Raw genomic sequence first — 57,671 nt, forward strand, 5'->3', positions numbered from 1 at the left:
AGCCGGAAACTGGAAAATGAATAAAACTTTGACGGAAGCTCAAGCATTAACTTCCGAAATTGCTAATATGGTAGAGGATGAAGGTCCAGCAGATGTAAAAGTGGTCATAGCACCTCCATTTCCTTTCATATATGCTGTTGAAAATTTAATCCCTGAGATTGGTAAAATAGTTTTAGCCGGACAAAATTGTCATCAGGAAGATTCTGGGGCTTTTACAGGTGAAGTTTCAGCACCAATGTTAAAATCTTTGGGTGCTCAATATGTTATTTTGGGTCATAGTGAAAGAAGAGAGCATTTTTCAGAAACTGACGCTGATCTAGCTAAAAAGACAGATAATGCACTAAAAAGTAATCTTAAAGTGATCTTTTGCTGTGGAGAACCTTTAGAAATTAGAGAAGCGGATACACAAAATGACTACGTCACCAAGCAATTGACTAACGGCTTATTCCATTTATCTACCGAGCAGTTCAAAAATATTGTAATTGCTTACGAGCCAATATGGGCTATAGGTACAGGCAAAACAGCTAGTTCCGCTCAGGCGCAGGATATGCACAAAACCATTCGACAACATATTGCCACTAAATTTGGAGAAAATGTAGCCAATGAAACTTCTATCTTGTATGGCGGAAGTTGTAAACCAGATAATGCGAAAGAACTTTTCTCGCAACCTGATGTTGACGGGGGATTAATAGGTGGAGCTTCTTTAAAGTCAAGAGATTTTACGGATATTATTAAATCATTTTAAATAGTGCCTGTTTAGGTATTTGCTAAAGAAAATAGTTTAACTGTAAGATATACAGGCCCCAAATGATCGGTGGTAGAGCTATTGATCATTTGGTATTAAATTAAATTACTGAGAAATTTAGCAGCTGATCCAGTGCACAAAAATTAAAACTGTTGGAGTAAAAATAAATAATGAGTTACATTTCTTTAGAAGTAAATTGCGATGAAGATTTTATTGAAATATTCATGGCGGAATTAGCAGAAATTGGTTTCTCTACCTTTCAGGAAAAGGAAGGAGGAGATGGGCTTTTCGCTTATTCAGAAGAAAATCAAAACATAGAAACTTCTCAAATTCAAGCCCTTTTTCAGCAGTATGAAAAATTGACTTCTTTATCCTATAATTTAGGAACAGTAGAAAAAGAAAATTGGAATTCAGACTGGGAAAAGAATTATGAGCCTATCGAAGTGGAAGATAAAATTTTGGTGCGCGCTCATTTCCATCCTTCGAAACCGCAGTTTCCTATTGAAATTATAGTAACTCCGAAAATGTCTTTTGGGACTGGCCATCATGAAACAACCTATCAAATGCTGAATCAGATGTACGACATGGATTTAGAAGATAAGATGGTGTTGGATGCAGGCTGCGGAACTGGAATTTTAGCAATCTTTGCTGCCTTAAGAGGAGCTACTAAAGTTGATGCCTACGATATAGATGAATGGGCTGTAGAAAATACTGTAGAGAATTTTTCGTTAAATTCGATTATAGCTTCGAAGCACAAGGTCTGGCAAGGAGAGGTTCAAAGCATTCCCAAAAAAGAAACTTATGATTTGGTGTTAGCTAACATTAACAAAAACATATTATTGTCAGATATTCAGCATCTTAATAAACATATTAAGAAGGGAGGATTTTTGATGCTAAGCGGTTTTTATGAAAATGATATTCCAGACATTTTAAATGAATGCAGTAAATTTTCGTTAGAACTAATCAATCAATCTGTAAGGAACCAATGGTCAGCCATTTTGCTTAAAAACAATAAATGAGAGGTTTTTTTATCGTCATATTAATTTTTTCGACTTTCTTTTGGGCTGGTGCTCAAGATGAAGTGGCAACTGATAAAGCATCTGCTCCAGATTTTTTAAAGTCCGTGCAGTTGGATTTAGCGCAGCTAAACTCCGAAAAGGGAGAGAGCGTCTCCTTGTTTTTTCAGAATTACTGGAATAAGGAGAATTCCTTAAGTCAACAGAACAAGTTGCTTATTGAAGAGATTTACAATAAGATGAAATCCGATAACCTTTCGGTACGGGATTTTAGATTACCCTTTATAAGTACACTTTCGGGAGCATCATCTAATCTGGAAGATCCAGCAAAAGCTATAAATACGTTTTTGGAAATAACCGAAAGAGCTTACGAAGAACTGGAAAACAATCAGTTTAAGTCATTACTAAGAACAACTGAACAGATTTTAGAAAAGAAAGCCATTTTTTACAGTCGCTACTATCAAGTGGCATTCTCTGGAGGAAGCGTCAGTTTTGAATGGCCTACAGAACCTGAAGTAACGGTTGAAGTTGAGAATGAAACAGCAGCAGAAGAAGAAGTTGAAGACGCTTGGGGTAGCGAAGCAGATAATGCTTGGGGAGCTGAAGAAGATGATGCTTGGAGTGACAGTGATGATTCCTGGGGTAGCGAAGATGGATGGGCTGCAGAAGAGTCTGCTCCAAAAGAAACTGCGAGTAACTCCCCGGTAGATTTATCCGCTTTTAGTGAGCCAATGCCCATTTTAGAAGGGCCTATCGTTATATTGAAAAATATAAATCTGAAATTCCTGAATGCCTCTGATTCTATAAAAATAAATGATGTTACAGGCAAGCTTGAATTAATCGGAAATACTTTCGTTGCTGAAAATGGTATTTTGACTTGGGAGCATTTAGGAAAATCAACAGAAGAGCTCAATGCAGAGTTCTCAGATTTTACATTTGAAGTAAATGAAAAACAGTTCTCTGCTGAACAAGTCACTTTAAATTACCCAGATATTATAAAAGAACCTGTGAAAGGATTTATTGACTTTAAAGTAGATAATACTGAAAAAGGAAAAGCAAAATATCCTTTTTTCCAGTCATATAAGTCTGGTTATGATCTAAATTTTGTGAAGGTGGAAGGCCTATATTTAGTTGGAGGAGTTACTCTTAAAGGAACTACATTGGGCACTGCCGCAATGGATAATAGTTTTAGCAGCTTGGAGCTACAGGGCTCTGCTGTAAAAAAATTCAGGGCAGAGTCTCGCGAATTCATTTATGAAGACAGCACCTTTGTCTCAGATCTTAGTAGTGTTTCAATTTATCAAAGAAAAGATTCTATATACCACCCCGGCCTCAGTCTTGATTATAGAGTAAATGAGAATTCCCTTAACCTATTGAAAAATAAAGGTAATTTTAAGAACACTCCCTTCTATGCGAGCTATTTTAACATGGATTTTACAGCAGATAAGCTTAGCTGGGATATGGATTCATCTGTTGTTGAAATTTCTATCTTAATCGCTGGTAATAGGGTTCCGGCACTATTTGAATCTGCAGAATATTTTAATGAATACAGATACAATAGTCTTTCTGGTTTATATAAATTTCATGCTTTACAAGTAGTAGTCAATTACAGCAGGACTGCAAACCAAAAGTCATTTTATACTAATGAAGTAGCTGAAAAGACAAGAATTGATGAAAGTAAATTGCGATCAGGAATGAAATTACTGATGCAAAATGGCTTTATTAAATATGATGTCGTTAGTGGCAAAATTAACATGCTCGATAAAGCTTTTCACTATGTGGATTCCCGATGGGGACGAAAAGATTATGATAATGTTCAAATTTCATCGGTTTCATCTGGGAAGCCAAATGGGAAATTGAATCTGGATCAAGGTACATTAGATATTTTCGGTGTAGAAGAGTTTATTATCAACGATAAGTTAGGAATCAGCGTAGAGCCTGATAGTGGTCGAGTAGTTTTACGTAAAAATCGTGATGTTCAATTTGACGGAACAGTCTATGCAGGAAATTACCAATATATAGGAGAGGAATTTAAAATGGACTATGATAGTTTTCTGATATCTATGCCTAAAATTGATAATATTAAATTCAATTTAAACACTGGGGATAACAGCAAGCAGTCCAATAAAGAGCAGATACAAAATCAATTAGTTGAAACTGCAGGAGTATTATACATTAACGAACCTAATAATAAATCTGCTCAAAAAGAGTTTCCAAAGTATCCGATTTTTAATGCAACCAAGGGAGCTACAGTATATTTTCTAGGTGAAGAAATTCTAGATGGTGTTTACGACCAAAGTCTTTATTTTATAATTCCACCTTTTGAAATTGACTCTGTAAGTAGTTCTGATCCTAATTCAATAGCCTTTGACGGAGTTTTTCATTCAGGAGATATTTTTCCTGAATTTGAAGAAAAACTGAGGGTAATGCCTGATAAATCTTTAGGTTTCAATCATCCATTACCAGAAGAAGGTATAAGCTTATTAGCAGGTGAGGCTCAATTTTATGGTACTATAAAATTAGATAACAAAGGATTAAGAGGAGGTGATAAGATCGAATATTTAAGCTCAACAATTAAATCTGAAAACTTTACTTTCTTTAAGGATTCTATTACAGCAATTGGTACTTATGCAACCATCGAACCTGGCGATTGGGATGGAATTTCCTATCCGCAAATGGAGATTTTAAATTTCGATATGCGATGGCTAACGGCAAAAGATAGCCTCTATATGAGCAATCGCTCGGAGCCTTTTAAAATGTACAATGAAACTGCATCATTAGAAGGGAAAACCATTATCTCGAAAAAAGGTCTTTTTGGTTTGGGAGAAATGACAACTAGGGGGTCTAATACTTCATCAAAAGAGTTTAGCTTCGAAGAACAGAGTTTTTCTGCAAGACATGCGGATTTCCGAATTGAATCTACCGATACAATTCCTGCCTTGTCAGCCGATGACGTACGGCTCGATTTCGATTTTCAAGCAAATACTGCAACCGTAAACCCTGAGATAGAGGGTGATGCTGCATTGGATTTCCCATATGCCAGCTACAAAACGTCCATTCCTTCTGCATTATGGAAGCTAGATGAAAAAATTGTAGAAATGACAAAACCTGCAGATATCAATATTAGAAATTCTTACTTCTACTCTACAAATCCCGATCAAGATTCATTGGTTTTTAACGCAACAAAAGCAGTGTACGATATCGAGAGTCAGGCACTTAATGTATCAGGCATTCCTTTTATTACAGTTGCAGATGCTCAAGTTACACCAAGTGGCGGTGAAGTAATAATTGGAGAGAATGGCAAAATTAATAAGCTTTATAATGCCACACTTACTTTGGATACGCTAACAGGATACCATAATTTATATGATGCAGAAATTGATATTGTTTCCCGAAATAAGTTTTTAGGAAATGCTACCTATCGATATGTGAATTCTATTGGGGATACCTTCTCCATCAAAATGGGAGAATTTAGTTTAGAGCCTATTCCAAGTGAAGAAAACAGTAATAGGACTTTAAGAACCGTATCTTCTGGAAGCGTTCGTAAGGAAGATCGAATGCTGATTAGCCCAGGCATGTATTACAAAGGAGATGTAACAATGTATGCCAACAAACCTGCTTTAGAATTGCAGGGCTACATTCAACCTGATCTACAAGATATTCCAAATTATGATACTTGGATTGGCTATAAGAGCGATGGAAGTGCAAAAGAGGTTGTAATTGATTTTGGAAATAGTACTACCGAAATGGGAGAGCCCCTACAAGCAGGAATCCATTTCGACAATGCTAATAATCAGCTTTACGCAACCTTTATGAATGAAAAGAGAGATTTTTCAGATGAGGACTTTTTCAAGCCTAGTGGCTTATTGACCTACAGCGCTACCAAAAATCAATTTGTTATTGAAAACAGGGAAAGAAAAACCGGAACCTCATATGCAGGTAAATACTTTGCCTACAATGAGAAGGAGCAAAAATTGGAATTTGAGGGACCATTTCAATTCATGAAAAGCAGAAAAGAAGCTAGCTTTAAGTCTGCAGGATCAGGTTCTGGGGATTTGTTGAGTCAGCAGTTTATTTTCAATTTAATGATGACCGTAGAATTCGATTTACCCAATGCCTTTACTCCCATTATAGGTACTGACATGTTAGAAGTAGTGCAGCGTCTAGGCTTGCCAGAGTCCACTAAGGATCTAGATAGATTATTGCCTAAACTAGCAGAAATAGCAGGTAATTCAGTAGCAAAGCGCTATGAAGAGAATTTTTTTAATGAATATATTCCATTGCATACCCTTACATCTGATTTCACAAAAACTTTAGTCTTAAACAACATTGATATGAAATGGTCGGACGAAAACCATTCTTGGTACAGCGTAGGGAAAATCGGATTGTCAAATACAGGCTCTCAAGATATCAATGCAAATATTGACGGCTTCATCGAAATTCAAAAGTTAGAGATGGGATCCGCTATTAAGGTATTCTTGCAAGTTTCGCCATCTTGCTGGTATTTCTTTCATTATGAGGAAGACCGATTAATATTTTTCTCCTCAAATAAAGAGGCTAATGAGCTTATAGATAATAAATCAAAAGCAGAGAAAGCTAAGTTCGGAGATTTTGTCTTTTTAACGGGAGATAAGTTGGAAGCTACTAACTTTATCGAGGATTATCGTAAGAGGTATTTTGATATTGATGCTCCTTATTATTTAGAAATGGCAAGTGAGGCAGGAGCTGCAGCTGCTCCAGCTAATAATATGCCAATTCCTACACAAGATGCACCAGCTGAAGATGATGATGATGGTTTTTAATTTAAATTTAAGTTAACACTCATAAATAGTAATAGATGATCACTAAAGAAGAAACAGGAAAATATTTAGACGAAAACAAACAAAGATTTTTAGATGAGCTTTTTGATCTACTAAGGATTCCAAGCGTGAGCGCAGATCCGAAATTTAAGGGGGATGTAAAGAAAGCTGCTGAATTTATGAAGGCTAAATTTGAAGAAGCTGGAGCCGATAATGTGGAGGTTTGTGAAACAGCCGGGCACCCAATAGTGTATGCTGATAAACTTATTGATCCAAAATTACCAACAGTGTTGGTATATGGACATTATGACGTTCAACCAGCCGATCCGTATGAGCTTTGGGATTCAGAACCTTTTAATCCTGTAATTAAAGATGGGAAAATTGTAGCTAGAGGCTCTGCAGATGATAAAGGTCAAATGTATATTCATGTTAAGGCCTTCGAAATGATGATGCAAAATGGAGGCGTTCCCTGCAATGTAAAATTCATGATCGAGGGTGAGGAAGAAGTTGGATCTGAAAATTTAGAAATTTTCATTGCTGAAAATAAAGAAAAATTGAAATCAGATGTGATTGTAATATCGGATACATCAATGATTGCAAATGAGCACCCCTCGATGGCAGTGAGCTTGAAAGGAATAAGTTATCTGGAAATTGAAGTGACGGGACCCAATAGAGATCTACACTCCGGAGTTTATGGTGGTGCGGTTGCTAACCCAATTAATGTATTGGCTAGAATGATTGCTTCTCTTCAAGATGAAAATAGGAAGGTAACTGTCCCAGGGTTTTACGACAAAGTGTTAGAACTTACGCAAGCAGAAAGAGATGAAATGAATAAAGCTCCCTTCAATTTAGATGTTTACAAGAGAGACTTAAAAATTGAAGATGTTGAAGGGGAAGCTACTTATAATACTTTAGAAAGAATGGGAATTCGTCCAACTCTTGATGTAAATGGTATTTGGGGCGGCTACATAGGTGAAGGTGCAAAAACGGTACTTCCATCTAAAGCCAATGCAAAAATTTCTATGCGTCTAGTACCAAATCAAAATCACCATGAGATCACGGAGTTATTCCAGAAGCATTTGGAAAGCATAGCGCCTAAAAGTGTCAAGGTCAAGGTGATCCCACATCACGGTGGTATGCCATATGTTACACCAACAGATACTGATTCTTACAAAGCAGCAGAGAAAGCTTTTGAAAAAGTATGGGGTAAAAAGCCAATTCCAACAAGAGAAGGAGGAAGTATTCCAATCGTCTCTTTATTTAAAGATATTTTAGGTCTTGATAGTATTTTAATGGGATTTGGACTGAATTCGGATGCTATTCACTCACCCAATGAAAGTTTTGGAGTTGAAAACTATCTAAAAGGAATTGAAACTGTAGCTTTGTTCCATCAATATTTTGCTGAGTTAGATAAATAATACGGTACGATAAAACTAGAGGTTAGCCTGTTTTTCTTCGGAGAAACAGGCCTCTTTATTTGATGACAATAGAGGATATCCCGAGAGTCTCCAAAACCATCCAAACCACAAAAAGAACGTAAAGAATTAAAAGTACTATCCCTTCCCACCGCACCAGCGCTAAGTTTGTTCGCAGGAAAATAAACATGATAATGGTGATCAAAGCAAGAAACAACATAAGCGGTGCTGCCATTGTAAAGTTGACTACTGCGGAACCCGCTATCAAAACCCCTACAGGAACAGCAACCAAAAGGTCGAAGATATTACTACCAATCACATTACCTAAACTAATTGAGCCTTTAAATTTTCGTGCAATTTTAATACTTACCACCGCATCAGGAATACTAGTAGCACCTGCAACAATAGTGATCCCCCATATGAAATCTGGAGTATTGAAAAATTCTCCCAAGAAAATTGCCCCGCTTACTAAGCCTTCCACACTGGCAACAATTAATACTAGACTAACAATTAGCTTTATCCAATCTTTTCTAATGTTTACGCTTCCTTTATCAACGCCCAGCACTGCTCTTTTCCCATGATCTCTTCTGTAATCCCTCGTTTCCATTCCTTGTATAAAAAGGTAAAGACCATAAAAAACGATAGGAATAAAGGCAATCCATCGTGTCATTGTACCTTCCATATTGTTTGGCGTAACTACGATTGGATAATAAATATAAGCTAGCGCAAAAGATATGAACAATATAAAAACTGAAATTATGTAATACTGGGTATCCTTGTAAATTAAGCTTAAATCTGCAGGCATTCTTTTCACTAAGACAGCAGAAATCCCTGGTATGACTAATATATTGAAGATGGCTGAACCTACAATAGCAGAAACACCTAAGTCAAACTTTCCATGAAGTAGAGTGGATAAAACAGTAGCCGCTAATTCTGGAAAACTTGAACCTACAGCTGTGATAATTGTTCCTTGGATCAAGGGGGGTAATCGGTAATAATCTGAAAGTTTTTCAGATGATTCTTCTAGGAGGCTCCCTCCTTTCCATACAGCAAAAGTAGAAATTAAGATAATTCCTATATATAGTAAAAGTTCTCCCATATTCAGATTCAAATATGGGTAAAATCGAAATGTAAAACAACATTACATATTAAAATCATACGTAATTTTCTATCCAGTACGGCTGTACCATATATATCATACTTTTTTAACTATTTATTCTGTTAAATTAGCGTTATTCCTTACATACAAAAGTTCGCTTTTCTGTTGGTAATCTTCTTTTAAAACAGCTAACTCGACTTTGCCTTTTTTAAGCAAGCCTAAAAAATCTATAATAACCTCAGGCTGATATTGTTGGATATCGTCATACAAAACGATCATTTGTTCTTTTTTGCTCATATCATTGAGAATTGATTCGCTTAATTTAGGGTGATAGAATCGCGTAGCAATTCTAGTGGCAGATTGATACATATCTGTATGTCCTCCTAAAATTATTGCAGATTTCTCCCGAATCAATTCAGTATAGAGGGACTCTCCACTTACCAATTTATTGAAATTTCCGATATCATGTATACGAGTATTCTGATAGAATATACTGAAGTTAATAGTTACTAATAGAGCTGTTAAAGTAATTGCAAATGCTTCTGCTATAATTTTTCTTTTAAATTGAAAAACAAAATGCACGATGAAAAAGGCAAAAGAAGGAACAAAAAGTAGCAATTCAAAAGGCGCCTGTTGCTCTGAAATCCACCAACTTCCAAAGGCTGCTAAAAACATAATAAACATTACTTGCTGTACCCGTAATTGATAATTGGTAAACCGTGTCGCGGTAAACGTCTTGTAAAGCGCAAACAGAAAGATAATGACAGGGAAAACTGAAATAATTAAAATTGACTGTAGATCAATGACTGGTTCTGCTTTATCAAAAATGTTGAATAGTATCCATTGATTATAAAGGGCCTCAAGGCCACCCTTCCAGTAGAAAAAAATTGAAACTATTAGCGCTGGGAATATAAAGCCATATAGGAACAACAAATACCTTCGTAAGACTAGGCTAGTAAGCAATGCAAATGATAAAATCGTTGCAATTAAAAAAAAAATCGAAGGGAGATAAAAAAGAACCGCAAAACCCATGAAAATACCAGTTTTTAGAATTGTGGCATCTTGGAGTTTGTTCTCTATCCTAAGATAAATGTTATCCAATACTAAAAGTATAAATGTAAGACTGATCAGTGCAGGTGATAAGGTGAAAAAATCGTAGAAAATGGACATCATCAAAGCATAGATCAGCGCAGGAATATACGAGTTTTCATTATATGCTTTATTTCTCAACATGATATTATTGAAGAGCGAAAACTGATAGGTGACTAACAGAATCGATAAAATATGCAATACCAAAACGGATTTTCCAAATAAGAATTCTACCATCATATAGATCCCTGCAGCTAAAGGAGCAATTGGAGTGATTATATCTTTGTAGAGAATATTCCCGGAGTTCAGTGCTTCTCCAATCAAAAGCCAATTTGTTTCGTACACTAAAGCATCCGATCCTATCATATAGGGTAAACGCAAAAGAAGCACCGCCAAGAAGAGGATCAGTAATCGATAAGGGTCGTTAATTCGGAAAAAACCTAACAATAGTCTTTGGTTTTGTTTAAAATTCAATTGCTAAATTAGGCGATAAAGCACAAATTGTATAAAATATCGTGCATATTTGTAAAGAAATTATAGAATACTATGGCTGCAGGTTCAAGACAGAAAAAATATTCCAGTTTATTACAAAAAGATTTAAGCGAGATTTTCCAAAAACAGATGGCTAATGCTTTTGGTAAGGCATTTATAACAATCACGGATGTAGAGGTATCTCCAGATTTAAGTTTTGCTAAAATATATCTAAGCTTGATGCTTTCCGATAAACCAAGCGAAACTTTAGAGATGATTAGAGAAAGAAAAAGTGAGATTAGGAAGCATCTAGGAAATAGAATCGGTAAACAAGTTAGAATTGTACCTGAAATAGCGTTCTTCATAGATGATACCTTAGAGAAAGCTAGTCGAATGGAGGATATTTTGTCAAAACTCGAAATTCCACCAGAGGAAGAGGAGGAGGAAGATGACGAAAACAATGAGGATTAAAAATTCAGTTGTAGAATATTGAAGAACCTATCATTTTTTATAGCGAGAAGATATTTCCTATCTAAAAAGAAAAAGGGATTTATAAATGTACTTTCCATAATTGCAATGGTGGGTGTTGCTATTGGAACAACTGCATTGGTTATTGTACTTTCTGTTTTCAACGGACTTGAAGACTTAATTCGTTCCCTGTATAGTTCATTTGATGCTGACATAAAAATAAGTTTGAAGGAAGGTAAATTCTTTGAATATGATGAAGAGCTTCAGACTAAAATAAAACAGCACAAAGGCCTAGCTACTATTGTACAGGTGGTAGAAGATAATGCGTTGGTCCGATACAATGACGGAGAATCAGTTGTCAGAATGAAAGGTGTTAGTTCTGATTTTGTTCAAAATAGCCAACTGAAAAAACACATAACAGAAGGACAGTTAAAACTCACTGAAAAGGAACAGAATTTTGCTGTGGTAGGTCAAGGTATTCGATACAATTTATCGATCAATTCGCGCAATGACTTTTTAGCTTTACAGTTTTACTATCCCAAAAATATTAGTCCGGGTAGGACAAATCCATCGAGTATGTACAATTCAGGGATATTAATGCCCGCTGGAGTTTTTGCCATTGAGAAACAATATGATGAAAAATATATATTTGTTCCAATTCGTTTTGCAAGAAAACTAATTGGAAAACAAAACCAATGTACTTCAATCGAGATCAATTTAGAAGAAGGCCTTTCAGTTAGAACTATACAAGAATCTCTTCAGGAGAAACTAGGAGATCAATTTGAAGTCTTAAATTCAGACGAACAACATGCCTCCTTACTAAAAGCCATTAAAATCGAGAAATTATTTATTTACCTTACTTTTAGTTTCATTCTAGCAGTGGCTTCTTTCAATATCTTTTTTGCGCTTACTATGTTAGCACTTGACAAAAAGAGAGATATCAGCATTTTATATGCTATGGGAACACCCGTAAAAACAATCCGCAATATTTTCCTAAAAGAGGGCGCCATTATTTCACTTTCTGGAGCATTAACTGGCGGGCTTTTGGGGTTCATTATTTGCCTACTACAGCAAGAATACGGACTAATCTCTATGAATATGGCTTCAGCTGTTCAGGAGGCTTATCCAGTGAAAATGATACCTTCAGATTTTATATTCACAATGCTCACAATTTCAGTAATCACTATTTTGGCATCTTTCAAACCTGCCCAAGTAGCTGCGAAATCTGTTGAAATACAGAGATTATAGTAAAATATTCAAAAAAACAATACGAGTTCCATCCTAATTCCTTAAATTTCAATTCTGATTTCTTCAAAAAATTGACAAAAACTGTTTGATTGATAAGTTTTATCTATGAAGGTATTTACCACTCAACCATTTCAACTGATTTATTCATTATTCGAACACGAATATTTGGGGTACACATTCGAGTCGTTTGTGGTGCAAAAAAATAGTCGTGGAGAATTGACCTTTTCTCATCAAAATATTTCTTCTAAGAATGCCAAGGAGTTCGGTAAAGGACTTGATGAAGTGGATTATGAGCTGATCGAGTTGATGGATGAAATGCAACAGGATGTGGTAGTAAGGAAGTTTGCCAAGAAGAAAATGAAGCCAACCGAATTTTTTGATAAGTTCTATAATACCGATGGTGGGAATGACTTAGTCAAAGGAGAAATAGAGCGCTATATGGAGAAAAGGCGTTCTGAGATTCTCAGTCGGATAAAAGGAAAAATGCTTTTTGAAATGGGAAATGACGGAGAACCTGCATGGCGTCAAATAGAAATCATGCAGGAAAAAGCCACTATCCTTTTTCATTTCGTTAAAAATGAAGATAATACGCACTATTTCCCTACTATTAAGCACGATGGTGAAAAACTAGAATTTCAGTACAAAGGGGCTTATTTAATTTGCAATGAGCCTGCATGGCTTGTCGTTGACCAAAAGCTTTATTCTTTTGAGAAAGATCCTGAAGGAAAGAAAATAAAGCCATTCCTTAACAAAAAATTTATAGCGATTCCTCAAAAAGTAGAGGAAACCTATTTCAAAAAGTTTGTTGCTCCATTAGTAGCCTCTTTTGATGTTTTTGCTAGAGGTTTTAAAATAAAAACTTTTAGAGAAGAGCCATATCCTAAACTGAAGATTTCTGAATTAACCTCCACTTCAGGGAAAAACCTTGATTTATTTTCCAATGGCAATAAAGATCTGGAGGATGAAGGCAAATTATTGATGGAACTGAAATTCAAATATGGAGAACATACCTTTCCTCTAGGAAAAGGAGAAGGCGTTTCAGTAAAAGTGGAAAAAGAAGATGGTCAATTTGTTTTCAAACGACTAGTGAGGAATCTACTAAAAGAGAAAAGCTTGAGAGATGCTATGGTAGAAAGAGGCCTGAACATCTTGAAGGGAAAATTGACAGTTCCAAAAACACTAGCTTTCAGCTGGATTTCAAAAAATGTCGATTGGCTTGATGAAAATCAGGTAGAGATCCAACAAGAAAAGCTTAATAATGATAAAAGCTATTTTGTAGGTAAATCTACCATTGAAATTGATATATCTGAGGGTATTGACTGGTTTGATATCAATGCAATCGTAATGTTCGGAGATTATGAGATTCCTTTTAAAGAGCTTAGGAAACATATCTTGAACAATCAAACTGAGTTTCAACTGCCTAATAACCAAACAGCTGTAATTCCTTCTCATTGGTTTGAAGACTATTCCGAATTATTTAGTTTTATGGAGAATGCCAATGAAGATGCCATGAAAATGAGAAAGCATCATCTGTCTCTAGTCAATGAAATGGAAAAGAGTAATTTGGCTAAGGTGCAAATGGATAGGAAGTTGGCAAAGCTGGAAGACTTCACTCAGATAGATGACCATCCACTTCCTGCAGATTTTTCAGGAGAATTAAGACCCTATCAAAAGGAAGGATTTAACTGGCTGCAGTTTTTAAACCAATATAATTTTGGCGGATGCTTGGCAGATGATATGGGATTGGGAAAAACCGTCCAGACGCTTGCTATGCTACAATCTGAGAAAGAAAATGGTAGAACTGCGGCAAGTCTTCTAATTATGCCCACTTCTTTGGTTTATAATTGGCAGTCTGAAGCAGAAAAATTCACACCCGAATTGAAAATATTTGTTTACACTGGAACCAACCGGATTAAAAGCAGTAAGCAATTTGAAGAGTACGATTTGGTCTTAACCTCCTATGGCATCACTCGGTTAGATATTGATATTCTATCAGAATTTTTATTTAATTATATTATTTTAGATGAGTCTCAGGCCATCAAAAATCCCGATTCGCATATTGCCAAAGCAGTAAAGAAACTAAAATCTCGCAGAAAGCTGGTGCTCACGGGTACGCCAGTTGAGAACAGCACTATGGATTTATGGTCACAAATGTCATTCGTCAATCCAGGTCTTTTGGGTAATAAGAAATTTTTTAAGGATGAATTTGTAACACCGATTGAGAAAAAGCGAGATGAACAAAAATCTCAGAAATTGGCGACTTTGATAAAGCCCTTCATTTTGAGGCGACATAAATCGCAAGTGGCCACGGAATTACCTGACAAAATCGAAAATGTTCATTACTCTGGTATGACCACCATGCAGGAAGAAAAATATGACGAAGTAAAAAACTATTTCCGGGATATGATCTTGGATGAGATTGAGAAAAAAGGAATTCGAAGTTCGCAGATGATTTTATTACAAGGCTTAACTCAATTGCGGCAAATAGCTAACCACCCGAAAATGGTCGATCCCGAGTATCAAGGAGATTCTGGCAAGATGGAAGACGTAACTCATATGTTAAGTTCTATTATTTCCGAAGGGCATAAGATCTTAGTTTTTAGTCAGTTTGTAAAGCACTTGAGCTTATTTAAAGATTTTATGGAGCGAAGTCATATCAAGTACACCTATCTAGACGGCACTACAAAAGATCGCCAAAAGCAAGTGAAACTATTTCAAGAAAACGATGAAATATCCGTTTTTTTAATCTCTTTAAAGGCTGGTGGTTTAGGATTGAATCTTACTGCTGCTGATTATGTATTTTTGCTAGATCCATGGTGGAATCCTGCAATTGAACAGCAGGCAGTGGATAGAGCGCACAGAATTGGTCAAAAACAACAAGTTTTTACTTATAAATTCATTACAAAAAATACAGTAGAAGAAAAGATTTTAGCCCTACAACAAAAGAAGTTGACTTTAGCCCGAGATTTGATCAGTACTGAAGAGAGTTTCATGAAAAGCTTAAGTAAAGAAGATATTCAAAGCATATTGGCTTAGTCTGCGCACTCTAATATTAATTTTATACTTCAGCAGTTTTTCAATTTTATAAACACATTGTATCCTAAATTATTTTATGGCAAAAGTTAAATCAGCATATTTCTGTCAAGAGTGCGGACATGAATCGCCTAAATGGGTAGGAAAATGTCCTTCCTGCGGACAGTGGAATACATTCGTAGAAGAAGTAGTGACCAAAGAGAAATCTTCGAGTGGTTATCAATCAGCGAGTAAAAGAGCTAATAAGCCAATTGCGATACAAGAGGTAGAAAGTACGACTGAGGCCAGAATTAAAGTAGCTGATCGCGAATTGAGTCGAGTGCTTGGTGGGGGGATTGTTCCAGGTTCTTTGGTATTAATTGGTGGAGAGCCTGGGATTGGGAAATCTACTTTGATGCTTCAAATTGCCCTACAGCTCTCAAACCTTAAGGTTTTATATGTAAGTGGAGAAGAAAGTGCACAACAAATCAAGATGAGAGCAGATCGAATGGAACACGATTCTAAAAACTGTTTTATTCTTACTGAAACCCATACGGCCGATATATTCAGAGAAGTAGAGGCTTTAGGGCCTGATCTATTAGTAATCGACTCCATACAAACATTGCATTCCCCTAAGATTGAATCAGCCGCAGGTAGTGTAGGGCAAGTCAAAGAATGTACTGCCGAACTGATGCGCTTTGCCAAAGAAAATAAAATTCCAGTTTTTTTGATTGGCCACATCACCAAGGATGGCGCAATAGCGGGACCTAAAGTCTTAGAGCATATGGTCGATGCAGTGTTACAGTTCGAGGGGGATCGCCATTTGACTTATCGTATCCTAAGAACCACAAAGAATCGATTTGGATCGACAAACGAATTAGGTATTTATGAAATGATGCAAAATGGATTACGTCAAGTTAGCAATCCTTCAGAAATCTTAATCTCTCAAAAAGATAAAGATAGTAGTGGAACTGCGATAGGAGCTACTTTAGAAGGAAATCGACCACTTTTGATTGAAATACAGGCACTTGTCAGCCCTGCCACCTACGGTACTCCTCAACGTTCTGCTACAGGCTATGACAGCAAAAGATTGAATATGTTGCTGGCAGTTTTAGAAAAAAGAGGGGGATTCCGGCTCGGTATTCAAGATGTGTTTTTAAATATTGCGGGTGGAGTACGCGTAGAAGATCCTGCTATCGATCTAGCTGTTTGCGTGGCCATCATTTCCTCCTTGGAAGAAATCCCGTTATCATCCAAAACTTGTGTAGCAGCAGAAGTAGGTCTAAGCGGAGAAATACGAGCAGTAAATAGAGTAGAAAATAGAATCGCAGAAGCTGAAAAGTTGGGTTTTAAGGAAATCCTAGTTTCTAAATTTAGTATGAAAGGCGTTGATACTGCCCGATACAATATTGAAATAAAAACTTTTAGTCAATTAGGAGAAGTAGTAAGCTATTTATTCGGATAAAATTAAAGGCTAGAAGAGTCTCTTCAAACAGGAAGGACAAAATACAAGGGGTTTTGGCACTCAACCTTTTGGTATACTGATAAACCATAATCGTTTTTTCAAGTGAATTAATTTTCTGATATTTGAATCCTTTCTTCAAAATCTATTTTTATGCAGGAGTTTTTTCAAGAATTGGGATTTTCCAATCAGATATTTGCATTTTTTATTCTGCCTTTGTTAATATTTTTAGCAAGGGTTGCAGATGTTTCAATTGGAACCATTAGGGTGATCTTAGTGATGCAAGGTAAAAAAGGGCTTGCTCCACTTTTGGGTTTTTTTGAATCTCTTATCTGGTTATTAGCAATTGGGCAAATATTTCAGCATATTGATAATCCCGTAAGTTATATCTCCTATGCTACAGGTTATGCATTTGGTACATACGTGGGCATAATTCTGGAAGAAAAAATGGCGATAGGGAGAGTAGTAGTTAGAGTGATTACAGCATTACCAGCTAATGATTTAATCGATTACTTAGAAAGAAAAAATCATCGCTATTCTAATATAGATGCAACTGGAAATGATGGAAAGGTCAATATTATTTTTACTGTTGTGAAAAGAAATGCATTAAAGGAATTAATTCCTAAAGTTAAAGAGTATAATCCGAAAGCATTTTTCACTATAGAGGGTGTGAAAAAGGTTAGTGATGAGGAAGTGTCTTTCAAAGAGAATAAAGGTATACTGATTGGAAAAATGTTAGATATCCGAAGTAAATAATAGGATATTCTTTACTTACGCATTTAAATTTAGGAGGTGCCTTTTGCATCCTGAATTTGATTGTGCTATTTTAACTTTGTTTCCTGTATAGAAAATGTTATTCTAAGAGAAAATAAATCTTAGATTGTTGATATATGGCATAATTTTAGCTTATTGATCTATTTAAATTGAATCAAAAATCCTAATGAAAGGAATTACCTTAAAATTTTTCTTTTTAATCCTGATTTTGAGCGCTAGTGTACAATTATCTAATGCTCAAAATGAATCTCTTTTTGACGATGTACGCTCTGCACTTAAAGCAGGTAGCTCAAAGGAATTATCTCAGCATTTCCATGATAATATCGAGGTCAATATTGATGATGAAGTTGGCAATTACAGTAATGTTCATGCCGAAATTTACCTCAAAGAATTTTTCAAAAAACACGAACCTATAAGTTTTGAATATGCTCACCAAGGAGGATCTCCTGAAGGGCTAAACTATGCAATAGGTAATTACGTGCATTCTGATGGTGCTTACGTTGTGCTAATTAGAGCGAAAAAATTTGATGGTAAACAGAAGATTTATATCATTGATTTTACCGAAGAATAAAGAAAACTACCTTTTCCAACTCAAGTTTTCCTCAGGCATTACAAACCAAAGGATAATATAAACCAGTATTCCTGGAAAAGCAGCACTTAAGATTGAAATCAAAACGTACAGTAATCTTACCTTACCAGGGTCCCAACCAAAGTATTTTGCAATTCCTCCGCATACTCCTGCGAAAACTCTCTCTCTTGTTCTTTCTAAATTCTTTTCCATTTCTTCTTTTTTCTTAATATATCTCAAGATGGGTGCCAAATTTAAAAAACACCTCCAAATAGCAGATTTGGCACTTTACCTATTTTCTACTGTTCAATTTCGAACAATATTTTTATCATATTGAACACGGTTCAAAATCATTATATTTGTGGCTTTACTATTTAAATTACCGCATGTATAACATAATAAAATCATTGATTTATTTCTTCTTGCGCTCATTAATGGAGGCAAGCTTTTCTTTTAGTTATCGTAATATCATAGTGACAGGTTATGATAAGATCAAACATTTAAAACCAACTCTGTTTGTAAGTAATCACCAGAATACTTTTATGGACGGATTTGTTTTGATCAAAGTAGCTAGAAATATAAGCCCTAACATTTTGACAAGAGCAGATATTTTTAAGTCAAAGTGGGCTGCTATCGCCCTTGATATTATTCGTTTAATTCCGATATATAGAAAAAAAGATAATATGGGCAGCGTTGCTCAAAATAATGAGATCTTTAAAAAATGTATTTCTTTATTTAAAAATGGGGAACCGTTACTAATCTTTCCTGAAGGTAATCACGCAATGGAGAGGTTCTTGAGACCTTTGCAAAAAGGTCCTGCACGAATTGCTTTCCAAGCTGAAGAAGAGAGTGATTTTCAATTGGGCTTAAATGTAAGTCCCTTTGGTATACAGTATGAGAATCATCCTAAAAGATGGTATGATCTCCATGTGCATTTTGGAAATGCCTTTCAAGTTCAGGAATTTCAAGAAGTTTTTGCAGAAAACCCAACAATAGCTCAGAAACAGTTCACTGATAAAATTCAGCAAGATATCTCAGCAGAGATGATCGATATCGAGTGGCATTCAGAATATAAATTTATGGAGCAAGTAAGACTCTTACTGAAACCATATGCCATGACATGGGCTGATTCCAAGAAGTCTAGTGTTCATGCTGAAAATGAAGTTGTAAATATTCTGGGAAACCGACTTCAGAAGAATGCAGATAAAATGACTGTATTGAAGAGCAGAGTTGAGAATTATTTTGAAAAAGTTAAGAATAGTAATCTTACAGAAGATTTTGTAGCAAAAAAGCCTACTGTAGTTGGATTCCTGCAGAAAACAGTAGGGGTCTTGTTAGGACTTCCTTTTTGGTTCATTGCAAAACTCATTAATTTTGTTCCTGAATATATTGTGGAAAAGAAAATTATAGCCCCAGTTAAAGATATTACTTGGCATATTTCCTTAAGGACAGGTGCGTCCATGTTCATTTATCCAATATTTTATTTGACTATATTCGTGATCATGGGTGTAAGTTTAGGTTGGCTTATAGCAGGCATAGTAGTATTCACATTTCCATTATTATCAGTGGTTATGTATGAAACAGAATACCATTTCAAGAAATTGAAAAATAGCATAATCTTGTTTCAAAAGCAGGAAATATTGAAAGAAGAGCAGGAATTGGTTCAGGAATTCAGATCTATAATGTCATAAAAATTAGATAAGATCAATAGGAATTATCACCCAACAAGTGGTGCAAGGAAGAATCCTGCCAATACTAAAACTATTATTGCTACAATATTCAATAAAATGCCAGCTCTCACCATTTGCTTAATGTTAATATAGCCGCTTGAAAATACAATGGCATTTGGGGGAGTACTAATGGGCATCATGAAAGCGCAACTTGAAGCCATAGCCACGGGTATTGCTAACAAGAGCGGTTCAATGTCCAAACCATTTGCGATGCTTAATACCATTGGAATGGCGATAGTAGTTAAAGCTACATTGCTCATTACTTCTGTTAGGAATAATGCTAATGCGGTTAAAATCAAAAGCAATAGCCACAAAGGGATATTCTGATATTGACTAATGGTTTGCCCTATCATGTCAACAAATCCAGCTGTCTCCATGGCCTTAGCCAAGGCCATTCCACCCCCAAATAGAATCAAAATTCCCCAAGGCAGGTTTTTCATGTCTTCCCAATTCATAAGCATTTTTCCTGACTTATTAAGGGGGACTAGAAATGTTGCTAGCCCCCCTGTCATGGCTGTGACGGTATCATTGAAAAGTTCCATACCTAAAAGTGAATTGATTTGTGATTTAGCTACCCAACAGAAAGCCGTAATTCCGAAGATGATGGCAACCGCTTTTTCTTCAGTGCTCCATCTGCCTAACTGCTTTAATTCTTGACTAATAAATAATTCAGCTTTTTCAATTTTCGTGATGCCATGTCGAAAGAGCACTTTGGTCAATATTTGGTAAATCAGGATAAGCATCACGATTACTGTCGGAACTCCAATTATCAACCAGCTTGCAAAGCTAATATCCTTTCCCAGTATATTTTTAACCACTCCTACCAAAACCACATTAGGTGGAGTACCAATAATGGTTGCCATACCTCCCACATTTGCAGCATAAGCAATACTAAGGAAAAGAGCAGTTTTAAAGCGGTTAAAGCCTGAGAAGGAATTTTCATGAGCTTCCAATAATTTCACAACGGAAAGGGCAATGGGCAACATCATAACAGCAGTAGCTGTATTACTTATCCACATACTAAGCACAGCCGTAGCCAACATAAAGCCGAGAATAATACCATTGGCATTAGTTCCGGTCAATTTTATTAGATTGAGTGCAATTCTTCGATGGAGCTGGTGCTTTTCCATTGCTAAAGCCAGCATAAATCCGCCCATGAACAAAAAAATAATTGGGCTGGCATAGGGAGCAGTTGCATCTGAAAGCTTAAATACCCCAGTGGTGGGCAATAGGATCATCGGTAATAGAGCAGTAGCAAAGATAGGTATGGCTTCAAATACCCACCAAATAATCATCCATAATGCAATAGAAAATACATCCCAACCCGTTTCGGGAAACCAAAACTGAGGATCCGCCATTTGAATAATTGCAAAGATCAGTGGACCACAAAATAGCGCGATTAATTTTATATTGCCTTTCAAGAATACGTATTGATTTTACAGCTGTAGTATAAGATATTATTAAAATGAAGTACAAAATAATAAATCGTTATTCATAAAAAAAGGCAACAAATTTAATTGTTGCCTTTAAAATAAAAATATACTCAATCGTTTACCATTTTAGGATTCTTGATTGTGAAACAATACCTCCATCATGATTTGTTATTCTTAATTGGTACAGACCTTGAGGATATTTTCGCAAATCTAAACTACCTTTCTCTTGTCCATCTTGTAGGGAAAAAACCGAATGATCAACTAATTCACCTTTTACATTGAAAAGCCTGGAGTGGAATTCAGTACCCTCTCCTTTTAAGCTAATTGTAACAAAGTCAGTAACCGGATTTGGATATGCTCTCACTTGTACATCCTCCTCGTTAGCTACTAAGTTGTCTTGTTCAACGATTTCACTTACTAAATCTTCCTCTTGCTCATCGCCAAGGTTATTAATTACCATAATTCCGTCTAAATCATATCCATCTGCATTTCCACCTTGGAATTCATCAGGAATACTGATATCAGTGATTCTTATAAACTTGGCAGTGGTTAAACCACCATTAGCCAAATCAACCTCACCATCTCTACAGATTTCCTCAGCAATAATCACCCAATTCTCACCATCTAAAGAGGCTTCGACTTGTGCTTTCTCAGGATATTGTTCACATGATTGATCAGCATCTCGGAAGGAAGTCTCTACAATCAACAAATCATTTCCTTCATGATCCATCACTTCACATCCTAATTCAATAGTGATAGAACCTCCAAAACCTAAGGTCACGAAATTATAATTATCGTTTTCCTGAGGTTGACCAAGTGCTTTTTCTGAATTGGATCTACTAGGGGGGATTGTTTGTCCATTTTTCCTAGTGCCCGGCAGGTAAGAGGTCACAGACTCTCCATAGCAAAAATCTGGTTGATTATCAATTACCTCAAATTCCACTGTTAATGCCTTACCAGCTTTCCCTGTTCCATTTGCTCCAGTATATGGAGTCGCAGTGATTGTGTTAATCCCGAGTGGGAGTGCAACTGGATAAAAAGAATTACCATTATTGAAATCTCCTGCTAAAGAATAAGGCGCTATATTTTCAGTTTGGAAGCCCTCTTCACCATTAAAATCAAAAACCACACTACCAACATTTGCGAGAGCAGGAATAGCCACAACGCTAAACTCATTGTTAGCATAATTATCCAAATTGATAATTTCACCTGTGAATAAATCCCCTATCTCTTCATTTAATTCCGCATTAATCAAGGTAAAGCTACTTATCTCAGGAAGCTCTAATACTTCTAAAGAAACAGGAATCGATAATTCTGGCGTAACTGGATCATTACTACTGGCAATGATGTCTCCAAAATAGGTATCTCCCGCCTCAAGTCCTTCTGCAAAGAACGTAACTGGTATTTCCGCACTCTCTCCAGCCGCAAGAACTCCTTGAATTGGTGGAGTAAATGTTATAGCTAAGTTATCTGTAAGATATGCATTGTTAAAAATGACTTGAAGACCTGACAGACCTTGTGGGCCTTCCAATCCTACAGTAGAGGAAGTAGCCAATGTAGAGGCAACATTTTCATATTGCATTTTTATTTGCCCATTCGGATATAGAATTACTTGAAAACTAACCGGCTCAGGTATAGGCAAGAATGGCGGAAAACCAAATCCAGGTACACTGTCATACTGAACAATGAAGTAGTCTTCGCTAGCTTCATAATACACTCCACCTCCATTTTGGGGTTCCAAATCTGCCCACATAGGAGCGATAAATAAGTTTGGGTTCGCTTCATCAGGAATTTGTGCATTAGTAAAATTGCTTCCTACTAAAGCATCAAAAGTCAAGAATCCATTTGCTCCGATTGTGACCTCATTTTCATTACTACCAAAGTAATTAAATTCAAATGGAAGTGGAACAGTAATGTCACCATCTGCACCAACACTTGCTACTTGTCCAGATTCACTGATATCAATATAATCATAAGAAGGGCCGCCACTGTTATTGTCGATCCAAGTATACCCAAATGTTCCAGGACCACCGCTTGCATTTAAGAATTCAGGACCTACTCGAGTATCCTCTGCTTCTTTACTTAGGATTTTGTCGAAGTTCAGCTTTTCATATTGTTTCACTTCGCTATTTGCTGATTGTGCTTTTCCAAAGAAAGGCACTGACAATGAGTAAAAAAGATCTGCAGCTCCTGAATTAGTAATCGTTACATTTTCTGTAGCGGAATCTTCTTCATAAACTACTACAGAAAGAGAATCTGGCGATAGATTAATAACAGGTGGATCAATTCCCACACCTGATAAGTAAATACTAGATGATTCATTCCCAAAAGCATCATTACTTTCTACTATAATCTCATCACTAATACTTCCTACGCTTGAAGGAGCAAAGCTAATGTTTACAATTCTCGACTGAGCAGGTTGCAAATTAATGGGTCCTGATTCGTCTAACTGGAAATCACTATTGCTATTAGAAATGGACGATATGATCAGTTCTTTTGATCCTTCATTACTTATAAGTAGAGATGCCTCTGAACTTAAACCAACAAATATCGGATCAAAATTCAAAGAATCTGAGTCAAAGCTGATTTCAGGGAATCCGACTACTGTCAAGTCAAATAAAGCAACCGTACCAGAATCAGAAGGGGCATTCGTTGAAGCTATTAATTCATCGAAGTATCTTCCATCATTCAAATCAGTGGCATCCAAAGTGACTGTAATGTCTTTTGACCCGCCAGCTGGTACAACTCCACTTAAGTCGTCAACAGCTGTGATGAAGGAAGTAAAGGTTATAGTAGGCTTTATAAACCTGACCGCTAATCCATCTTTAATATAAGAGGTATTGAATGCGACTTGAGCTCCATCTGAACCATCAGCATTTTCAATTCCAACCGTTGTTGTGTTTAAGAAAGAAGCACTCTCTACATCTTCATAAAAAATGTCAATGTTTCCATCTTGATGAAGTACTATTTGGAAAGTGACTGATTCATCAGACGATCCAAAGTATTCAGTCGCATCTGTCCACTGAACAATCATTTTATCTCCAAAGTCCTGATAATGAACTGATCCATTGAATTCTTGTGGCTCTATGTCATTCCAAAAACCAGCGATCATATTATTAACATTGTCATCCGTTGGTATTTGTGAATTAGTGTAAGTATTAAAACCTACAGGTGCTTCAAATGCGATGAAACCATTTGCATTAACAAAGGCACTAGAATAATTTTCACCATAGAATTCGAAAGAAAATGACAGGGGCACTTGCGCTGTACCATCTCCTCCTACATTGGTTGTAATTTCATTACCAGAAGCGGTAATATCCGTGAAGTTATAAACAGGACCATCCGCTTCGTCTGAATCTATCCAACTATAACCGAAATCGTTGTCCGTTCCTACATTATACAGCACATCATGACCTACTCTTGTATCTTCAACTCCTTTTTCTTCAGTGATGCCAGCATTATCAAAAGAAAGTAATTCCGAATTATTCAGGGATACTTCTGGGTTTGCTAAAATTGAATTTAATGCTAGATCAGGAAAAGAGTAAATTAAAGGTGCATTTCCATCATTTCTTAAGCTTATGACTTTTTGAATAGTGCTGCCGGCATCTACAGTCTCTACAATTTCTTGAGGATCAAACTGCCCAATTGGTGGTTCTGCCCCAATTCCATTTACTACTACATCAATAGGCTCTAGCATTCCTGGACTCTCTATACTTATTATTCCATTTATACTACCAAGCTGACTAGGGGCAAAATTCACTGTAATCACTTGTTCTCCTCCTGGGTTAATATTTGCACTTGCAGGCGAAACAGTAAAATCACCATTATCTGAAGAAATAGAGCTTACATTTAGATCAGCTAATCCAGCATTTGTGATAGTAAAAGTTCTCTCTCTATTTTGACCAAGAAAAACATCATTGAATAGTAAGTATTCGTCCGATACCTCTATTTCAGCAGATTGTCCTGAAACCTGTAAACTAGTTGCTACAGCAATCGAAGGGTTTATAGGGTCATTACTTGAAATGATAATCTCAGTTTCATGTAACCCGTTTGCCAAACTACTTGCATCAAAAGTTGCTGCTACTTCAAGAGATTCTCCAGGACCTACTGTTCCTGATGCTGGTGATAAACTAATATAATTATCGGCACCAGATCCGCTTAAAGCTCTTACCAAAAACACAAACCCAGATGGGTTAAAAGTTGCTCCACCATCACCACTGAAGAAATAAGTATCTGGTCTTTGCGAAATATTATCATCAACTCCTTGAGGAAAAGCAATTCCATCAGGATATTTATGGACAATCCAGAACGACTGACCGGATTCAAAAGATATCGATTCATTCAGTTCTTCAAGGGCAAAAACCCCTTCTTCACTAGATTGGTTAAAAGTCTGACTTGTTAAGAGCTCTCCTGCATTAGGAGTGTCTCCACCAAGATACACTTCCAAAATAACCACTGGATCGGTCAGAGTTTCAGTTCTAAAAGCATTTCGAACAGCTGTTAAATTGAACGAAGATTCAACATCAAATTTAATAGCGCTAGTATAGGCGCCCTGCTGAATTCCAGCAAAGTCATCCGGGAAATTGATGCCGGAATCATAAAATAAGGAATCTGAAAAAGTATTGTTGCTAATTTCAACAGACTCGCTAGATCTAGAAGAAATAGTACTCAAAACTTTCTTTTTGATACCTGCCGCCTGTTCCTCCACTCCAGCTGTATTACCTAGTCCATAGAGCCTCATATCCAAATCTGAAATTTTTATAGAGTTGGTATTTGCTGAAGGAGTGAAAGTTGTTCCGCTTAATCCCGTGCTAAATTCTAATGTGCTTTCTCCACTATTTGAGATCGTAAAAGTTTCCGTTTTAGTGGCAGGATTATCAACTGCTACGTCAATAGCGGCATTGATTTGCTCAGGGTTGACAGAAATAACTGCAGGTTGTACAACGGATAAAGTTACTGGTACTTCAACGATAGCATTTGCACTGTCATTGCTATTGATCGTGATAGTTGCGTTGTAATCACCAGGTAACAAACTTCTGGCGTCAAATCTTACTTCAGCAGCAAATGAAGAACCGAAAGGCACAATTCCTTGTAAAGGAGTCACTGAAATAAATGGGCTGTTAGCGTCACCGTCAATAATCTCAAAATTATCGATGTCGATTGTGCTTCCAGTGGTTTCCATTGCAGAAAGCAGAACAACTTGCTCAATTTCTCCTGCAAAACCTTGGCCAGAAAATACCATCTCATCATCAAAGTACACAGAAAAGGTAAAATCTTCCTTGTCAACAACAATTCTTAAATCGAAATAACCTTCAGGAATTTCTGCATCTACACTTACAAAATCAGGATTTACTAAGGCATCAATAGTTCCATCACCGTTAAATCTTAGACGAGTAACCACTGATCCAGCTGTTGGTGACTGAGGAATTATTTCCCAAGTAACGCCTTCGCCTTGAATATTTACTCTTGAAGAGTATACCATGAATGGTTCATCTCCTGGCACCACAGTTGGAGATATAGCCAAAACAGCTGCAGGTCGATCTGCACCAAGACCATCCGAAAGCCCTCTAAAATGTAAGCCACCCTCATCTGGATTGCTGTCTGAGATCACCCAATTACTATCAAATTGGCTGACCCAACCATTTTGTCCATTAATATCTCCAATGCTGAAATCTTCAAAGTCAGTGGAGTACAAACTTGTGACAATTTTACTGTACTGATTGCTTTCAGTCTTAAATAAAGCGCTTTTGGTGCTTCCTTCTACATATGGGTAAGTAGTAGAAATAAACCCATCCTTAGCTATGGCTTCTCTAGTTTTTTCGAGATTTGAAGTGAATTGATCTAAAGAATCACCGTCAATTGATATATTGAATGTTAAATCAGCATTTCCATTGTTATTGATCAATAATTCTTCAGTTTTGACTTGAAACTGTTCCAGTTCTTCAGTGAAGGAAGTAGGAGAAACCTCAATAATAGGGGATTCAGTACCATCTAAAACTCTTATTTCTACAGGGATACTAATTGATGCTGAAGAATTGATAACATCAATAAAAATAGTATCCATATAAATACCCGCCTGGATATTACTAGCATTGAATTTAACTTCAAATGATTCTTCTCCTGATGCATCAATGCTAAGAGCAGATGGAGTAATGGAATTGATTAAAGCTATTGACTGGGTGGAACTAATAGAAACATCGATTGCTGAATCAGCTATATTACTTAGATTAATAATGGTCGATAAAGAGTCATTAACATCCAATTCCTCAGTGATCGAAGTAATGTTGGATACGATCGGTAACGCATCAGCTTCATTAATTTGCCATCCCATATCTTTGAATAGCCCTCTGGTTATATCACCTATATCAAAATTAGATTCCGCAGACCCCACTTGAGGAGTCATCAAGGAATTCGGATCTCCCGCAGGAAAAGAGGCTTCATCCCAATGCGCAATACTTGAACCACCTTGAAAATTGCTAGGGGCATAAAGCTCTGGTCTTTGTCCATTTAAAGCAGAGACGGCAAAAGTACCTCCCATGAAAATATCGCCACCTGTAAAAGCATCTCCTATTTGAGTAGAAGGGTCAGGAAAATCTAATAAAAGATTACCATCACCGTCTTCGATAAACAAACCGAAAACTGCTGGGTTTCCATTGGATCTTAAAGACCCGACTCCACCACTAAATGAGCGAACCGTGGTAAAGCCTAACCCATGACCAGCTTCGTGTAAAGCAACAGTAACAAAATCAAACTGTCCAGCTGGAGTATTTCCATCTAATCCAAAGTACCAAGGTATTCCATTACCTAAATTAACAATTAGGTCGAAATCTTCATCGGGGAATAATACCTCTCCAGCTAAAGCATTGGCTAATGCTGCTGGGTACAAAGTGTTTTGCTCAGGTGCTCCAGGGAAATTGAGTACATTATAGGCAGGTCCAGCTGATGCTAAAACCCCGGTGCCCAAATTGGCAAACTCCGCAAAAATCTTAATGGGAACGGGAGACACAATTTGCGTAGCCCAAATATCAAGGGCATATTCAAAAGCCGCCATTGCATCAGGATTTGCTTGTGCTCCAGGACCAAATGTGATTTCAAATTCAGCAGTAGCAGCGTTTTGCACCATAAGTCTATATTCGCCACTACTTGTTTCAGGTATATTTACTCTTGTAAACATATCCTGGTCTTTAGCCGGACAAATAATTGGTTCCGCCGGACGTTTTTCAACTCCTTGTGCTACTAATAAACTTGGAATGGAAAGTAGCAAAAAGAGCACCAAAATGCTTGTAATAATTAAGTCTTTTTTGCTGTAAAAATAGCTAATACGACTCAAGAGTTGATGTTTGTAAGTTTTTACTCTCATAACTTTCGGGGTTGGTTATAAATAAACAATCAATGAATGTAATTATTAATCTACTGAAAATCAAAGTATAACAATAAAAAATAATCGTTCATCGAATTTATAAACTGAATATTTAGGAGATAAAACATAAATTTTCTAACTCCTAAGACTTAATAAAGAGCAAAAGAGCAATGTAATATATAAGTATTTTTATAATTATTTTATTTAACCTCTTCAAGGATTAGAAGCAAGCCTTTTCCATATAGCATGAGTCAAATATTAAAAGCAAATTATCAACTAAACAAACACGAAAATCAATTATACCTCTTGTTATTTTTAGTACTTTCTTAATTGCTTTTGTTGAGTTGTGAGGCGCACCAACTTCAAGTTGTGGGACTATATGATGAAGCAGAATAAGGCAATATTGATGCAGAATTTAATTAAAAGCCTGGTCATTTTGACGGATTTCAACACTAAAATCTTTTCCAATTGAATTTTGATAAAACCAATATTGCTAATGGAAGAATTGATTTAGGAATAAGGTGAAACACAGGAGTTCTATTTTCCGAAATCCAGGATAATAATTAATATTAAAACACTGCTGAGACAGGATTAATATATATTTGCTGGATGAGCCTACAGCCTTGCGCCTATTTGGCAGAGAGCATATTTAGTTTAGCCTACAAGCAGTAGGAGTGATAATGAATAAACTATCAAAAATAGTCAAAGCTTCACCCATTCTCGGTAGATTTTGGGCTATGGTGTGTATTTTGATTTTTGATTATAGTTTAAGAATAATCAGTAAAAATTATAAACCATTCTATAAAGGACTGTTCTTCTCAAAATACTTACAAATATGCGTAATTTTACATTGCTCACACTTAGGCCTTCGAGCTACACATACGTACCTTCCATGTAAAATCAACCAGTGGTGTGCTACATGAACATATTCAGAAGGAATGTGCTTAATTAAAGTTTTTTCTACCTCCAAAGGAGTTTTAGAATTTTGATTAACTAAGCCCAATCTTTTTGAAACCCTAAAAACGTGGGTATCAACTGCCATGGCTGGCTGATTATAAATAACGGAAGCAATTACATTAGCTGTTTTTCTCCCCACACCAGGCATTTTTTGTAAATCTTCTATAGATTCGGGTACAACAGAATCAAATTGCTCCACCAATATTTTAGCCATTCCTATCAAATGCTTGGTTTTATTATTCATAAAGGAAATGCTTTTGATGTAGGGTAAAACCTGATCAAAATGAGAGCTTGCCAGATGTTTGGGAGTTGGGAACGCCTCAAAGAGTGCAGGTGTTACAATATTCACCCTCTTATCAGTGCATTGCGCAGATAGAATAACAGCCACAAGCAGTTGGTACGGATTTTCGTAATGTAATTCCGTTTCTGCTTGTGGCTGGTTTTTAGAAAAATAATCTAAAAAAGCTTCGTAGCGTTCTTTTCTTGTCATTTGCTATTCCTTTACAGGATGCAAATTAACAGCTTTCGAATAATCTAAAATAGTTTTGATGGTTTTTTCTGAAGGGCTCATCATTCCCTCATCCATTTGCTTTCTCAGCCAAAGGAGTTCATGGTATTGTTCTAAAAGTTCCATGTCCTCACTTAAGGCCAGTTCGATTTGCCGATTTTCATCCGGCTCTGTTTCTTCGTAAACATATCGGATTAAATCGTCATGAGTAAAAATTTTGGTCATAGGCTATATTATATTGTTGCATCTTTTTCCTCAAATTAATGAGGGCATAGCGCATTCGACCTAATGCAGTATTAATGCTGACGCCTGTTTGATCCGAAATTTCCTTAAAGCTCATATCCATATAGTGCCGCATAATGAGCACCTGTTTTTGTGCCTCAGGTAATTCCGCTATCAATTTTCGAAGCGATTTATGTACATCTTTCTTCATTTGAATATCCTCAAATGTGCCTTCGGCAAATTCGAGGGTTTCGAATACACTATTTCCATCATCCATAACGATGGTAGGGTACCTTTTATTTTTCCTGAACTTATCAATTGCTAAATTATGTGCAATTCTTAAAATCCAAGGCAAAAATTTACCTTCCTCGTTATAACGACCAGATTTCAAAGTTCGTATAGCCTTGATGAAAACTTCTTGCATTAAATCTTCTGCTACATAATGATCTTTGACAATCATATAGATAGTGGTGAAAATTCTCGACTTGTGGCGGTTTACTAATTCTTCAAACGCTACTTCATTACCATTGATATACTGACCGACCAATTGGCTGTCGTCCAGCATTGTTTTTTGATTATTCATCTTAAAACACCTTGTTTAGTTTGGTAAAAGTTTATTCTATAGCGATTGGTTTTTGAGGTAAAACATTTTTTTGTAGTCTCGAAAGTATTCAAATGATTTTAAATCACAAAAATATTTTTCGATTTATTTTATAGTGACAATAAAAATGTAAAAAAGGTTGGAATTCATATACTAAAATATTTTTGTAGTCGTTTTGATCGCATTTTATTCAGATTACCCCCTTTACTATTGCTCATTTATAAAATTCTAAGATCTTTACTACTATGAAAAGTTTACTTTATCAGTTTCCATAACTTTTTATCTTAAAATCTTTATTTTATCTTAAAAAATAATAGATTTATGCAGTTTTATAAGTATATTTATCGACTATGATGATAAAGCAAGGAGAAATAACACAATTGTTAGTGCAGGTGAATAATGGGGATATGGATGCCTATAATAAAATATTCCCTGTCATTTATAGTGAATTGCGGCACATCGCACATAGAATCCGCTTTCAATATTTCGGAATAGAGACTATGAATACTACTGCCATAGTACATGAAGCTTATTTAAAGATAATTAATTCCGAAGCTAACTGGAATAGTCGCGCACATTTTTACGGTGTGGCCGGTAAAGCTATGCGACACATACTCTTAAATGCAGCTAGGAGAAAAAACGCGATTAAAAGAGGAAGAGACGCACAACATATTTGTTTTGAAGAATGGGAAGAAAAGATTAACTTATCTGAAGAATGTTCGGACGAGTTGGTACGATTGGATGAAGTTCTAAATGAATTAGAAAAGAAAGACAGCAAACAGGTAAAATTAGTGGAGTGTAGGTTTTTTGCCAATATGACAATTGAAGAAACAGCTGCAGTACTTGATATTTCGCCTTCCACTGTAAAAAGAAATTGGCAAATAATTAAAGCATGGATTTACAGTCAGATCCAAGATAGAAAAACGGCTTAAATGAAATGGGATATTCTTGGAGTGAATTGGAGGAGATTTTCCAAAACGCATTAAAAGTGCCCTCCTCTGAGCGAGAACAATTTGTTATAAATCAAGCAAAAAATGATGCGACTCTTCAGCAAACCATCCTCATGATGCTTAGAGATATTGAAGATGCTGATAAGTATTTTGAAAAACTTCAGGAGGGAATAGCAGGAGGGCTTGAAGAAAATAAAGTAGATATATATCAACCTGGAGATGTGGTTGGAAAATATCAAATTATTAGATCACTCGGACGAGGTGGTATGGGTCAAGTCTTTCTAGCCAAAAGAAATGATAGCCAATTCGAGCAAGAAGTTGCAATAAAGTGCTTCGCACCTGATGAAGTAAAAAATAATTTTTTTGAAAATTTTAGAAATGAGCAACAGTTCTTAGCTAGTCTTAATCATGGGGCTATAGCACATATTTTAGATGGAGGAATCTCTGATGACAGGATCCACTACATTATTATGGAGTATGTTGATGGGCTGCCAATCGATCAATATCTAAAGAAACATCAGTTAACCACCCATGAAAAACTGAAGCTTTTTTTGAAAATAGGTACAGCCATTAATTATGCCCACAATCGACTAATTTTACACTTAGATATAAAGCCATCTAATATTTACATAAATAAAGATGGTCAGGTGAAATTACTTGATTTCGGGATTGCCCAAAAAATGGGTGAGCCTCTGCAGCAAAAACATTTTTTAGCATCTCCTTATTATGCTGCCCCTGAGCAGTTAAAGAAACAAACCGTAAGTGTTGCCACAGATATTTTTCAAATGGGGATTTTATTGCATCTGATATTGTCCCATGAATTGCCGTTTGCCAAAGGAGAATTCCCTTCTTCCTCCAATAGGAAGTTGGTTTTTGCAGAAACTAAGATTAATAAAGAACTGCAATCAATCATCTATAAATGTCTGCAGGAATCTCCTGAGGACAGATATGTCTCTGTTTCCGCTCTATTTCAAGACGTTGAAAGTTTTCTAATTTCGCGTCCAGTAAGAGTACATAAGCAGAACTGGTCTTATCGCGCTAGCAAATTTATAATAAGAAATAGAATTAAGATATCACTTTCCGTTCTGCTTGTCATGTCGATGGTTTTAGGGATCATTTTCTCCTCTTATCAAGCAAAAAAAGCTCGAGAAAATGAATTAAAAGTTATTAAGACAAATGAATTTCTTCTCGATATTTTCAAAAGTGCTGACCCTAGTATGACAGAAGGCAATCTGACTGTCAAAGAAATATTAGATAATAGTGTTAATAGTATTGAGTCAAAATTTGAGGATAAGGAATTTAAACTAAGTCTCTATGAACGTCTAATCAATATTTATACTAATGTTTATTTGTGGAATGACTCAAGAATATTAGCAGAGGATGTTTTAAGCAGGTATCGTGACGTGGAAAATCTCAGCTATTTAAAAATCATGAGTACGCTAGGAGGCAACTACCGGGAGCTTTCCCAATATCAAAAAGCTGATTCTATTTTCTCTATTTTAATAAGCGAAATTGAGACTGGAAACAATTACCTGTCTTTAGAATTCCAAATTGAAAACATATTAGCATTTGCAAAATCTCAACAAATACAGGGAAACTACGATACTGCTCTTCAAATAATACATAAAGCACAAGCTTTAGTTACTAGTAGTGCTTCACTTAAAGACAAAGCAGATATTTATAACCATTATGCCTCAGTAAATAAGGATCTATCTAAATATGATTCTGCATATTTTTATCAAAGTAAGGCGATAAAGATGATTCAAGCAAAGGAAAGCCCCGATCATCAAATTGCATTGGCATTGTACTACAACAATCAAGGTAATCTTCTAAAGGATATGTCACAGTATGATTCAGCTATAATTTCTTTTGAAAAGTCAATTAGTTTAAAAAGAAAGATTGATTCTAAAGCCAATCTTGATCTAGCTATCACATTGAGCAATTTGGGTGGCGTCTATTATAAAAAGAAAAATTATGACAGTGCCTCTACTATATTGAATCGAGCAATAGATATATTTGCTGCTCAGCTAAAGCCCAACAATAACTTTATTGTTTCAACTAGGTATAGCTTGGCAAATATTTATTACAACCAATTGAAATTTGAAAGAGCTCTCTCGGAATATAAAGAGATACTAGCTGCAGACACCGCTAATTTTGGTCCAGGTCATCCTTACGTTGCTGACGATTATATTTCTATTGCAAATTGTTACAGAGAGTTAAATGAAACAGATAAGGCATATGATTTTCTAAAAAAGGCTGAGCTTATAATTGAAGATAAATTTGATGAGAGTCATCAAAAGACTTCTTATCTCTATAATAAATTTGGAATGCTTTTCGAAAAGCAAGAGAATTACACTATGGCACAAATTTATTTTCAAGAATCTTTTACTTTAGCCAATAAATATCTTGGAGAAGAACATCGGTATACTAAATTATATAAAGAAGATGTGGAACGAATATCTAATATTATGAAAGCAGATATCGATAAAATGTAAATTCTGTAGTATTCACTTCTAAGTATCCAGCTTATTTTTAAACTTTTATCTCAGTAAATTATTACTTTGATTACAAGATAAATCAAACACTTAATACAAAGGAGCTTCATTCTTCGATGATATAAATAAGCAATTACATCAAAGCCATGTATTGTAGCTTATATAGCATCTTATTAAATGATTACTAATTATGAAGGCAATTATTATTGGCGCAGGTATAGGAGGAATAGCGACCTCCATTAGATTGGCTAAGAAAGGTTATGATGTTCATATATATGAGCAGAACAACTACATGGGAGGCAAACTTTCGGTTTTTGAACAAGACGGATTCCGCTTTGATGCAGGACCATCATTGTTTACTTTACCGGAACTAGTTGATGATTTGATGGCCTTTCAAAAAGAAGAGAGTACTATAAAGTTCCCATATAAGAAGCTTGATGAGTCATGCCGATATTTTTGGGAGGATGGCAAACAATTGACTGCATACACGCAACCAGAAAAATTTGGAGCCGAAGTAGAAAAAGTTTTAGGGGTACCAGCAGAAGTTGTGGTGAATTATATAGCAAAATCAGAATTTAAATATGAAAAATCTGCTAAAATTTTTCTAGAAAAGTCGCTTCATAAAAGTTCAACTTTCCTATCGAAGGAAATCATTCCAGCACTTCTTAACATCTATAAATTCGGTCTATTTCAAAATATGAACCAGGTGAATGAGCACCAATTGAAAGATTCTAAGTTGGTGCAATTATTCAATCGATTTGCCACTTACAATGGCTCAGACCCCTACCAAGCTCCAGGAATTCTAACATCCATCGCTAATTTAGAATTAAACCGCGGGACTTTTTACCCTGAGGAAGGCATGTATCAAATTACCGATAGATTGACAAAAGTTGCTGAAAGCTTAGGAGTAAAAATTCACCTGAATACAAAGATTGAAAAAATTGCAGTTGATAATAAAAAAGCAGTAGGAATATATCAGAATAAAGAATTGATTCCTGCAGATTTGGTAGTGAGTAATATGGATATTTACCCAACCTACAGAAAATTACTGTCTGATCAAAAGCAGCCTGAAAACACATTGAATCAGGAAAGAAGCAGTTCTGCTTTAATTTTTTATTGGGGTATTGATAGGGAATTTGAACAACTTGGCCTTCATAATATATTCTTTAGTGAAGATTATCAGGAGGAATTTCATCACATATTCAAATCCAAAACCATAGCGCCAGATCCGACTATCTACGTTAACATAACTTCAAAGCATACGCCTTCTGATGCTCCAAAAGGAATGGAAAATTGGTTTGTGATGGTAAACGTACCCTCAAATAGCGGACAAGATTGGGATAAGATCATTCCTGAAATAAGAACTTCTGTTTTAGATAAGCTTAGTAGAATGTTGGGGAAAGATATAGCGAACCATATCAAAACAGAAAATATTCTTGAACCTCGTACTATTGAAAGTAAAACCTCTTCACATCAGGGTGCACTGTATGGAAGTAGTTCAAATAATCGCTATGCGGCTTTTCTACGACACCCGAATTTTCATCAAAAAATAGAAGGCCTATATTTTTCTGGAGGTAGTGTTCATCCAGGTGGAGGAATTCCGTTATGTTTGCTATCAGCAAAAATAATTGATGACCTAAGTCCTGAAGCAAAATGAATGCAATTAATTTAACTTCTATTATTAAAAGGATAAAATCGAGTCCGCTAATCGGGCTTCTTATCATTTCAGCATTTTATTTTTTTGGGATTATAGGTATTCTTTCAAATAACAAAGAGTGGTTCATTGAGAAAACAGCTTTCAATTTATCCCTTTCATTCCTGATACTTCTGACTTATCAAAAGAAATATTCCTGGTCATTGCTTTGGGCTTTCTTGTTTTGTTATTTTATTGGCTTTTTAGCTGAATACTTGGGAGTAAATTTTGGCCTAATATTCGGAGACTATATTTATCCCGATACACTAGGTCCACAATTAGGAGGAGTACCCATCATAATTGGGGTGAATTGGTTTTTGATTACTTTTTGCGTGGCTTCGCTATTATTTCCATTTAACATAAACGGATTGTTGAAAATCGTGCTGGCCACTATTATAACAGTTCTCATCGATGTATTAATTGAGCCTGTAGCTATGAAGTTAGATTTTTGGAATTGGGAAAATGACACAATCCCTTTTCAAAATTATCTAGGGTGGGCTGTTATTTCCTTCTTAATTTTTAGTTTTTACTCGATCGTAAAGCTACCAGTACAAAATAAAGTAGCCTTTTCTTTATTGATTTGGCAGATAATATTTTTTGCTGCCTTGAATATATTTTTAATATGATAGCCTATAACAGGAAAAAAGCCGATTATAGTAATCGACTTTTTAATAATTATTAAGCGGAAGTTTGAAAATATTGATCTTGCTGAAGTAATTCAAAATACTCATCAAAAAGTGATTTAGAAATCAATTTGCTTTCTGTTCCGGAACCCCACTTGGCATTTATTTCAAATAAACCATTGAAAGCTCTTCCTTCGTAATTCTCTCCAATTTTAAAGCCCATCAAACCAGTTTTTTGGTCAGGCAACTTATTACAAACAAAATTTATTCTATACCTATCCATGTCTAAAAGTTTTAGTAAACTTATGGACTAAAGACCAAGATACGTGCCAAAAGGTTGGGATTTATAGAAAAATTATCGATCAGTAGCTTAATTTTTAAGACGAGTGCAGAAAATACTAGTTATAGACCATAGGAAAAACTACTTGCTTTTAATAAATACCAAATTGAAAAATATGCTCAATATGTAGTAAATTAGATGTATTTAAAGCTTGTATAGGCTCATATTTATTTACCTTTGCACGCATGAAAAGGGTAAGGTCAGCGTGTCCTAATATACCAGCAATTAAATGATGGACTTGTAAAAATTCTCCCAGTGAGGTCAAGATTATAGGACAGTAGTCAGAACCTATCGTGACCTTTTAATATCAATAGCTATACAAATGAAATTTAAAGCACTTTTACTTAAGTTTCTTATTTGGCGTGTTAAGCATGTCAGCACCACTAATTTTGTAATAATTACAAGCGGTGTGATTGGGATTATAGCTGGACTAGCTGCAGTCACGCTAAAGGAAAGTGTACATCTTCTTCAAAACTTTCTGACACGCGACTTCCAGCAAGAGTTCGGGAATTATCTTTATTTGAGTTACCCTCTAATTGGTATCATATTAACACTTGTTTTATCAAAGTACATATTAAAGGAAAAACTAGGTCATGGGATTACAGACATTCTATATTCGATCTCGAAAAAATCAAGCATAGTTAAGCGGACTAAGACTTTCTCTAGAATGTTGACCAGTACATTGACGGTTGGTTTCGGAGGATCAGTTGGTCTAGAGGCCCCCATTGTAGTTACCGGGTCTGCTATAGGATCTAATATAGGTCGATTAGTCCATTTAAATTATAAACAGCGGACACTATTAATAGGATGTGGATCTGCTGGTGCGATTTCAGCTATATTTAATTCTCCTATAGCCGGAGTGATTTTTAGTATAGAAGTTATTTTAGCCGAGGTGACGATTAGTTCTTTCATTCCACTCTTAATTGCTTCTGTTTGCGGAGCTTTAGTTTCACTTACATTATTGGGCGATGATGTTTTATTTTCCTTCAATTTAACAGATGAATTTATTGCCGCTGACACACCTTTCTATATATTTTTAGGGATTTTTACGGGCCTGGTAGCCCTATATTTTACTAGAATAGTGGGAAAAGTAGAAGGGCTAATCAAAAATGTTAAGGGAGATCTAAATAGAGCAATCTTAGGCGGGGTGTCTCTAGGCTTTTTGATTTTCCTGTTACCACCTCTATACGGTGAAGGTTATGATACCATCACTAAATTACTGGAAGGCAATGCGCAACAGATTTTGAACAATAGCTTGTTTTTTGATGACATTGAATCTTTTTATTTAATCGTGCTATTTGCAGCAGGAATTATTTTAATAAAACCTGTTGCAACTGCCTTAACACTGGGCTCTGGCGGTAGCGGAGGGATTTTTGCACCCTCTCTGTTTCTAGGAGGCTTAACAGGTTTCTTATTTGCATATTTGGTAAATAAGATGGGAGTAACCGATCCAATAAGCCTGAGTAATTTCACCCTAGTCGGAATGAGTGGGGTAATGAGTGGAGTACTACATGCGCCATTGACCGCCATTTTCTTAATTGCTGAAATTACCAGCGGTTATACGCTTTTTGTTCCCCTGATGATTGTCTCAGCTATTTCCTATAGTACTATTTCTTACTTTGAAAAATACTCAATGTATACAAAACCACTGGTAGAGAAAGGTGATTTGATTTATCATGACAAAGATAGACAAGTTCTCAGTCTGATTGATTTGAAAAAAGTAATAGAAACTGATCTGCTTGTTATTGATCCAGATGCCACTTTAGGAGAATTAGTAGATTTAGTAAGATTCTCAAAACGAAATATTTTTCCTGTAGTGAATCAAGATCAGGAACTTATGGGTATTGTAACTCTGGATGATATTCGAGAAATTATGTTTGATGAAGAATCCCGAAAAAATATCATTGTCAACACCCTGATGCACAGTCCACCAACCTTCGTCACCGGTAAAGAGAATATGCGCTCTGTTATGATGAAATTTGAGAAAACAGGTGCTTGGAATCTTCCAGTCTTGGAAGATGGCAAATATGAAGGATTTGTTTCCAAGTCTAGAATTTTTAATGCATACCGTAAAAAGCTTATCAGACAACAAATAGAGTAGCTTCGTTTTACTAAACATTACATCTCTTACTTTGGTAGTTAATTAGAACACCTATTATAGCTAAGTGATTGGCTTCCTGAGGCTTGTCCACAATTCAAAATCAAGGGCAATCTATATAAACTACTGAATGATAAATAGTTATGACATGACTGTGGATAAATGTGGATAACTTCTTCATTTTGTGGATAAAAAAGCCTTTGATAACTTGAATCTTTTTTTTGTTTAAAAAAAATAGTTTTTATCTCCTCAAATGTAAGATTTTAACTATATAATAAATTGTTTTAACATACATGGAATTACTTAAACAAAACCCTTCTAAGTAAAAATACTTAGGTTAAGATTACGCCATTTTTATCTGTAGGAATTAAATGTATACTTTAAGTTAACATTAAGAATACCTCTTCGTGATAAAAAAGTAGTTTAAGTTTAGCGTGCAGTACAAACATTCTTTGAAAACCACCCTATTAGAATAATACAATTTATTGGCTCTTTATGAAATCGATGGCCTCTTCGATCATGCGGTCATTTCCTTCTATAAATCCAGTTGAATCCAATTGCACCAAAATATCTGGTTTTACTCCAAATTCAATGTTATTGCCATTAGCATCTAGTGTTCTAGTTGAGGAAAACCGATAGCGCCATCCATTTGGTAGCTCATCATTAATAGGAAGTCCACCACCCCCTCCTGTTTGGTCACCCATAAGCGTTACATTCGGCAAAAAGCTCATCATACTAGCAAAAAAATTTGCGGAGCTGTAACTGCTTCTATTGATCAACACTACTATAGGTTTATTGAATTTATAATCTTCATTTCCATCAAATTCAATAAATTTTTCTTCTGCCCGTGAAAAATCATCATGGTCCGGTCCTGTCTTATAAAACCAGTCTGCTACTTTTACTCGGTCACCTGCAAATCTATTCGCAATAGTAAAAGCGTTACTGATACTTCCTCCACCATTATTTCGCACATCTATTATAATCCCTGCTACTGGCCCATCTAAACTATTGAGTTGAAAACTTTCTTCCTCTTCATTGATCAAGAATTTGAGGACTAAATAATCCATTAATGAGGTACTTACATTATTCGAGAAGCTTTCATAATACATGTAACCAACCGAATCAATGATGGTATTATGGATAGGTCCAGAAATTTGATAATCTTCACTAGGCGCTAAATAATTTCTCTCTATCACATCAAAATTGAAGTTGGTTGGGTATTCTAAAAACCAGTCCCAATTACGAGATAAATCGATTCCTGCAGATATATTTACATGCCCATCTTTCAAGATAAACAGCATATCCGCTAATACATTAAATAATTCTACACTATTTCTAGCTTCAATTGCCTTAGGTCTAAAAACATCCCTGGCCGAATCCCAATCAATATTTTTATCTTCAAAAAAAGAATACTTTTCATCTACTGTTTCCCATAAATGGTCAAAAATGGCAGCATTTTCTGGTTCGGGCTCTTCTTTCATGAACAGTCTTTCACAAGAGGAAAGCGCTAAGAAAAGTAAAAGTAATATGGTAATGTTCCTCAAGCTCATATTTTAAAAAATGTACTTATCATGATAGAATGTTCTCCGGTTCTAACAGGGTTTTGGGCTTTATAGCTTTCATAATTCCAGAAATAATCTAGCCTTAAACCATTTCCATTTTTTAAAGGATAGAATAGAAAAAACTGGGTCGACCACTTAAAATAATTACCAAAACTTATTATTTCGCCTTCTTTCACATAATCAAGAAATTCAATCTCTTCCTTATTTACAGACGCAGGAAATCGAGTTGATGCAAATAAAGGGCGAGTTGCATAAGTTAATAATGGAATACTTGTGAAAGCACCCAATTCAAAATTTCTCTCCCAAAGTTCGAATGGCCTAGCAATCATCAAAGCAGGAGCCACGGAAAATCTAGTTTCTATATGTTGGCTATTATTAGTGAAGTTTAAATGTTGTCGTAATGCCCATTTGGCTGATAAATCAAAACCAGGTCTGAGTTTCAGCTTTTTCTCTTCAAGATTGGAAACTTTCCAATAGCGCTGAAAATGCCCCTCTAATCTGAAAGTATACATTTCTGCATTACTGATACTACTTGAGGGATTATTGAAATCAAATTTTACAGAGGAGGCATTTAGATTGTTCATTTTTTCCTGAAAATGACCCAAAATTACACTTCCTCCACTACCATCATAAAGTAAAGGAGAAATACCTTCATCAATAATATTCACATAACTTCCACCAATACCTGTTATAAAATGGGTTTGATTTTTTTTATCATTGGATTTCTGTGCTTGTCCAAAACTTGCAAAACTAAGACTAGTAGCAAGTAAACTAAGGCCTAAAAAGTATAGCTTATTCAAAATCAACAATTACCTGATTTCTCAATAAATCATCCAAAGATTCTCTTTTTCGGATGAGCTGATCTTTTCCGTCATGCACTAACACTTCTGCTGGTCTATATCGGGAATTATAATTTGAAGCCATAGAAAATCCATAAGCCCCAGCATTTTTAATGGCAATAATATCGCCACGTCTAACTTCTGATAAACGTCTATCAGTACCGAAGGTATCCGTTTCACAAATGTAGCCTACAACCGTGTAAACTCTCTGGGTGTCTGATGGGTTTGAGATGTTTTCAATTTGATGGTAAGCATCATACATCATCGGACGCAGCAAATGGTTCATGCCTGTATCCAAGCCCACAAAAACAGTTGCAGGAGTAGTTTTAATAACATTTACCTTTGAAAGAAAATATCCCGACTCTGAGACTAAGAACTTGCCAGGCTCAAACCACAATTCTAAATCTTTTCCTCTTCCCTTGCAAAATGCTTTGAATCGCTTGCTTACTTCTTCACCTAACTCCTCAATATCTGTTGTGACATCACCATTTTTATAAGCTACCTTAAACCCGCTTCCGAAATCAATAAAATCAAGATTAGGAAAATCCTCAGCAGCTTCAAAAATAATTTCGGTTCCTCTTAGAAATACTTCCGAATCTAGAATATCAGATCCTGTATGAATGTGTAATCCGACAACATTTAAATTGTAATTATCAATCACTCTAAGTAAATGTCGCATTTGCAAAATCGAAATGCCGAATTTTGAATCTATATGACCAGTCGATATTTTTGAATTACCCCCTGCCATAATATGAGGGTTTAACCTTACACATACTGGCACGCTGTCATGATAACGATGTCCAAACTGCTCTAAAATAGAAATATTATCGATGTTAATCATCAATCCTAAGTCAACTGCTTCCACAATTTCATCGATAGACACACAATTAGGAGTGTAAAGAATGTCTTTAGGCTCAAAGCCTGCTTTCAACCCTAAATAGGCTTCTTGAATAGAAACTACATCTAGACCTGTACCATGTTTTTTCATCCACTTTAACACAGAAACATTGCTCAATGCTTTGGTAGCATATTTCAATTTTAAATTAATACCTGAAAAGGCATCATTTAATCTATTGATTTGTGATGCGATTTTATCCGCATCATAAACATACAAAGGGGTGCCGTATTTTTTGGCTAATGATGTTAACACTGAATTCTCCACTGAATAATCTATATTAAATTGTAGACTTAAATCACTATTTTTAAATGCTAATTTTATCGTAAAATTGTTCCAAATCTTCGGGTTTACCAAATACAAATATCGTATCCCCTTTTTTTGGAGTTGTTTCCGGACCAATTTGGGTGGTTAATTCACCATTTCTTTTAAGCCCAATCACTGTAACACCAAATTTATGTCGAATGTTAGTTTCTGCAATCGGTTTATCGGTAATATCACTGTTGTCCATTTCAATTTCATAGCATGCCGTGGTCAAATTTGGAAATTCCTCTGTCAATTTCTGCATAGGATTTCTTTTTATCACGCCTCTTAACATTTCATAATTATCTGCTCGGACGTTTCTGACGAATTCTTTGATCTTTTTCTGCGGAATGAAATATTGGTTCAAAACTCTTGTGAAAATCTCCACAGATGTTTCGAATTCTTCAGGAATTACTTCATCAGCTCCTAATCGTAAATTCTCTTCTGTTTCTGTAATAAATCTAGTTCTTACTATAATATGGATAGTATTACTAATAGATCTGATTTGAGTGACAATGCGCTTGGTTGCTAATGGATCAGAAATAGCGATAACGACTACTTTTGCTTTATAAACACCTAATCCTTTTAGAACCTCATGCTGAATTGCATCTCCATAGTGAATGGGTTCTCCTAAGGCCTTATATTTCTTAATGGTATCAGGATTCATTTCACAAATTACGTAAGGAATACCTGCGCTTTTGGCGGCTTTAGCAACATTTTGACCGTTTAAGCCAAAGCCAACGATTACTATGTGTTTATCTAATTCATCCTCAGGTGAGTCTTGTACCTCTGCTGGAGTATCAGGAAAAGAAAAAAACATTTTCTGTGTTCGAGAACCAATTTTTGAAGCTAATCTACTTGTGGCCAACTTATCCGCAATTTTTCCAGCCTTACTCATCATAAAGGGCGTGATCCCCATTGTAAATAACGAAACAGACAAGAAATATTGATAAGTTAAATCTGAAATAACGGCATAAGTTATTCCTACTGTGGATAAAATAAAGGCGAATTCCCCAACTTGAAAAATAGATAAGCCAATTCGGTAGGAAGTTCTTCCAGGATAACCCAAAAATGCTCCTGCTACAGTAGCTATTAAAGACTTTCCTATAAAAGTAGCCGCCATTAAACCCAGAATTACTAAAAAATGGTCTGCAACAAAAAAGATGTCCAATAGCATTCCAATGGACACAAAGAAAAAGGAGGTGAAGAGTTCATGGAAAGGCAAAATGTTACTTGCCGCCTGATGACTGTATTCAGATTCTGACACAATTAAACCCGCCAAAAAGGCCCCCAAAGCAAGTGATAAGCCCAAAGCAGAACTTAACCATGCAATCGAAAAACAAATCAACACTATGACTAAAATGAATAATTCCTTACTACGGGTTTTCGCAATTTGATAGAATAACCAAGGAACAATATATCGGGCACTTACCAATACAAAAGCTATTAATAGCGCTGCTTTTAATATCATCATTAGTATTTCCATCCAAATATTTTGAGATTCACCAGCCAGAAGTGGGGTGAAAAGCATCATGGGTACTACTATGATATCTTGAAAGATTAAAATGGCTAGGATAGTTTTTCCATGTGGGGTGGAAGTTTCTCCTTTGTCTTGGATGATTTTGAGGACAATGGCCGTACTACTTAATGAAAACAAAAATCCAAGGAAAATTGCAGCACTTAGATCAAAGCCTGTATTCATTGCAATCAGCATTACCAGTAAAATAGTACCCACCACTTGCACCGTTCCGCCAATAAAAACCGCACGTTTTATGGAGATTAAGCTTTTAATGGAAAACTCTATACCAATAATAAATAGCAATAAAATAACTCCGATCTCTGCAAATACCTTAACGCCTTCAGTGGCTTCAATCAATTGAAAGCCATAGGGGCCTGCAATTATACCGGTAATCAAGAAACCAATAATGGGTGGGACTTTTAGTTTTCTAAATAGAAGAATTACAAAAATCGAAAGTCCTAAAATAATGACAATATCACTTAGAATTGGAATATCTACACTAGCAGCTAAAATCATTGAGTATTTATTTAACCTTAAAATTAAGCATATATATTAAACTTTATGCTCATCTTTTCAAAGCTTTCATAATATAATGTTCAGCTGCATTTACCTATTAACTTGAAAAGAGTTTCAAAATTTACTTAGGTTAATGTAATAGTTGCTTCTTAATGATAATCGTGTAACAAATTTAATGTAGTTGCTTTACTATTTAAGCCGTCATACCGCCATCAACAGGGTTTACTGTTCCAGTAATGAAGTTACTATCATCGCTACCTAAAAACAGCATCAGCTTAGCCACATCTTCGTTTGTTGCATATCGCTGTAACGGGATACTTTGCTCAAAGCCCTTTTTTGCTTCAGCTCCCGCTCCTGGTGCAAATCCTTCCTCTAAAGAACGCATCATCCTGTTATCTACTGGAGAAGGGTTTACAGTATTTACTCTGATTTTATGTGGAGCGCCTTCTAAGGCAGCGGATTTCATCATGCCAATCACAGCATGTTTGCTAGTTACATAAGGCAAAACATTGGGAGTCCCCATCAATCCTGCAACGGAAGAAGTAATGATTATACTGCCACCAGCTTTATTTTTTTTCATGACAGGAAAAACATGTCTCAATCCATAGTAAACACCTTTTATATTTACATTCAATAATTGGTCAAACACCTCTAATGGATACTCATCTAAGGGTGCTACTTTACCTTCTATTCCCGCATTATTGTAGAAAATATCAATACCGCCCATTTTTTCCACGGCATGTACTACGTATTTTGCGACTTCTTTTTCCTTACTTACATCAGCTTTATAAATAAAAAGATTTTCAGAAGCCAATTCCTGTTTTGCTTTCTCTAAATCTGCATCTTTTAAGTCAGTAATGAGTACTTTGGCTCCTTTTGCTAATAATTCTTTGGCCAGTGCTTTACCAATAGCGCCACTTCCTCCTGTGATAACAATTCTTTTATTTTTCATGATCGTATGTTTAGGTTCTAATAATGAGAACGTTATGCCGATAGAGAGGTTGGTGAGTTTAGTTACTCAAGAAGATGATTTATATCACTGTATTTGATTATGATATTCTATTGATAGTATTGAGCTAAGATTATAATTACTTAATTTTGCACTACTTAATAATTACAGCCACTGGCATTTCATATTTCCCTACCTATGCAGGATACTTATTTCATAAAGTTCAAATCTGACATCTCTAATTTTACGTTACCCGAAAGATTCACTTTCCCCTTTTCTTATGAACCCCATCCACTCACAGAATTGGCCGCAAAGGAGTTACAAGAGATCCTAAAATCAGCTAAAATTCGAAATGAAATAAGCGGTAAAATGTACGGGGTTTTGATTGTTCAAAATCAACAGCAAGAGCTAGGATTCATTTGTTCATTCTCAGGGCAAGATTATGAAGGAAAACCTCCAGTGAATTTTGTGCCCCCCATTTATGATAGACTGGATATTAAGGGATTTTATAAAAAAGGGGAAAAGGAATTGGACTACATCAACCAAAAAATTGAATCACTTGAACAGAATCCAAACTTCAAGCAACTTATGGAAGAGCTCAAAGAGCAAAGTAAAAAGTCCAATCTTTCATTAAAAACTGAGCAGGAAAGAAAACAAAAATCAAAGGCCATTAGAAAGCAAAAGCGTGAAGAGAGCATGGTAGAATTAAGTCCCAATGCTTTTGACAAATTGGATGAAAAACTACGCAAAGAAAGTAGAAATGAAGATTATGATTACAAAAAGCTAAATAAAGCTTGGAAGAAGAAAATTGCCTCTATACAGTCAAAAGTTGCTGTTTATGAATCGAAAATTCAAAACTTGAAGAAAGAGCGAAAACAAAAATCCATTCAATTACAAAAGCAAATTTTTGACCAATATCACTTTCTGAATGCAAATGGAAAAAGGAAGGGGCTGGAAGAAATTTTTGAGGAACTAGGCTACCCGCCTTCAGGGGCTGGAGACTGTGCTCTGCCCAAATTACTGCAATATGCCTATGCCAATCACTTGCAGCCATTGGCTATGGGAGAGTTTTGGTGGGGAAAAGCACCCAAATCTGAATTACGGAAAGAGGGAAGGTTTTACCCAGCCTGTAGCGGAAAATGTAAACCTATTTTAGGACATATGTTAAAAGGATTAAGGCTAGAAGTGGACCCACTTTTGCAATATACCGCTGAAGACAAAGTAATAGAAACCTTGTATGAAGATGACCAAATTGCGGTTATTATCAAACCAGCCGGCCTACTCAGTATTCCTTCCAAAGAAATAAAAGATTCTGTTTTGACCCGTATGCAAAAGCAGTATCCAAATGCCACAGGTCCGCTATTGGCGCATCGATTAGATAAACTCACCTCTGGCATTATGCTAATAAGCAAGGATTTGGAAAGCCATAAATATCTGCAACAGCAATTTATGAATAAGACCATACAGAAAAGATATTGTGCTGTTCTCGATCGTAAATTAAAAGCGACCGAGGGAGAAGTTAATTTACCACTTGCAGTTGATGAAGATAACCGGCCAATGCAAAAAGTGGATTACGACTCTGGAAGAAAAGCCCTGACTAAATGGAAATTAATACATCAAAATGAAGCTCAAAGCATGGTGACCTTTATTCCTGTGACCGGAAGAACACACCAATTGAGGGTTCATGCGGCCCATCCACAAGGTTTAGATGCCCCAATTGTGGGAGATACACTTTATGGAAATAAGTCGGAAAGATTGATGTTACATGCCGAGTATATTCAGTTCAAACATCCTAAAAGTAAAGAGGTCCTGTCATTTGAAAGCAAAGCAACATTCTTGTTTGAATAAATAATAGAGATTAAGCAAGGTCAAAACTTTACATTTTTCATTTTCTATTCTACCAACACCTTTAGCTGAGTGCTTTGATTGCCCGTAGTTAATCTTACTAAATAAAGACTCTCTATTGCATTGGGAAAGCGAATTGACTTTTCTTCCCGCTTATTCACCTTTGTAAACTTTTTAGTGAGAACCTGAGCTCCACTTAAACTATAAATTTCAACAGAATACTCCCCTAAAAAATCATTTTCAAATGAAATAGTGAATGCATTATTGTGTTTTAGTGGATTAGGAAATACGGAGAAACTCTGCGCTAACGGTGATTCATTGGAAGTAACTATTGTATTTTCAGAAAGTCCTTCACATCCATTGATGACCACTGCAACTTTATAATTCCCGGTGCTCTCAACTACTAGTGTTTGTTCTGTAGCATCTGGCACTATGACATCTCTATAAAACCATTGATAGGCATCCCCATCACTTGCTGTTAAAATTATATTTCCGTCACTATCTGCTTCCCCTACGGTTACTGTAGGCAGGTGATTTTCTTGAATAGTTATGAAGGCATTTTTTTCTTCTACAGCTGTTTCACCATTAACATCCGTAACTGTTAATTTTATACTATATTCGCCAGGATCATCATATGTAACATCATGCGGTCCTATTCCAGAGGCTGTTGTTGGCTCTGCACCACTACCAAAAGACCAATCAAGTGATTGGACGGAGCCAACTGATTCATTACTGAAAATCACATTTATTCCTGCACAACCACTTTGAACATCTGAACTAAAATCAGGAATTGCTGGCCCAGACACGGGACCGAGTATTTCAAAATTATCAATCGCCATTCCTGCATCTGTCTCAGCAGGGTCAGTTCTGAATTTTATTCTAAAGCTTACATTTCCTTGACCACCCAAAAAAGAAATATCAGTAAACTTTCGTTCAAATTCATTCGAAGTAGTACCACTAAAAATGGGGACTTCATTTCCAAAGACAGATTGAGGGTTGCTAATTTGATTATACCAGCCTTCTACTTGTTCATCATTTAATTTCAACCAAGAATCACCTCTGTCCAGCGTATACTCCACAATAAATCCATCCCAAGTAGGTTCAAAGCTATAATTTGTTTCGAATGCCAATTCATAGTCACCTAGTGCCTCAAATTGAAATTCAGGGGTGTAAATATATGCTTCAGAATTATTTGCGTACTCGGTCACATTAATTCCAGTGACGAAAGCATTTTCGCCACTAGCTGTGCCAGCTTTCCCTTCAATTGTGCTTTGGCCTAATTCAAAACCTGTCCCTGAAATATTTTCAATTATAAAGTCAAGCACTTCTCCTTCTAAGTTTCCTCCATCTTCCAATGTATAAGGGATCGATTTTGAATTATTAACAGTAATAAAATTTTCCTTAAGTACAGTGTCTTCTCCTTCAGCACTTGTGATAGTTAAACTTACATCATAACTTCCTCCTTGGGTGTAAATGTGGGTCGGATTCTCTAAATTTGACGTATTTCCATCGCCAAAATTCCAGACAAATGAAGTAGCTCCTGTTGACAAGTACTCAAAAGCAATTTCGTCTCCAGGAAAAATGAATTCTGAATTTGATACTGTAAATTCTGCTGTCGGATTACTCTTCAATATTTGAAAATCATCAATCAATACTCCATCCGCTTGGTAACCCAGTTCATTAAATCCTTCGATTACATAAAAGACTATTCTAAAATTGACTTGTTCAAAACCTGTTAAGAAACTCACGTTGTATTTTGCTTCTACTGGTATAAAAGTAGTATCTCCATCTAAAACCTCAATGGTCTGCTGGATCCATCCGGAACTTGCTAATTCTGGAAATACTATGGATGAAGATTCTGCGATATTATACCAGTTAGTACCAGCATCATCATCAACATCTCCTAGTAATTCCCAAGTTGCTCCATTATCTAAGCTGAACTGCACGTTCATTCCAAAAGGGCCAGAACTAAATACTCCTGACGCTTCAGAGTAGGCATTCTCCATTATGAAACTAAAAGACAACTCATGATTTTTGGATTCATCTGTAAAATCAAAGATGGGTGAAATTAGAGCGCTGCTTAGTCTTTTATCTTCATTGCCTATATTTTCAGTTAATTTGGTTTTCCATACATTAAGCCCGGATATAGATTCATTTAATCGATTTCCAGGCGTTCCCAATTCCCATAAATTAATGCCCCCAGTGAGTGCAATGCCTTGAAAATCTTCTTGACTAGATTCAAAATCACCGCCATCAATTAATGTGTAAGGCACTTCAGCTAACGAAAAATCTACAATATTTATCTCATAGAAATCTTCAGGAGCATTAGTTGGTGAAAAATACTCACGTCCAGAAAGGTCTAGAACACCAGCAAAAAAGTACTTTATAATTGAATTCTGTCCGGGATTTGGTATTGATGTTTGGTAGGTTATTCCATCCCCAGAATCAGTTAGATTTAGCGTATCTGTAGTCTCAAATGCATCAGTTGAATAAACTAGAATCGGGCTTTCCGAATCAAAGGTAGTGTCACTTACAATTTTTAACTCTATAGGTAAAGGATCGCTTGAATTATCAGTAATCTGAAAGTTGTTTTGATGTTCTAAATAAGTATTTATCCATCCCATATCCGCAAAAATCTCCTTTGTCACACCAGGATCGTGGATAGCTTCTCCTGCACCAAATTGAGGGGACATTAATGAATTTGGATTACCAGCAGGATATCGGGATTCATCCAAGTGAGAATAACTAGAACCTTGATTCCAGCTACCGGGAGCAAATAGTTTAGGTCTTTCTCCTAACTCTAGTATAGAAAATGGACCATCAAAAAACAAATCATTTCCAGTAAATGCATCACCGGCTTGACTGGAATTATCAGGTAGGAAAATAATGGGGGAATTATCTCCCAATTTCACAAACTGAGTATAAATAGTAGGTAAACCGGAGGAAATAGACCATCTCCCTGTTTCTTGTTCTTCATTAAAAGAAACACCTCCAGTAAAGCCTAACCCGTGACCTAATTCATGTAAGACAATGGAAACAAAATCATATTGATTAGCGGGGGTGTTTCCGTCTAAACCAAAATAAAAATCAAAATCACTATTGAAGCTTGAGCTAATATCTGCTTCATTTTCTCCATTGAGATTAGTTCTAGCTAATTTCTCAGCTAAGGCAATAGGATAGAAAGTGCTCTCCTGTGGAGCTTCCGGAAAGTCTCTAACAAAATTGGTTGGACCTGCTTGCCCTAAAACGCCCTCTCCCAAACCAATAAAATTTGCATCAATAATAATTCTGACTGGTGATTTGATAATACTCGCCCAAATATCTACTGCATATTGAAAAGCTTCTTGCGCTTCTTCCGTAAACCCATTATAATTTACGATCATATTGGCTTGGCCAGCAGATCTTTCGAACTGTTGATTGGAGAAATCAGTGGAGGGAGGAACAAATGTATCGTATGAATTGTAGTCAACAGGGCAAATGACAGGATCTGCCTTTTTGAAAACTTGACCATTTCCTATAAAGGATATATGATTTAGGATGATAAACGTAATCAGTAATAATTTTCTCATACTTCTCTGATAATGTTATGAACATTAAATTTAATTATTCTATTTTGGTTTTTGTTAACAATTGAAATATAGTTACTAAAACTCTTAATTGTATATGAATATTATGAAGTATAATTTTTACAGTTTTGCATTAGTATTGTTATTCTTAATGTCTTGCAAAACAAGCTCTTCCTCTACATCTGCACAAAAAGCCGAGGAGATTTTTAGTTTAAATACCACCTCCTGCATGGGGCCCTGTCCAGTATTTGAATTATCTCTATATGGAGATAAGAGCTTAGTGTTTAATGGTAAAGAAAACACTGAGGTTTCAGGAAAGCATGAAGTAGTATTAACAGATGAGCAATTTGAAGCCTTGCTTGGTATAATCGAATCAGCTGATTGGCTTAGTTTGGATAACGAATATAAGACGAATATGATGGATTTACCGACTCAAAAATTCACCTATAATCGAAAAGGAATCAGTAAAAATGTATCTAGATATGGGGCAGGACCTGAATCTATTGCAAATATGAGTGATACCATTCTGACTTTTGTCCAAGAGCAGGTATTTAACAAATAATGGAAATCTAATTATTTTTTTAAATACTGGGGAGGGAGTTTTTCCTCCTCTGTTTCATTGCTCCAAAAGACGTTCATGATGTACCATCTATTGCTTCCTCTTAAAAGTTGGATACTATTGATACCTCTTCTTTCGATTTCACCATTTTCTTCAGTGCTGACTGCGTATGTACTGAAGCAGTGAGCGATATTCCCAAATGATTCAGTTATCCTAAACAATTCCTGTTCGTAAAAAGCTGTTCCGCCTCTATTCTCCTTGTACATAGCAATGTATTCTTGAGGGCTCCAGTAGTTATAGATTACTTCCCCCTTATCAGAGACTTGAGTTGGAATAAGCTTAGCATCTTCCGAAAATAAATATTCAAATCTTTCCCAATCCCGTTCCTGATCTGCCGATCCAGAAATTACATCAGTTAAGGCCGCCATAATGGACTCAATAGATTCTACGTCCTTTCCATATTTTTGAGCGAATAGTGGATTTGCATAAAAAACGGTAATAAGCAAGAATATTATTTTTACTAATTTAGTCATGATTTTTATCTATAATTTTGATTAATTCTGTATTACTCTTCAGTACAGTTTGCAAAATATCCAATAAGTTTATGTAGTCTGCAGAAAGCTTATTGTTAAGTTCCTCAGACCCGTCAGAGGAATTCATTCTCATCTTATGAAATGCTCTAAATCCATCAACCATTTTTTGGATGTCCTTATTTTGGTCCTTTAATCTTTTAATTTTTTCCACTGCGTTATGATTACCTTTCAAGGCGTTCACACGGTCTTTCAAACCTTGGATGGGGAAGCTTTCTTCAAATATCTTAAAAGGATTCCTTTCATGTGAGGTTTTTTTAGAAGAATACTGTAAATCTTCATTCACTATCTGGTGGATATCCACACCGAAATATTCTGCAATTTTGACAAGATTTTCTATGTTAGGTTGCGCTAATTCTTTTTCATAGGATGCAATATTACCTCTTTTAAGACCAACTGCCTCGGCCATAGCGGTTTGACTCATCCCTTTTTTAGTCCTTAAATACTTTATGTTGTCAGATATTTTTGTCATTTGTCAACAATATTAACATTTTTTAAACAAATTTGTCAATAATTGTAACATTCTTTTATTAAAGTGGTTAGTATTAGTAGAAATAATTGTAACCAAAAAATATTAACGCTATGAATAATGGAGTAAAAGTATTAACCGGATTTAGTTTAGGCCTATTAACAGGAGCAGTTGCAGGTTTGCTTTATGCACCTGAAAAGGGAGATAAAACTAGAAAGAAATTGAAAAAAAATGTTGATAAATCGTATAAAGATTCATTGAAAAAGATTGACGAATTAAAATCAACATTGAATAAAGAAATCGACAGCGTTTCTACCAAAGGGAAAGAAACGATCGATCAATTAAAAGAATCAGTGAACTATAAGAACTAATAGTACGACTGATATTTTAATTTTTTTAACATTTAAATAAATTAATGATATGAGTACTACAGTTGAAAAAAGATATAGAAAATTAGGTTTCGATAAATCAGAAACAGAGAGATTAGTGGAGGTAATGAACGCTTTGTTGGCAAATTACCATATGCACTATCAAAAATTGAGAAATTTTCACTGGAATGTGAAAGGAGCAGACTTTTTTGATCTGCATGAGCAATTTGAAGAAAGATATGATATTGCAAAAGAAAGTATCGATGAAATAGCAGAAAGAATTCGAGTTTTTGGGCATACACCACTTAGTAACTTGAGTGATTATATGGAACACTCTAACATCAAAGAGTCACCAACTGATTTGCCTGCTGAAGAGATGGTCGAAGAAATTTTAAACGATTATCAAATCTTGCTATCCTTTTTAACAGATGCTATGAATGCCGCTATAGATATAGGAGATGTAGGAACTGAGGATATGCTAAATACATTTATTCAAGATATGGAGAAACATCACTGGATGCTAAGTTCATTCTTGGGTAAGTAATCTCACTTAATTAATCATATTATAAGGCTGAATTTAATTATTCAGCCTTTTTTTATGCCTATCACTTTTCGAATGTTGATGAAGTATAAGTTTTCAAATCTGAAATTGGTAATTATACACAAGTTTTAACTTGCTTTTTTTAGCTTTGTATTGAATTATGAAAACCCTCAATCTGGATATACCGACAGGAAAAAAAATATACTTCGCTTCAGACTTTCATTTGGGTGCCCCTAACCTCAAAGAAAGTCATAATAGGGAGCTAAGAATAGTCCGTTGGATGGATCATATTAAAGATGATGCTGCTGCTTTATTTTTAGTGGGGGATATATTTGATTTCTGGCATGAGTATAAAAAAGCTATACCCAAGGGCTTTATACGTTTTCAAGGTAAATTAGCAGAATTAGCGGATTCTGGACTACCCATTTATTTATTCACAGGTAATCACGATATGTGGATGTTTGGTTATTTTACAGAAGAATTAGGGATAGATGTTTTCAGAAAGCCTATTACTTTATTAGCTAATGAGCAGAAATTATTGATTGGTCACGGAGATGGTTTAGGCCCTGGAGATCGTCAATATAAATTCCTAAAAAAGGTTTTTGCAAATAGCGTTTGCCAATGGTTATTCAGGCAGATTCACCCAGATTTAGGGATTCGGATAGCTAATCAATGGTCTGCAAGTAGCAGGATAAGCAGCAGCACTAAAGAGACCGAAGAGTTTTTAGGAGAAGGAGAATGGCTATGGACCTATTCAAAGGAAATTGAGAAACATACTCATCACGATTTCTATGTTTTTGGGCACAGGCACTTACCGCTTGATTTGGAGGTAAATGAAAATTCACGTTATATAAATTTAGGGGAATGGGTAAATTATAATACTTTTGCATCTTTTAATGGCAAAGATTTTGTACTAGAAAAATTTCATGAAGAATAAATACCGCCTGTAAATATGATTAGAGTTTTACTTGTTCTTTCCTTTTTTTGCTTTACGCTATCATATTCCTATGCGCAGGAAAACTCTCAAGATAGCGTTAAGATAGAAGGTGTTGATGATGATGGACGAGTTAAGTACCCCAAAAAATTATTAGTGAATCCTGAGTTCGATTTTAAATTGAAAAAAACAGAGACCGGTAAGTTTACAATTAGCTTCTATACAGAAAACGAAAAAGCCATCAAAATTAAGATCTATGATTTAATTGGTAATTTGATTAAACAAGAAACAGTCTCAAAATCAGGATTATTCACTAAGGAATACGACCTAAGTTATTACAACCCAAAATTCTTCATAATTGAGGCAGGTAGTTCTCAATACAATAAGACCAAATCCATTATTGTAGAGTAGCTATTACTGCACTGCTATTGTAAAGCTAGTCATTCGTCTCAAACGATGAAATAAAAAAGCCTCTCAAAATGCATATTTGAAAGGCTTTCTATTCTAAATATTATACCGAATTAAGCTAAGGCTTCTTCTGGTTTATCTTCATATTCTGATACCGGAATACAGCTGCACATTAAGTTTCTATCACCATAAGCACTATCAATTCTGCTAACGCTAGGCCAGAATTTGTTGTGGCGGATCGATTCTAATGGGAACACTGCTTTTTCTCTAGAATAAGGTAGCTCCCATTTTTCAGCTAAAGCTACTGACATAGTATGAGGAGCATTCTTCAGCACATTTTGTTCTGCATCGGCTTTTCCATCGGCAACTTCTTGAATTTCCTTTCTAATGGAGATCATAGCTGTGCAAAATTTATCTAATTCCATTTTGCTTTCACTTTCCGTAGGCTCTATCATCATAGTTCCAGGAACAGGAAATGATAAAGTTGGAGAGTGATAACCATAGTCCATCAATCGTTTAGAAATATCTTCCGCTTCAATTCCAAAATCTTTAAAGCCTCTACAGTCAATGATCATCTCGTGAGCAGCTCTGCCTTTCTGGTTAGTGTAAAGCACTGGATAATGACCAGCTAAAGTTTCTTTAATATAATTTGCATTCAATATAGCAATTTGAGTAGCCGCTTTTAATCCTTTGGCACCCATCATGCAAATATATGCGTAACTAATAGCTAAAATGCTTGCGCTTCCCCATGGTGCGGCTGAAATTGCAGAAATAGCTTGATTTCCACCCGTTGGTACTAAAGGGTTACCAGGTAAGAAGTCTTCTAAATGCTCTGCTACGCAAATTGGTCCCATTCCAGGGCCACCGCCACCGTGTGGGATACAGAATGTCTTATGAAGATTGAGGTGACAAACATCAGCTCCAATATTCGCGGGAGATGTTAATCCAACTTGAGCATTCATATTAGCTCCATCCATGTAGACTTGACCACCATTATCATGAATAATTTGGCAAATCTCTTGAATACTTTCTTCAAAAACACCATGTGTAGATGGATATGTAACCATTAGAGCTGCTAAATTATTTTTATACTCTTCTGCTTTAGCTCTTAAATCATCTAAGTCAATATTTCCTTTATCATCACACTTAGTGATTACTACTTTCATTCCAGCCATCACCGCACTTGCTGGGTTAGTACCATGTGCAGAAGATGGAACGATCGTTACATTTCTATGATCATCTCCTCTGCTTTGATGGTAAGCTCTTATCACCATTAAACCGGCATACTCTCCTTGAGCTCCAGAATTTGGCTGTAAAGAAGTTGCAGCAAAACCTGTAATTTCAGTTAGCATATTTTCTAACTTAATAAACATCTCTCTATATCCTAAGGCTTGTTCTTTTGGTGCATAAGGATGAATATGAGCTAATTTAGGCCAAGTTACAGGAATCATTTCTGCCGTTGCATTCAATTTCATGGTACATGAACCTAAAGAAATCATAGAATGTACTAACGATAAATCTTTATTTTCCAATCTTTTGATGTATCGCAACATCTCATGTTCAGCATGGAATTGGTTAAAAACAGGGTGCTCCATGAATCTACTTTCACGAATAAGTTGTTTAGGCCAATCTAAATTCAGATCGTCAACTTTTTCGTCAACATTATATTTGTTCGCATCTTCATCAACAACCAAAGCGAATATCTCAATCAACTCTTTTATGTCATGAATTCGTGTAGTTTCATTCAAAGAAATTGAAACTGTATGCGTACCACTTAAATTTAAGTTGATTTTTCTTTCGTATAATAATGAGTGAAGCTTCTCGCGAAGTTTTTCTGATTCCAATTGAATTGTAATGGTATCAAAGAAATTTTTATTGGTTACTTCATAGCCTAGGACTGTCAAGCCATTTGCTAATAACTTAGTCAATGAATGTGTACGTATCGCAATCTTCTTCAATCCTACAGGACCGTGGTAGACTGCAAACATGCCAGACATAATAGCCAGTAGAACCTGCGCTGTACAAATATTTGAAGTTGCTTTTTCTTTCTTGATATGCTGCTCTCGAGTTTGGAGCGCCATACGATAAGCTTTATTACCTTCTTTATCAACCGACACTCCAATAATTCTGCCCGGTATTTGTCTTTTATATTTATCTCTAGTTGCAAAATAAGCTGCATGGGGACCGCCATAACCTAATGGGATTCCGAACCTTTGAGAAGTTCCTACCACGCAATCAGCTCCCATTTCACCTGGAGGGGTCAATAATGCTAATGATAGTAAGTCTGCCCCAATAGTAGAATAGACATCATTTTCTGCCGCTGCTTCGATGTATGGTTTAAGATCTAATACTTCGCCTTTAAGGTTAATTTGCTGAGCGTAAAATCCGAATATCTCAGGATCGTTGACGTCTAACATTGTCAAATCTGCAAAACGCAATTCAATGCCTAATGGATTTGCTCTTGTTTTAAGGATGTCAATTGTTTGTGGGAATGTATTTTCATCTACAAAGAAAACCTTCGCTGACTTCTTTTTACCCTTTCTTAACCCAAAAAACATGCTCATGGCCTCGGCTGCAGCAGTACCCTCATCCAATAATGAAGCGTTTGCGATTTCCATTCCGGTTAGATCAA

General features: G+C 35.8%; 40 protein-coding genes (2 of these 40 only partly in view). 22 read left to right on the forward strand and 18 right to left on the reverse strand.

The window, feature by feature from the left end:
* The 4 genes from tpiA to B9Y84_RS14475 all read left to right on the forward strand — a co-directional run.
* Positions 1–745 carry the 3' portion of a triose-phosphate isomerase gene (gene tpiA, locus B9Y84_RS14460; protein WP_085518105.1) on the forward strand. It extends 17 nt beyond the left edge of the window, so the window shows 745 of its 762 coding nt (coding positions 18–762); its start codon lies beyond the left edge, outside the window; it ends in the stop codon at positions 743–745.
* Between the two features lie 170 nt (positions 746–915).
* Positions 916–1,764, forward strand: coding sequence for a 50S ribosomal protein L11 methyltransferase (gene prmA, locus B9Y84_RS14465; protein ID WP_085518106.1), 849 nt, complete (start codon positions 916–918; stop codon positions 1,762–1,764).
* A complete protein-coding gene (locus B9Y84_RS14470; protein ID WP_085518107.1) occupies positions 1,761–6,563 on the forward strand; it encodes a hypothetical protein in 4,803 nt (1,600 codons plus the stop codon). Before prmA ends, B9Y84_RS14470 begins: the two co-directional genes overlap by 4 nt.
* 35 nt (positions 6,564–6,598) lie before the next feature.
* Positions 6,599–7,978: a dipeptidase gene (locus B9Y84_RS14475; RefSeq protein WP_085518108.1), complete on the forward strand. Its 1,380-nt coding sequence runs from the start codon at positions 6,599–6,601 to the stop codon at positions 7,976–7,978.
* Positions 7,979–8,033: 55 nt separating this feature from the next.
* On the opposite strand, the gene B9Y84_RS14480 is transcribed toward B9Y84_RS14475, so the two are convergent.
* Positions 8,034–9,074, reverse strand: coding sequence for a sodium:calcium antiporter (locus tag B9Y84_RS14480; RefSeq protein WP_085518109.1), 1,041 nt, complete (start codon positions 9,072–9,074; stop codon positions 8,034–8,036).
* Positions 9,075–9,188: 114 nt separating this feature from the next.
* Positions 9,189–10,610, reverse strand: coding sequence for a hypothetical protein (locus tag B9Y84_RS14485; protein ID WP_176223811.1), 1,422 nt, complete (start codon positions 10,608–10,610; stop codon positions 9,189–9,191).
* 99 nt (positions 10,611–10,709) lie between these two features.
* On the opposite strand from B9Y84_RS14485, the gene rbfA reads away from it, so the two are divergent.
* The 6 genes from rbfA (at position 10,710) to B9Y84_RS14515 (ending at position 18,169) form a co-directional block, all read left to right on the forward strand.
* Positions 10,710–11,105 (forward strand): 30S ribosome-binding factor RbfA, encoded by a 396-nt coding sequence (gene rbfA, locus B9Y84_RS14490; protein WP_085518111.1) that lies wholly within the window; start codon positions 10,710–10,712, stop codon positions 11,103–11,105.
* An 18-nt stretch (positions 11,106–11,123) separates the two neighbouring features.
* Complete coding sequence (locus B9Y84_RS14495) at positions 11,124–12,350, forward strand: ABC transporter permease (RefSeq protein WP_085518112.1); 1,227 nt, start codon at positions 11,124–11,126, stop codon at positions 12,348–12,350.
* A 105-nt stretch (positions 12,351–12,455) separates the two neighbouring features.
* Entirely contained in the window at positions 12,456–15,386 is a 2,931-nt protein-coding gene (locus B9Y84_RS14500; protein WP_085518113.1) for a DEAD/DEAH box helicase, read from the forward strand.
* Between the two features lie 76 nt (positions 15,387–15,462).
* Entirely contained in the window at positions 15,463–16,827 is a 1,365-nt protein-coding gene (radA, locus tag B9Y84_RS14505; RefSeq protein WP_085518114.1) for a DNA repair protein RadA, read from the forward strand.
* A gap of 150 nt (positions 16,828–16,977) precedes the next feature.
* Entirely contained in the window at positions 16,978–17,580 is a 603-nt protein-coding gene (locus tag B9Y84_RS14510; RefSeq protein WP_085518115.1) for a DUF2179 domain-containing protein, read from the forward strand.
* A 184-nt stretch (positions 17,581–17,764) separates the two neighbouring features.
* Complete coding sequence (locus tag B9Y84_RS14515) at positions 17,765–18,169, forward strand: DUF4783 domain-containing protein (RefSeq protein WP_085518116.1); 405 nt, start codon at positions 17,765–17,767, stop codon at positions 18,167–18,169.
* Between the two features lie 6 nt (positions 18,170–18,175).
* On the opposite strand, the gene B9Y84_RS14520 is transcribed toward B9Y84_RS14515, so the two are convergent.
* A complete protein-coding gene (locus B9Y84_RS14520) occupies positions 18,176–18,379 on the reverse strand; it encodes a PspC domain-containing protein (protein WP_085518263.1) in 204 nt (67 codons plus the stop codon).
* 173 nt (positions 18,380–18,552) lie between these two features.
* On the opposite strand from B9Y84_RS14520, the gene B9Y84_RS14525 reads away from it, so the two are divergent.
* Entirely contained in the window at positions 18,553–19,857 is a 1,305-nt protein-coding gene (locus B9Y84_RS14525; RefSeq protein ID WP_085518117.1) for a 1-acyl-sn-glycerol-3-phosphate acyltransferase, read from the forward strand.
* Between the two features lie 26 nt (positions 19,858–19,883).
* Here the strand turns inward: B9Y84_RS14525 and B9Y84_RS14530 are convergent, their stop codons facing one another.
* From B9Y84_RS14530 to B9Y84_RS14550, 5 genes are all read right to left on the reverse strand, one after another.
* On the reverse strand, positions 19,884–21,254 hold the full coding sequence (locus B9Y84_RS14530) for an SLC13 family permease (protein ID WP_085518118.1): 1,371 nt from the start codon (positions 21,252–21,254) through the stop codon (positions 19,884–19,886).
* Positions 21,255–21,447: 193 nt separating this feature from the next.
* Positions 21,448–28,689, reverse strand: coding sequence for an Ig-like domain-containing protein (locus B9Y84_RS14535; RefSeq protein WP_085518119.1), 7,242 nt, complete (start codon positions 28,687–28,689; stop codon positions 21,448–21,450).
* Positions 28,690–29,488: 799 nt separating this feature from the next.
* Entirely contained in the window at positions 29,489–30,136 is a 648-nt protein-coding gene (nth, locus tag B9Y84_RS14540; protein WP_085518120.1) for an endonuclease III, read from the reverse strand.
* A 3-nt stretch (positions 30,137–30,139) separates the two neighbouring features.
* On the reverse strand, positions 30,140–30,379 hold the full coding sequence (locus B9Y84_RS14545; protein WP_085518121.1) for an anti-sigma factor: 240 nt from the start codon (positions 30,377–30,379) through the stop codon (positions 30,140–30,142).
* Positions 30,357–30,959 (reverse strand): RNA polymerase sigma factor, encoded by a 603-nt coding sequence (locus B9Y84_RS14550; protein WP_085518122.1) that lies wholly within the window; start codon positions 30,957–30,959, stop codon positions 30,357–30,359. Before B9Y84_RS14550 ends, B9Y84_RS14545 begins: the two co-directional genes overlap by 23 nt.
* A 368-nt stretch (positions 30,960–31,327) precedes the next feature.
* Between B9Y84_RS14550 and B9Y84_RS14555 the strand changes: the two genes are divergently transcribed.
* From B9Y84_RS14555 to B9Y84_RS14570, 4 genes are all read left to right on the forward strand, one after another.
* The gene (locus B9Y84_RS14555) at positions 31,328–31,909 is read left to right on the forward strand and encodes an ECF-type sigma factor (RefSeq protein WP_085518123.1); all 582 of its coding nucleotides are present in this window, start codon (positions 31,328–31,330) and stop codon (positions 31,907–31,909) included.
* Positions 31,910–31,914: 5 nt separating this feature from the next.
* The gene (locus B9Y84_RS14560) at positions 31,915–34,422 is read left to right on the forward strand and encodes a serine/threonine-protein kinase (protein WP_085518124.1); all 2,508 of its coding nucleotides are present in this window, start codon (positions 31,915–31,917) and stop codon (positions 34,420–34,422) included.
* A 190-nt stretch (positions 34,423–34,612) separates the two neighbouring features.
* Positions 34,613–36,079: a 1-hydroxycarotenoid 3,4-desaturase CrtD gene (crtD, locus tag B9Y84_RS14565; protein WP_085518125.1), complete on the forward strand. Its 1,467-nt coding sequence runs from the start codon at positions 34,613–34,615 to the stop codon at positions 36,077–36,079.
* Positions 36,076–36,741, forward strand: a complete 666-nt coding sequence (locus B9Y84_RS14570) for a carotenoid biosynthesis protein (protein ID WP_085518126.1) — start codon at positions 36,076–36,078, stop codon at positions 36,739–36,741. The genes crtD and B9Y84_RS14570 overlap by 4 nt, the downstream gene beginning before the upstream one ends.
* A gap of 52 nt (positions 36,742–36,793) precedes the next feature.
* Here B9Y84_RS14570 and B9Y84_RS14575 read toward each other — a convergent pair whose 3' ends face one another.
* Entirely contained in the window at positions 36,794–37,021 is a 228-nt protein-coding gene (locus B9Y84_RS14575; protein ID WP_085518127.1) for a hypothetical protein, read from the reverse strand.
* Between the two features lie 379 nt (positions 37,022–37,400).
* Here B9Y84_RS14575 and B9Y84_RS14580 point away from each other — a divergent pair, with 379 nt between their 5' ends.
* Entirely contained in the window at positions 37,401–39,179 is a 1,779-nt protein-coding gene (locus tag B9Y84_RS14580) for a chloride channel protein (RefSeq protein WP_085518128.1), read from the forward strand.
* A 479-nt stretch (positions 39,180–39,658) separates the two neighbouring features.
* On the opposite strand, the gene B9Y84_RS14585 is transcribed toward B9Y84_RS14580, so the two are convergent.
* The 5 genes from B9Y84_RS14585 to B9Y84_RS14605 all read right to left on the reverse strand — a co-directional run bounded on the left by B9Y84_RS14585 (position 39,659) and on the right by B9Y84_RS14605 (position 45,762).
* Complete coding sequence (locus B9Y84_RS14585; protein WP_085518129.1) at positions 39,659–40,726, reverse strand: S41 family peptidase; 1,068 nt, start codon at positions 40,724–40,726, stop codon at positions 39,659–39,661.
* On the reverse strand, positions 40,723–41,538 hold the full coding sequence (locus B9Y84_RS14590) for a hypothetical protein (protein ID WP_139828049.1): 816 nt from the start codon (positions 41,536–41,538) through the stop codon (positions 40,723–40,725). Before B9Y84_RS14590 ends, B9Y84_RS14585 begins: the two co-directional genes overlap by 4 nt.
* Positions 41,531–42,739 (reverse strand): diaminopimelate decarboxylase, encoded by a 1,209-nt coding sequence (lysA, locus tag B9Y84_RS14595; RefSeq protein WP_085518264.1) that lies wholly within the window; start codon positions 42,737–42,739, stop codon positions 41,531–41,533. Before lysA ends, B9Y84_RS14590 begins: the two co-directional genes overlap by 8 nt.
* A gap of 40 nt (positions 42,740–42,779) precedes the next feature.
* Positions 42,780–44,810: a monovalent cation:proton antiporter family protein gene (locus B9Y84_RS14600; RefSeq protein WP_085518131.1), complete on the reverse strand. Its 2,031-nt coding sequence runs from the start codon at positions 44,808–44,810 to the stop codon at positions 42,780–42,782.
* Positions 44,811–45,003: 193 nt separating this feature from the next.
* Positions 45,004–45,762, reverse strand: coding sequence for an SDR family NAD(P)-dependent oxidoreductase (locus B9Y84_RS14605; RefSeq protein WP_085518132.1), 759 nt, complete (start codon positions 45,760–45,762; stop codon positions 45,004–45,006).
* 195 nt (positions 45,763–45,957) lie between these two features.
* On the opposite strand from B9Y84_RS14605, the gene B9Y84_RS14610 reads away from it, so the two are divergent.
* Entirely contained in the window at positions 45,958–47,607 is a 1,650-nt protein-coding gene (locus B9Y84_RS14610) for an RluA family pseudouridine synthase (protein WP_085518133.1), read from the forward strand.
* Positions 47,608–47,651: 44 nt separating this feature from the next.
* Here the strand turns inward: B9Y84_RS14610 and B9Y84_RS14615 are convergent, their stop codons facing one another.
* On the reverse strand, positions 47,652–51,173 hold the full coding sequence (locus B9Y84_RS14615; RefSeq protein ID WP_085518134.1) for a PKD domain-containing protein: 3,522 nt from the start codon (positions 51,171–51,173) through the stop codon (positions 47,652–47,654).
* 103 nt (positions 51,174–51,276) lie between these two features.
* Here B9Y84_RS14615 and B9Y84_RS14620 point away from each other — a divergent pair, with 103 nt between their 5' ends.
* A complete protein-coding gene (locus tag B9Y84_RS14620) occupies positions 51,277–51,732 on the forward strand; it encodes a DUF6438 domain-containing protein (RefSeq protein ID WP_139828050.1) in 456 nt (151 codons plus the stop codon).
* Positions 51,733–51,743: 11 nt separating this feature from the next.
* On the opposite strand, the gene B9Y84_RS14625 is transcribed toward B9Y84_RS14620, so the two are convergent.
* Both B9Y84_RS14625 and B9Y84_RS14630 read right to left on the reverse strand, forming a co-directional pair.
* Entirely contained in the window at positions 51,744–52,262 is a 519-nt protein-coding gene (locus tag B9Y84_RS14625) for a hypothetical protein (protein ID WP_085518136.1), read from the reverse strand.
* Complete coding sequence (locus B9Y84_RS14630; RefSeq protein WP_085518137.1) at positions 52,255–52,791, reverse strand: helix-turn-helix domain-containing protein; 537 nt, start codon at positions 52,789–52,791, stop codon at positions 52,255–52,257. Before B9Y84_RS14630 ends, B9Y84_RS14625 begins: the two co-directional genes overlap by 8 nt.
* Before the next feature lie 110 nt (positions 52,792–52,901).
* Here B9Y84_RS14630 and B9Y84_RS14635 point away from each other — a divergent pair, with 110 nt between their 5' ends.
* The 4 genes from B9Y84_RS14635 (at position 52,902) to B9Y84_RS14650 (ending at position 55,042) form a co-directional block, all read left to right on the forward strand.
* Positions 52,902–53,159 (forward strand): YtxH domain-containing protein, encoded by a 258-nt coding sequence (locus B9Y84_RS14635; protein WP_085518138.1) that lies wholly within the window; start codon positions 52,902–52,904, stop codon positions 53,157–53,159.
* A gap of 49 nt (positions 53,160–53,208) precedes the next feature.
* Positions 53,209–53,700 carry a Dps family protein gene (locus B9Y84_RS14640; protein WP_085518139.1) on the forward strand — a complete coding sequence of 164 codons (492 nt, stop codon included), beginning with the start codon at positions 53,209–53,211 and terminating at the stop codon, positions 53,698–53,700.
* A gap of 157 nt (positions 53,701–53,857) precedes the next feature.
* Positions 53,858–54,634 carry a UDP-2,3-diacylglucosamine diphosphatase gene (locus B9Y84_RS14645; RefSeq protein WP_085518140.1) on the forward strand — a complete coding sequence of 259 codons (777 nt, stop codon included), beginning with the start codon at positions 53,858–53,860 and terminating at the stop codon, positions 54,632–54,634.
* Positions 54,635–54,649: 15 nt separating this feature from the next.
* Positions 54,650–55,042 carry a T9SS type A sorting domain-containing protein gene (locus tag B9Y84_RS14650; RefSeq protein WP_085518141.1) on the forward strand — a complete coding sequence of 131 codons (393 nt, stop codon included), beginning with the start codon at positions 54,650–54,652 and terminating at the stop codon, positions 55,040–55,042.
* Positions 55,043–55,152: 110 nt separating this feature from the next.
* On the opposite strand, the gene gcvP is transcribed toward B9Y84_RS14650, so the two are convergent.
* Positions 55,153–57,671, reverse strand: partial view of an aminomethyl-transferring glycine dehydrogenase gene (gcvP, locus tag B9Y84_RS14655; protein WP_085518142.1) — the 3' portion only. 394 nt of this gene lie beyond the right edge of the window; 2,519 of the gene's 2,913 nt are visible here — the last part of the coding sequence; the start codon falls outside the window, past its right edge; the stop codon is at positions 55,153–55,155.

This window comes from Marivirga sericea, from assembly GCF_900177665.1.
Taxonomy (GTDB): Bacteria; Bacteroidota; Bacteroidia; order Cytophagales; family Cyclobacteriaceae; genus Marivirga; species Marivirga sericea.

Excerpts from the sequence above, each read along its gene's own strand:
- prmA (WP_085518106.1), top strand. The coding sequence starts at position 916 with ATGAGTTACATTTCTTTAGAAGTAAATTGCGATGAAGATTTTATTGAA.
- B9Y84_RS14470 (WP_085518107.1), top strand. The coding sequence starts at position 1,761 with ATGAGAGGTTTTTTTATCGTCATATTAATTTTTTCGACTTTCTTTTGG.
- B9Y84_RS14475 (WP_085518108.1), top strand. The coding sequence starts at position 6,599 with ATGATCACTAAAGAAGAAACAGGAAAATATTTAGACGAAAACAAACAA.
- B9Y84_RS14480 (WP_085518109.1), bottom strand. The coding sequence starts at position 9,074 with ATGGGAGAACTTTTACTATATATAGGAATTATCTTAATTTCTACTTTT.
- rbfA (WP_085518111.1), top strand. The coding sequence starts at position 10,710 with ATGGCTGCAGGTTCAAGACAGAAAAAATATTCCAGTTTATTACAAAAA.
- B9Y84_RS14500 (WP_085518113.1), top strand. The coding sequence starts at position 12,456 with ATGAAGGTATTTACCACTCAACCATTTCAACTGATTTATTCATTATTC.
- radA (WP_085518114.1), top strand. The coding sequence starts at position 15,463 with ATGGCAAAAGTTAAATCAGCATATTTCTGTCAAGAGTGCGGACATGAA.
- B9Y84_RS14510 (WP_085518115.1), top strand. The coding sequence starts at position 16,978 with ATGCAGGAGTTTTTTCAAGAATTGGGATTTTCCAATCAGATATTTGCA.
- B9Y84_RS14515 (WP_085518116.1), top strand. The coding sequence starts at position 17,765 with ATGAAAGGAATTACCTTAAAATTTTTCTTTTTAATCCTGATTTTGAGC.
- B9Y84_RS14520 (WP_085518263.1), bottom strand. The coding sequence starts at position 18,379 with ATGGAAAAGAATTTAGAAAGAACAAGAGAGAGAGTTTTCGCAGGAGTA.
- B9Y84_RS14525 (WP_085518117.1), top strand. The coding sequence starts at position 18,553 with ATGTATAACATAATAAAATCATTGATTTATTTCTTCTTGCGCTCATTA.
- B9Y84_RS14530 (WP_085518118.1), bottom strand. The coding sequence starts at position 21,254 with ATGGCGGATCCTCAGTTTTGGTTTCCCGAAACGGGTTGGGATGTATTT.
- B9Y84_RS14535 (WP_085518119.1), bottom strand. The coding sequence starts at position 28,689 with ATGAGAGTAAAAACTTACAAACATCAACTCTTGAGTCGTATTAGCTAT.
- nth (WP_085518120.1), bottom strand. The coding sequence starts at position 30,136 with ATGACAAGAAAAGAACGCTACGAAGCTTTTTTAGATTATTTTTCTAAA.
- B9Y84_RS14545 (WP_085518121.1), bottom strand. The coding sequence starts at position 30,379 with ATGACCAAAATTTTTACTCATGACGATTTAATCCGATATGTTTACGAA.
- B9Y84_RS14550 (WP_085518122.1), bottom strand. The coding sequence starts at position 30,959 with ATGAATAATCAAAAAACAATGCTGGACGACAGCCAATTGGTCGGTCAG.
- B9Y84_RS14555 (WP_085518123.1), top strand. The coding sequence starts at position 31,328 with ATGATGATAAAGCAAGGAGAAATAACACAATTGTTAGTGCAGGTGAAT.
- B9Y84_RS14560 (WP_085518124.1), top strand. The coding sequence starts at position 31,915 with ATGGGATATTCTTGGAGTGAATTGGAGGAGATTTTCCAAAACGCATTA.
- crtD (WP_085518125.1), top strand. The coding sequence starts at position 34,613 with ATGAAGGCAATTATTATTGGCGCAGGTATAGGAGGAATAGCGACCTCC.
- B9Y84_RS14570 (WP_085518126.1), top strand. The coding sequence starts at position 36,076 with ATGAATGCAATTAATTTAACTTCTATTATTAAAAGGATAAAATCGAGT.
- B9Y84_RS14575 (WP_085518127.1), bottom strand. The coding sequence starts at position 37,021 with ATGGATAGGTATAGAATAAATTTTGTTTGTAATAAGTTGCCTGACCAA.
- B9Y84_RS14580 (WP_085518128.1), top strand. The coding sequence starts at position 37,401 with ATGAAATTTAAAGCACTTTTACTTAAGTTTCTTATTTGGCGTGTTAAG.
- B9Y84_RS14585 (WP_085518129.1), bottom strand. The coding sequence starts at position 40,726 with ATGAGCTTGAGGAACATTACCATATTACTTTTACTTTTCTTAGCGCTT.
- B9Y84_RS14600 (WP_085518131.1), bottom strand. The coding sequence starts at position 44,810 with ATGATTTTAGCTGCTAGTGTAGATATTCCAATTCTAAGTGATATTGTC.
- B9Y84_RS14605 (WP_085518132.1), bottom strand. The coding sequence starts at position 45,762 with ATGAAAAATAAAAGAATTGTTATCACAGGAGGAAGTGGCGCTATTGGT.
- B9Y84_RS14610 (WP_085518133.1), top strand. The coding sequence starts at position 45,958 with ATGCAGGATACTTATTTCATAAAGTTCAAATCTGACATCTCTAATTTT.
- B9Y84_RS14615 (WP_085518134.1), bottom strand. The coding sequence starts at position 51,173 with ATGAGAAAATTATTACTGATTACGTTTATCATCCTAAATCATATATCC.
- B9Y84_RS14620 (WP_139828050.1), top strand. The coding sequence starts at position 51,277 with ATGAAGTATAATTTTTACAGTTTTGCATTAGTATTGTTATTCTTAATG.
- B9Y84_RS14625 (WP_085518136.1), bottom strand. The coding sequence starts at position 52,262 with ATGACTAAATTAGTAAAAATAATATTCTTGCTTATTACCGTTTTTTAT.
- B9Y84_RS14630 (WP_085518137.1), bottom strand. The coding sequence starts at position 52,791 with ATGACAAAAATATCTGACAACATAAAGTATTTAAGGACTAAAAAAGGG.
- B9Y84_RS14635 (WP_085518138.1), top strand. The coding sequence starts at position 52,902 with ATGAATAATGGAGTAAAAGTATTAACCGGATTTAGTTTAGGCCTATTA.
- B9Y84_RS14640 (WP_085518139.1), top strand. The coding sequence starts at position 53,209 with ATGAGTACTACAGTTGAAAAAAGATATAGAAAATTAGGTTTCGATAAA.
- B9Y84_RS14645 (WP_085518140.1), top strand. The coding sequence starts at position 53,858 with ATGAAAACCCTCAATCTGGATATACCGACAGGAAAAAAAATATACTTC.
- B9Y84_RS14650 (WP_085518141.1), top strand. The coding sequence starts at position 54,650 with ATGATTAGAGTTTTACTTGTTCTTTCCTTTTTTTGCTTTACGCTATCA.